At 60.1% G+C, this 57,671-nt stretch carries 50 protein-coding genes, 1 tRNA gene and 3 pseudogenes (1 of these 54 running past the window's edge); 25 read left to right on the plus strand and 29 right to left on the minus strand.

The annotated features are described in order from the left end of the window. The first annotated feature begins 189 nt into the window (after positions 1 to 189). A tRNA-Met gene (locus QTL95_RS04675) sits at positions 190 to 266 on the plus strand. A 196-nt stretch (positions 267 to 462) separates the two neighbouring features. On the opposite strand, the gene QTL95_RS04680 is transcribed toward QTL95_RS04675, so the two are convergent. From QTL95_RS04680 to QTL95_RS04695, 4 genes are all read right to left on the minus strand, one after another. After that, a complete protein-coding gene (locus QTL95_RS04680; protein WP_289718818.1) occupies positions 463 to 1,206 on the minus strand; it encodes a GntR family transcriptional regulator in 744 nt (247 codons plus the stop codon). A 165-nt stretch (positions 1,207 to 1,371) separates the two neighbouring features. Further along, a complete protein-coding gene (locus QTL95_RS04685; protein WP_289718819.1) occupies positions 1,372 to 2,502 on the minus strand; it encodes a sugar phosphate isomerase/epimerase family protein in 1,131 nt (376 codons plus the stop codon). 68 nt (positions 2,503 to 2,570) lie between these two features. Then, the gene (locus tag QTL95_RS04690) at positions 2,571 to 3,446 is read right to left on the minus strand and encodes an amino acid ABC transporter permease (protein ID WP_289718820.1); all 876 of its coding nucleotides are present in this window, start codon (positions 3,444 to 3,446) and stop codon (positions 2,571 to 2,573) included. A gap of 5 nt (positions 3,447 to 3,451) precedes the next feature. Beyond that, positions 3,452 to 4,381, minus strand: a complete 930-nt coding sequence (locus tag QTL95_RS04695; RefSeq protein WP_289718821.1) for an ABC transporter substrate-binding protein — start codon at positions 4,379 to 4,381, stop codon at positions 3,452 to 3,454. A gap of 575 nt (positions 4,382 to 4,956) precedes the next feature. Here QTL95_RS04695 and QTL95_RS04700 point away from each other — a divergent pair. The 6 genes from QTL95_RS04700 to QTL95_RS04725 are packed head-to-tail and all read left to right on the plus strand — an operon-like array spanning position 4,957 to position 10,932. Next, positions 4,957 to 6,069 (plus strand): ABC transporter ATP-binding protein, encoded by a 1,113-nt coding sequence (locus tag QTL95_RS04700; RefSeq protein ID WP_289718822.1) that lies wholly within the window; start codon positions 4,957 to 4,959, stop codon positions 6,067 to 6,069. A 47-nt stretch (positions 6,070 to 6,116) separates the two neighbouring features. After that, the gene (locus QTL95_RS04705) at positions 6,117 to 7,160 is read left to right on the plus strand and encodes an ABC transporter substrate-binding protein (protein WP_289718823.1); all 1,044 of its coding nucleotides are present in this window, start codon (positions 6,117 to 6,119) and stop codon (positions 7,158 to 7,160) included. A 10-nt stretch (positions 7,161 to 7,170) separates the two neighbouring features. Further along, a complete protein-coding gene (locus QTL95_RS04710; RefSeq protein WP_289718824.1) occupies positions 7,171 to 7,998 on the plus strand; it encodes an ABC transporter permease in 828 nt (275 codons plus the stop codon). Further along, positions 7,991 to 8,809 (plus strand): ABC transporter permease, encoded by an 819-nt coding sequence (locus QTL95_RS04715; protein ID WP_289718825.1) that lies wholly within the window; start codon positions 7,991 to 7,993, stop codon positions 8,807 to 8,809. The genes QTL95_RS04710 and QTL95_RS04715 overlap by 8 nt, the downstream gene beginning before the upstream one ends. 34 nt (positions 8,810 to 8,843) lie before the next feature. After that, on the plus strand, positions 8,844 to 10,268 hold the full coding sequence (locus QTL95_RS04720; protein WP_289718826.1) for a M24 family metallopeptidase: 1,425 nt from the start codon (positions 8,844 to 8,846) through the stop codon (positions 10,266 to 10,268). A 1-nt stretch (position 10,269) separates the two neighbouring features. Beyond that, complete coding sequence (locus QTL95_RS04725; protein WP_289718827.1) at positions 10,270 to 10,932, plus strand: flavin reductase family protein; 663 nt, start codon at positions 10,270 to 10,272, stop codon at positions 10,930 to 10,932. Between the two features lie 432 nt (positions 10,933 to 11,364). On the opposite strand, the gene QTL95_RS04730 is transcribed toward QTL95_RS04725, so the two are convergent. The 3 genes from QTL95_RS04730 to QTL95_RS04740 are packed head-to-tail and all read right to left on the minus strand — an operon-like array spanning position 11,365 to position 13,857. Then, a complete protein-coding gene (locus tag QTL95_RS04730; RefSeq protein ID WP_289718828.1) occupies positions 11,365 to 12,237 on the minus strand; it encodes an alpha/beta fold hydrolase in 873 nt (290 codons plus the stop codon). Between the two features lie 10 nt (positions 12,238 to 12,247). Next, positions 12,248 to 12,964, minus strand: a complete 717-nt coding sequence (locus QTL95_RS04735; protein ID WP_289718829.1) for a hypothetical protein — start codon at positions 12,962 to 12,964, stop codon at positions 12,248 to 12,250. A gap of 29 nt (positions 12,965 to 12,993) precedes the next feature. Beyond that, entirely contained in the window at positions 12,994 to 13,857 is an 864-nt protein-coding gene (locus QTL95_RS04740) for an MBL fold metallo-hydrolase (protein ID WP_289718830.1), read from the minus strand. A gap of 348 nt (positions 13,858 to 14,205) precedes the next feature. Here QTL95_RS04740 and QTL95_RS04745 point away from each other — a divergent pair, with 348 nt between their 5' ends. Next, complete coding sequence (locus QTL95_RS04745; protein WP_289719183.1) at positions 14,206 to 14,952, plus strand: alpha/beta fold hydrolase; 747 nt, start codon at positions 14,206 to 14,208, stop codon at positions 14,950 to 14,952. Positions 14,953 to 15,023: 71 nt separating this feature from the next. Further along, a complete protein-coding gene (locus QTL95_RS04750) occupies positions 15,024 to 15,992 on the plus strand; it encodes a GlxA family transcriptional regulator (protein ID WP_289718831.1) in 969 nt (322 codons plus the stop codon). A 338-nt stretch (positions 15,993 to 16,330) separates the two neighbouring features. On the opposite strand, the pseudogene QTL95_RS04755 reads toward QTL95_RS04750, so the two are convergent. The 7 genes and pseudogenes from QTL95_RS04755 to QTL95_RS04785 form a co-directional block, all read right to left on the minus strand. After that, a pseudogene (locus QTL95_RS04755) lies at positions 16,331 to 16,685 on the minus strand (IS5 family transposase); the annotation flags it as partial. A gap of 90 nt (positions 16,686 to 16,775) precedes the next feature. Further along, positions 16,776 to 17,402, minus strand: coding sequence for a hypothetical protein (locus QTL95_RS04760; protein WP_289718832.1), 627 nt, complete (start codon positions 17,400 to 17,402; stop codon positions 16,776 to 16,778). Between the two features lie 56 nt (positions 17,403 to 17,458). Next, a complete protein-coding gene (locus tag QTL95_RS04765; protein WP_289718833.1) occupies positions 17,459 to 17,929 on the minus strand; it encodes an HD domain-containing protein in 471 nt (156 codons plus the stop codon). Between the two features lie 105 nt (positions 17,930 to 18,034). After that, positions 18,035 to 19,936 (minus strand): potassium transporter Kup, encoded by a 1,902-nt coding sequence (locus QTL95_RS04770; RefSeq protein WP_442981252.1) that lies wholly within the window; start codon positions 19,934 to 19,936, stop codon positions 18,035 to 18,037. 184 nt (positions 19,937 to 20,120) lie between these two features. Then, a complete protein-coding gene (locus QTL95_RS04775; protein ID WP_289718834.1) occupies positions 20,121 to 20,303 on the minus strand; it encodes a hypothetical protein in 183 nt (60 codons plus the stop codon). Positions 20,304 to 20,341: 38 nt separating this feature from the next. Further along, positions 20,342 to 21,004, minus strand: coding sequence for a hypothetical protein (locus QTL95_RS04780; RefSeq protein WP_289718835.1), 663 nt, complete (start codon positions 21,002 to 21,004; stop codon positions 20,342 to 20,344). 116 nt (positions 21,005 to 21,120) lie between these two features. Beyond that, positions 21,121 to 21,564, minus strand: coding sequence for a pyridoxamine 5'-phosphate oxidase family protein (locus tag QTL95_RS04785; RefSeq protein WP_289718836.1), 444 nt, complete (start codon positions 21,562 to 21,564; stop codon positions 21,121 to 21,123). A gap of 165 nt (positions 21,565 to 21,729) precedes the next feature. Between QTL95_RS04785 and QTL95_RS04790 the strand changes: the two genes are divergently transcribed. The 4 genes from QTL95_RS04790 to QTL95_RS04805 all read left to right on the plus strand — a co-directional run bounded on the left by QTL95_RS04790 (position 21,730) and on the right by QTL95_RS04805 (position 25,989). Then, on the plus strand, positions 21,730 to 22,017 hold the full coding sequence (locus QTL95_RS04790) for a PRC-barrel domain-containing protein (protein WP_289718837.1): 288 nt from the start codon (positions 21,730 to 21,732) through the stop codon (positions 22,015 to 22,017). A gap of 96 nt (positions 22,018 to 22,113) precedes the next feature. Beyond that, entirely contained in the window at positions 22,114 to 22,314 is a 201-nt protein-coding gene (locus tag QTL95_RS04795; RefSeq protein ID WP_289719185.1) for a hypothetical protein, read from the plus strand. A gap of 355 nt (positions 22,315 to 22,669) precedes the next feature. After that, positions 22,670 to 23,692 (plus strand): aldo/keto reductase, encoded by a 1,023-nt coding sequence (locus tag QTL95_RS04800; RefSeq protein ID WP_289718838.1) that lies wholly within the window; start codon positions 22,670 to 22,672, stop codon positions 23,690 to 23,692. Positions 23,693 to 23,820: 128 nt separating this feature from the next. Continuing rightward, positions 23,821 to 25,989, plus strand: coding sequence for an HWE histidine kinase domain-containing protein (locus tag QTL95_RS04805; protein ID WP_289718839.1), 2,169 nt, complete (start codon positions 23,821 to 23,823; stop codon positions 25,987 to 25,989). Positions 25,990 to 26,159: 170 nt separating this feature from the next. Here the strand turns inward: QTL95_RS04805 and QTL95_RS04810 are convergent, their stop codons facing one another. After that, positions 26,160 to 26,339: a DNA-binding protein gene (locus tag QTL95_RS04810; protein WP_289718840.1), complete on the minus strand. Its 180-nt coding sequence runs from the start codon at positions 26,337 to 26,339 to the stop codon at positions 26,160 to 26,162. 708 nt (positions 26,340 to 27,047) lie between these two features. Between QTL95_RS04810 and QTL95_RS04815 the strand changes: the two genes are divergently transcribed. Together QTL95_RS04815 and QTL95_RS04820 are read left to right on the plus strand one after the other, a co-directional pair. Then, positions 27,048 to 27,359 (plus strand): PepSY domain-containing protein, encoded by a 312-nt coding sequence (locus tag QTL95_RS04815; protein ID WP_289718841.1) that lies wholly within the window; start codon positions 27,048 to 27,050, stop codon positions 27,357 to 27,359. 21 nt (positions 27,360 to 27,380) lie between these two features. Beyond that, positions 27,381 to 27,995 (plus strand): general stress protein, encoded by a 615-nt coding sequence (locus QTL95_RS04820; protein ID WP_289718842.1) that lies wholly within the window; start codon positions 27,381 to 27,383, stop codon positions 27,993 to 27,995. 677 nt (positions 27,996 to 28,672) lie between these two features. On the opposite strand, the gene catE is transcribed toward QTL95_RS04820, so the two are convergent. The 3 genes and pseudogenes from catE to QTL95_RS04835 all read right to left on the minus strand — a co-directional run. Further along, the gene (gene catE / locus QTL95_RS04825; protein ID WP_289718843.1) at positions 28,673 to 30,823 is read right to left on the minus strand and encodes a catalase C; all 2,151 of its coding nucleotides are present in this window, start codon (positions 30,821 to 30,823) and stop codon (positions 28,673 to 28,675) included. Between the two features lie 50 nt (positions 30,824 to 30,873). Beyond that, entirely contained in the window at positions 30,874 to 31,443 is a 570-nt protein-coding gene (locus tag QTL95_RS04830) for a type 1 glutamine amidotransferase domain-containing protein (protein ID WP_289718844.1), read from the minus strand. Between the two features lie 40 nt (positions 31,444 to 31,483). Continuing rightward, a pseudogene (locus tag QTL95_RS04835) lies at positions 31,484 to 31,603 on the minus strand (DUF4142 domain-containing protein); the annotation flags it as partial. A 186-nt stretch (positions 31,604 to 31,789) separates the two neighbouring features. On the opposite strand from QTL95_RS04835, the gene QTL95_RS04840 reads away from it, so the two are divergent. The 4 genes from QTL95_RS04840 to QTL95_RS04855 all read left to right on the plus strand — a co-directional run bounded on the left by QTL95_RS04840 (position 31,790) and on the right by QTL95_RS04855 (position 36,807). After that, positions 31,790 to 32,656 (plus strand): NmrA family NAD(P)-binding protein, encoded by an 867-nt coding sequence (locus tag QTL95_RS04840; RefSeq protein ID WP_289718845.1) that lies wholly within the window; start codon positions 31,790 to 31,792, stop codon positions 32,654 to 32,656. A gap of 343 nt (positions 32,657 to 32,999) precedes the next feature. After that, a complete protein-coding gene (locus QTL95_RS04845; RefSeq protein ID WP_289718846.1) occupies positions 33,000 to 34,490 on the plus strand; it encodes an ATPase domain-containing protein in 1,491 nt (496 codons plus the stop codon). Next, positions 34,474 to 36,591 carry an ATP-binding protein gene (locus tag QTL95_RS04850; RefSeq protein WP_289718847.1) on the plus strand — a complete coding sequence of 706 codons (2,118 nt, stop codon included), beginning with the start codon at positions 34,474 to 34,476 and terminating at the stop codon, positions 36,589 to 36,591. The genes QTL95_RS04845 and QTL95_RS04850 overlap by 17 nt, the downstream gene beginning before the upstream one ends. 60 nt (positions 36,592 to 36,651) lie before the next feature. Continuing rightward, positions 36,652 to 36,807: a GMC oxidoreductase gene (locus QTL95_RS04855; RefSeq protein WP_442981253.1), complete on the plus strand. Its 156-nt coding sequence runs from the start codon at positions 36,652 to 36,654 to the stop codon at positions 36,805 to 36,807. Positions 36,808 to 36,974: 167 nt separating this feature from the next. On the opposite strand, the gene QTL95_RS04860 is transcribed toward QTL95_RS04855, so the two are convergent. Then, positions 36,975 to 38,006 (minus strand): LacI family DNA-binding transcriptional regulator, encoded by a 1,032-nt coding sequence (locus tag QTL95_RS04860; RefSeq protein ID WP_289718848.1) that lies wholly within the window; start codon positions 38,004 to 38,006, stop codon positions 36,975 to 36,977. A 172-nt stretch (positions 38,007 to 38,178) separates the two neighbouring features. Between QTL95_RS04860 and QTL95_RS04865 the strand changes: the two genes are divergently transcribed. The 5 genes from QTL95_RS04865 (at position 38,179) to QTL95_RS04885 (ending at position 44,782) form a co-directional block, all read left to right on the plus strand. Beyond that, positions 38,179 to 40,557, plus strand: coding sequence for an alpha-L-rhamnosidase (locus QTL95_RS04865; protein WP_289718849.1), 2,379 nt, complete (start codon positions 38,179 to 38,181; stop codon positions 40,555 to 40,557). 60 nt (positions 40,558 to 40,617) lie between these two features. After that, positions 40,618 to 41,904, plus strand: a complete 1,287-nt coding sequence (locus tag QTL95_RS04870; RefSeq protein ID WP_289718850.1) for an ABC transporter substrate-binding protein — start codon at positions 40,618 to 40,620, stop codon at positions 41,902 to 41,904. Between the two features lie 74 nt (positions 41,905 to 41,978). Further along, complete coding sequence (locus QTL95_RS04875) at positions 41,979 to 42,866, plus strand: carbohydrate ABC transporter permease (protein ID WP_289718851.1); 888 nt, start codon at positions 41,979 to 41,981, stop codon at positions 42,864 to 42,866. Further along, on the plus strand, positions 42,863 to 43,690 hold the full coding sequence (locus QTL95_RS04880; protein WP_289718852.1) for a carbohydrate ABC transporter permease: 828 nt from the start codon (positions 42,863 to 42,865) through the stop codon (positions 43,688 to 43,690). The genes QTL95_RS04875 and QTL95_RS04880 overlap by 4 nt, the downstream gene beginning before the upstream one ends. A gap of 3 nt (positions 43,691 to 43,693) precedes the next feature. Beyond that, positions 43,694 to 44,782 carry an ABC transporter ATP-binding protein gene (locus QTL95_RS04885; protein WP_289718853.1) on the plus strand — a complete coding sequence of 363 codons (1,089 nt, stop codon included), beginning with the start codon at positions 43,694 to 43,696 and terminating at the stop codon, positions 44,780 to 44,782. A 58-nt stretch (positions 44,783 to 44,840) separates the two neighbouring features. Here the strand turns inward: QTL95_RS04885 and QTL95_RS04890 are convergent, their stop codons facing one another. The 9 genes from QTL95_RS04890 to QTL95_RS04930 form a co-directional block, all read right to left on the minus strand. Further along, a complete protein-coding gene (locus tag QTL95_RS04890) occupies positions 44,841 to 47,576 on the minus strand; it encodes a LuxR C-terminal-related transcriptional regulator (RefSeq protein ID WP_289718854.1) in 2,736 nt (911 codons plus the stop codon). A 74-nt stretch (positions 47,577 to 47,650) separates the two neighbouring features. Beyond that, positions 47,651 to 48,736 (minus strand): DUF917 domain-containing protein, encoded by a 1,086-nt coding sequence (locus QTL95_RS04895; RefSeq protein ID WP_289718855.1) that lies wholly within the window; start codon positions 48,734 to 48,736, stop codon positions 47,651 to 47,653. Positions 48,737 to 48,740: 4 nt separating this feature from the next. Next, positions 48,741 to 49,829, minus strand: coding sequence for a DUF917 domain-containing protein (locus QTL95_RS04900; RefSeq protein WP_289719186.1), 1,089 nt, complete (start codon positions 49,827 to 49,829; stop codon positions 48,741 to 48,743). A 2-nt stretch (positions 49,830 to 49,831) separates the two neighbouring features. Next, positions 49,832 to 51,373, minus strand: a complete 1,542-nt coding sequence (locus tag QTL95_RS04905; protein ID WP_289718856.1) for a hydantoinase/oxoprolinase family protein — start codon at positions 51,371 to 51,373, stop codon at positions 49,832 to 49,834. A gap of 78 nt (positions 51,374 to 51,451) precedes the next feature. After that, a complete protein-coding gene (locus QTL95_RS04910; protein WP_289718857.1) occupies positions 51,452 to 52,516 on the minus strand; it encodes an ABC transporter ATP-binding protein in 1,065 nt (354 codons plus the stop codon). Between the two features lie 57 nt (positions 52,517 to 52,573). Continuing rightward, positions 52,574 to 53,677, minus strand: a complete 1,104-nt coding sequence (locus QTL95_RS04915) for an ABC transporter substrate-binding protein (RefSeq protein WP_289718858.1) — start codon at positions 53,675 to 53,677, stop codon at positions 52,574 to 52,576. Positions 53,678 to 53,725: 48 nt separating this feature from the next. Next, a complete protein-coding gene (locus QTL95_RS04920) occupies positions 53,726 to 54,529 on the minus strand; it encodes an ABC transporter permease (RefSeq protein WP_289718859.1) in 804 nt (267 codons plus the stop codon). Continuing rightward, a complete protein-coding gene (locus tag QTL95_RS04925; protein WP_289718860.1) occupies positions 54,529 to 55,422 on the minus strand; it encodes an ABC transporter permease in 894 nt (297 codons plus the stop codon). Before QTL95_RS04925 ends, QTL95_RS04920 begins: the two co-directional genes overlap by 1 nt. A 51-nt stretch (positions 55,423 to 55,473) precedes the next feature. After that, positions 55,474 to 56,244, minus strand: a complete 771-nt coding sequence (locus tag QTL95_RS04930; protein ID WP_289718861.1) for an aspartate/glutamate racemase family protein — start codon at positions 56,242 to 56,244, stop codon at positions 55,474 to 55,476. Positions 56,245 to 56,555: 311 nt separating this feature from the next. Here QTL95_RS04930 and QTL95_RS04935 point away from each other — a divergent pair, with 311 nt between their 5' ends. Further along, complete coding sequence (locus QTL95_RS04935; protein WP_289718862.1) at positions 56,556 to 57,566, plus strand: nitroreductase family protein; 1,011 nt, start codon at positions 56,556 to 56,558, stop codon at positions 57,564 to 57,566. 83 nt (positions 57,567 to 57,649) lie between these two features. Here QTL95_RS04935 and QTL95_RS04940 read toward each other — a convergent pair. Then, positions 57,650 to 57,671: pseudogene (locus QTL95_RS04940) on the minus strand (ABC transporter ATP-binding protein); its annotated part runs 89 nt beyond the window's last position; the annotation flags it as partial.

The following is a 57,671-nucleotide window of genomic DNA, read 5'->3' on the forward strand; positions in this document are numbered from 1 at the left end:
AACATCGGGCCGCGAAAGCGGCCTTTTGCTTTTTGCTGGTTCGAACATACAGAATGAAACTTCGACGCACCTGATCTATAATGGTGCGTCCCTTACAGGAACAAAACCCAATAGGGTTTTGCTCCGGCAGTACCGGTAAACCCAAAGGGTTTACTCGGACGCGATAAAACCCGAAGGGTTTTACGCTGGCGCGGGGTGGAGCAGCCCGGTAGCTCGTCAGGCTCATAACCTGAAGGCCGCAGGTTCAAATCCTGCCCCCGCAACCAACGGCACCTGTACATTTCCTCTTCGTGAAACCCTGAGTAAACTCTCAGGGCGCGTTCGCTTCTCGTTTCCGTATTGATTCGCGAGAAAATCGAAGTCAATTAGACGGCCCCGGGCGATAGATGCTAGCCCAGTCGGCTCATACTTGAGCATGCTTCTCAGCTGAGGTCTTTCCGATGACGGCTCGCAAACGACACCTTATGAGAAGTTCTCGAGCACGGCCATAAACGTATGCCGGTCACCCTGTCCCTCCGTCAGGCGCACACGGCCTTCGATGTCCGCGAGATGGTGATCCATCAAGTCCTGCGCTTTGGCGAGGTCCTTTGCCTTCAACGCCTTAACGATCATGCGATGGTGATCCGCGCCGCAATCGTCCTTGCGGTCCTCTTCGTAGAGAGCCATGACGAGGGAAAGGCGCGCAACGATCTTGGAGAGCATTTCCGTCAACACCGGGTTGCCGGCGAGATCTGCCAGCACGATGTGGAATTTCCCTGACAGAACCGTCTTTGACTTTTCGTCACCGTGGTGATGGATGTGCTCTTCCTCGTGCGTCAACCGCTCCAGTGCATCGAGCTCGTCGGATGTGGCGCGGAGGATGACGAGTTCCAGGAGCATCCGTTCCAGTTTCCGGCGCGCCTCGAACAGGTTTTTGGCCTGCTCGATGCTGGGTTCGGCGACGAAAGTCCCGCGATTCCTCTTGCGCTCCAGAAGATGGTCGCTTTCGAGCACGCCGAGTGCGCCGCGGACGACTGTGCGGCTGACGCCAAAATGCTCGGCGATCGCCTCTTCAAGGATTTTGGTACCCGGCTTGAGGGCGCCTTCGCCGATCGCCGCTGCCAGCGTATTGCGAATGCGCTCGGACACATCGTCATTGTCTGCGTTCTCAGCCGCACCGATGGCGGTCGCGGGCGATTTCAGGTTTTGACGGCGGGTTCTCTTCATCATCCTCTCCAGGCAATGTCACGGCTTCCGGATCATGCCAAACGCCGTGAATCACACCGATATCTGCGCACTGTAATTTTTTCTATAAGAATGTTTGTGCGCAACTCGATGTTTCCACCATAAGCTGGCGGAGTGGGGTGGCTGAAACCACCCTCGTCCAGGCGATCAGGCTGCCTGCTTGTTGGCCGCCGGATAGGCTAGGGCAATCCCCTTGTCCTCGCAGATCGTTTCGATGTGACGCGCCGACTGCTTGATGAAGGCGATCGCCTCGTTGAAGCCGTAGGACTGATGCTCATAGTTCGGATACCCGTATTGGCTGGCTTCGTAGGCCGCCCAGTCCGGGACCTCGCCGGATGCAACGCGCGTCTCATAGGCATCGACCAGCGTCATGTAGGCGTCGAGCTCCTCGGCCGTGAGATCGGGATGGCCGGCGCGCCAGATCGGGTCGTCGATCTGGATGCACTGGCGCGGATTGGCCTTGCGCGGCTTGTCGGCGACGGAGGCGGCGACCTCGAGCGAGAGGTTCAACGCCGGGTTGGCCTCGGCGAGGATCGGCAGGATCGTCTCGAAATCAACGATGCCGCCGCCGACAGGGCGGGTCTGGAAGTCGAGGCCGCCGGGCGCGCGTCCGACATACGCGTCCTTGATATGCGTCTGGCGGACATAGGGGGCGAGGCGTTTGGCGGCAAAGACCGGATGCTCGGCGCGCTGCAGCCCATTGGCGGTGTCGAAGACGGCGCCGACGCAATCGGCGCCGACGTTCTCGATCAGCCGCAGGATCTCGAAGGAGGTGATTTCGTCATGGGTCTCGATATTCAGATGCGCGCCATGCGCACGGGCAACGGGCGCAAGCTTCTGCAGCACCTTCTCGATGCCAACGAGCTGGTCTTCCCAGGTGATGTCAGTACGGAAGCGGTCATTGGCGAGACGCCCGCGGTATTCGGACTTGAAGTTGCCGGGCGCGACCCAGAGTTCGAAGCAGCCGATGGCGGCGCTCGCCTCGATCATCCGCGTGAAGCCGGCAATGATGTCGCCGTCGCCGGCGGCTCTCAGAGCCGGTTCTTCGGCGCTGCAATAGGGGTTGATCTTGCCGACGCCGCTTTCGAGATAGAGACCGAGCTCGTCGGCTTTCGCCCTGATGTCACGCAGCTCACCCAAGTCGAGCGTCGGGCTCATGTCCAGCGCGGTGGAGAAGAAGATGCCTGAAAGGCCGAGCTCCTTGACGTGCTCGAGGCTGCCGAGCGGGCCACGCTTCTTCGATTCCGGCAGTTTGATGTTGTCGATGCCAAGCTTCATGATGTGCTCCTTGTCGTTTCCTGACAGGCCTCGCTGCTGTGGCGAGGCCCTTGGTTATTGGTTGGCCCTCACGCGCGTTTCGCGGTGCGGGACTTGTCGGTGCCACTGCGATATTTCGGCTGGAGGCTCTTTTCGAGATAGTGCTGGCCGATCGACGCCACCGTCGTGATCGCGAGGTACCAGATGGAGGCGACGAACAGCAGTTCGATCACCAAGAAGTTGCGGGCGTAGATGACCTGCGCCTGGGTCAGCAAGTCCTGCATGCCGATGACGGAGACGATGGCGCTGGCTTTCAGCATGCCGATCGCCTGGTTGCCGGTCGGGGGCACGATAAGGCGCGCCGCCTGCGGCAGGATGACGGTGCGGAATGTTTGCCGGGGCTTCAGTCCGAGTGCTGTCGCTGCCTCGCGCTGGCCGCGGTCGATGGCAAGCAGGCCGCTGCGGATGATCTCCGACATGTTGGCGGCCTCATGCAGTCCGAGCGCCAGGAAGCCCGCGAGTGCCGGCGTGACGAGGTCGTTGATCGAGATGCTGTAGTGCCCCACCCCGACCTGCGGAATGAAGAGCGCGATATTGAACCAGAGGAAGATCTGGACGATCAGCGGCACGCCGCGAAACCACCAGACGAAGCCTGCGGCAATCGCCTTTAGAACGATGTTCGTCGACGTCGCCATGACGGCGAGCAGGCAGCCGAGGCCGATGCCGAAGACCATGGCGCCGGCCGTCAGCTCCAGTGTCAGCAGTACGCCGCGCAGGATCTGGGGGTGCACGAGATAGTGCGGGATTTCGGACCATTGCACGCTCTGGCTTTGCGCGACGACGCTGCCGAGAAGCACCAGCGCGAGGATCGCGCTGGCACCGGTTGCGAACTGTCCCCACTTGATCGACCGCATGGCCGGTGGCGGCAGGCTCATTGTCGTTGTCTGTGCGGAGAACAGTGCCATTGGGTTCACTCCGCGGGCATGCTGGTGGCGTCGTTGACCTTGACGCTCTTCACCGCGAGCGGGCCGAGGCTCCACTTTTTCATGATCGTCTCGTAGGCGCCGCTGTCCACCATCTGCTGCAGGGCGGCGACGACGGTGTCGCGGAGCTCCGGATTGTCCTTCGATATCAGCATGCCGAGGTAGCCGACGGCGAGACGGATTTCCGGAAGCGCCTGCAAGCCCTTGCCGTTGCCGGTCTGGTGCTCGGTTGTGTAGACGCTGGTCGCATAGCCGTTGACGGTGGCATCGGCGCGACCGGTGCGCACCGCCTGCAGCACGTCTGGCATCTTCGGGATCGCCATGATGTCGATCGGCGTCTTGCACTTTGCGGAGGCCGCCTCGACCATCTTGCCCTGGAAGGTGCCGACGGGAACGGCGACCTTCTTGCCGCAGAGGTCTTCCATGCTCTTGATGCCGAGCGGGTTGTCCTTGATCGTCATGATTGTAGTGGCATCATACATGTAGTCGATGACATCGACCTGCTTTTCCAGTTCGACGTCGTCGTTGATGCCGGAGATTGTCATGTCGAAGCGTTTGGAGAGGATGGCGGGAACGATGGCCGCGCCGGCGCCGACATCCGTCATCTGGACATTGAGCCCCAGGATGACACCGAGAGCTGCGGCGATATCGGCGTCTATGCCGACAAGCTTGCCGTCATCGTCGTGGAAGCTGATCGGCGGGGTCAAGTCGGTCGCGACCTTCAGTACGCCCGATGCCTTGATGGAAGCCGGAAGGCTGTTCGCCAGCTTCTGCGTCAGCGCCACGCCGGGGAGTTTGGCAACCTCAACCCCTTCCATCTTCTCTGCCGCGCTTTCTGCAGCATGGGCGGACAGCGCCATGAGAGTGACGAGCGCGGTGGCGATGCCGGCCTTCAGGATTGTCTGCACGTTCTTCATGGGATCCCCTTTTTCGATTTTGCATGCATGAATTCTCTGGGATCTTCGAAGCAATCACCGTGCCAGTTTTACTTCCTGTGGCTCAAGAGATTGAATTTGAACGAATAAACTACAGTTTCCATTTATCCGAATAAAGTTTCGCATATTATTTCGCATGATTGTTCGAAATAGCAATGATTAAAAAATCGCCCTTGCGTCGATTTTCTGGGCGAAAACCGCCGCAAGCCTCGCCCTTTCCCTCCTCCCTGTTCTTTTCCTGCTGGATGATGGCCGGCGAGATTGCCTGTTTCTCGAATGGCGAGGCGGCTATCAGGCCGATAAATGAGCAGAATTCTGCACGACGTTGAGACTTTATGGCAAAACTTTAGACAAAATAAATTCCGAAATAAATGTCGGAATTTTGTAATAAGAAACTTGCGAAACTTTATAATCATAAATATCGGCATATAATCAGATACTTGAATTTTTCTCTGTCGTCATCATTCGAATCTGGCACGGCCCTTGCAATTCCCTTTCCATGAACATGCTCCGACGTCGGAGCGCTCATTGCCACCACGCAAGATCAGGGAAGCCACATGCTGGACATCGCAAAGACTACCGATCGCAAGCGGCTCAGTGTTCGGGGCGTTACCCATAGCTATGGCGGCCAGAATGCCGTTAGTGACATATCCTTCGATATCGAGGCCGGCGAGATCGTTGCGCTCCTGGGGCCGAGTGGCTGCGGCAAGTCGACGGTGCTGAGGGCGATCGCCGGCCTCATTCAGCCGAAGGCGGGCCGCATCGTGCTCGGCGACGACGACCTTGCCAATGTCTCCGCCCGCGCACGCGGCATCGGCATGGTCTTCCAGAACTATGCCCTGTTCCCGCATCTGACCGTTGCGGAAAACATCGCCTATCCGCTCGCCTGCCAGAAAGTGCCGCGTGCGCAACGAAACGCGCGGGTCGAGGAGATGCTCTCGCTCGTCCGCCTCGATGGTTATGGCAACCGCCTGCCGCGTGAGCTCTCGGGTGGGCAGCAGCAGCGTGTCGCCGTCGCCCGCGCCATTGCAGGTCGTCCGTCGCTGCTGCTTCTCGACGAACCCTTCGGCGCGCTCGACCGGGCGCTACGCTTCGACCTGCAGGTCGAGCTCCTCCATCTGCAGAAGACGCTCGGCATCACCACGCTGATCGTCACCCACGATCAGGAAGAGGCACAGAGCCTCGCCAGCCGCCTGGTGCTGATGAACAAGGGCAATGTCGAGCAGATCGACACGCCGATGGCAGTCTACGACCGGCCGAAGACCCTGTTCGTCAATACCTTCATCGGCCAGACAAATGTTCTCCATGGCACTGTTGCCGAACTCGGCGAAGGCAGCACGGTCATCGCTCTGAAGAGCGGCGAAAACCTCGTCCTGCCGCGCCGCCTGAGCTTCACCACGGGCTCGGATGTCACCATCACCTTCCGACCCGAAGAGGTCCGCCTGATGACGCAGCCGGGCGTGAACGCGCTTGCGGCGCGCGTCACCGTTTCTGTGCCGCTCGGCCCGACGCTGATCCACGACCTTGTGCTGAACGACGGAACGGGTCTGCGCGCCTCTGAGGTTCGCGGTCCCGGCACGGCCATTCCCGATATCGGTGCCCAAGTTTTCGCAGAGATCGACACCCGCAGGTGTCACGCATTTCCGGCCGAACCGGAAAGCATCCAGTGAATGCCAACAACGGAATAACATCAACAACAACCAACAGAGGTGACAGCATGAACGACTTCAAAATGACCCGCCGCCATTTCGGCCTTCTCGCTGCCGGCGTTGCCGCGGCCTCCGCAATGCCCTTCGCTGCCCGCGCGGCGGCAGGCGAAACCGCTGTTGCGGCGACCTTTCCGGGCAACTGGGAAGACGGCTACCGCACGGTTCTGTCTCCGCTCGTCAAGGAAGCCGGCTACGGCCTGACCATCGCCCCCTCTATGGCGCAGGATCAGCTTGCCAAGGTCATGGCGAGCCCCGGTAACCCACCCTACGACACGCTGCTGATGTCGCCCGGCCAGATGGCCGTCGCCATCGAGAACGACATCATCCAGAAGATCGATCCAAGCCGCCTGAAGAACTGGGGCATGCTCGATCCGGCCTTCCAGGGCGAGTACGGCCCGACCGTGACCATCGAGGTCAACGGCATCGCCTACAATCCCGACCTCGTGCCGCGCCCGAAGGGCTATCGCGATCTGTTCGAGAACAAGGCCTATAGTGGCCTCGTCTCCTGGACCGGTTTCGGCTCGAACACCGCCGTCATGGCCTATACGGAAATGGCGAAGATCTTCGGCTCGGGTCCGAACGATATGGATGCGGTCTTCAAGCTGTTCAAGGACCATCCGGAGCATCTGAAGGGCGTGGTCGACAGCACCAACCACCAGATGACGCTGTTCCAGCAGGGCGAAATCGCCGTCTTCATGTGCTCGACCGGCAATGTCGCCCGCCTGAAGTCGATGGGCCTCAAGGCCGAATATGTCGCTCCGGAAACCGGCGCGCCGGCGGCTCCGGTCAACATCCACCTGACCAAGGGTGCGAAGAACCTCGATGCCGCTTACGCCTATATGGACGCCGCCATCTCCAAGGCTGCGCAGGACAAGCTGAAGCTGCCGCCGACCGAGATGTTCCCGACCAACAAGGACGTCGGGCTAACCCCCGAGATCGAGGCCTATGTGACGCGCGAGCAGCTCGGCAACATGGTCTATCCGGACTGGGTCGCCATCAACAAGAACCGCGCCGACTGGATCCGCCAGTTCGACGCTCTCGTTGCAGGCTGAGGAGCGCACGATGAAGGCGGGCGGTTATCCATACGTTGTACCGATGCTGTTGCTCTCGGTGGCGTTCTTTGCGACGCCGCTCGCCGTTCTCGTCGGTTTCAGCTTCACAGGTCCCGATGGGGCGACGCTGGCCAATTATGCCAGGTTCTTCGGGGACGCGTTCAATTTTCGCGTCCTCATCAATACCGCACGGCTGGGACTGGAGACGGTTGCCGCCACCACGCTGCTCGGCGTGCCGATCGCGCTTCTCTACTGGCACAGCGGCAAGACGGCGCGCCAGGTGATCATCTTCCTGACGCTCATCCCAATGCTGACCAGCAATGTTGTGCGCACCTTCGCCTGGATCGTCATCCTGGGGCGTCAGGGGCCGATCAGCGAGGCGCTTATGGGGCTCGGCCTGACCGGCAGCCCGATCAGCTTGATGTTCACCGAACTCGGCCTCGTCATGGCCATGTGCCAGATCGACCTGCCGCTGATCATCCTGCCACTCGTCGCCATCCTGTCCCGTACACCGGTTCAATACACCGAAGCAGCGCAGGTCTCCGGTGCCGGTCCCTGGCGCATCTTCGTGACCGTGCTCATCCCGCTGATGCTGCCCGGTCTGCTGGCCGGCTGGATCCTGGTCTTTGCCAGCACCAGCAGCTCCTTCGTCACGCAGGCCGTCATCGGCGGCGCGCGCAACGTCTATGTTCCGCAGCTCATCTATCGCGAGGTCGGCACGCTGTTCGACTGGCCGCTGGCATCGGCAATCGCCGTCGTGCTGCTGCTTTCCACTGGTTGCCTGCTCGTCGCAATGACCATGATTTCCCGTCACAGGAGACTTGTCGGCCATGGCTGATAGACGCGAAAACCCCATCCCCGGTCTGCTCTACAAGCTCTTTGTCTTCGGTTTCGGCACCTTTGCCGTGATCTATCTCGTGGCGCCGATCGTCATTGCGCTGACCATGTCCTTCACCTCGGGCCAGACCCTGAAATACCCACCCCAGGGTTTCTCGCTTCGTTGGTACGAGGCGCTGCTGGATCCCGTTCGCTCCGCGACGGAACATGCGGCGGCCTTCAACTCGCTGAAGATCGCGGGCCTTGCGGTTCTGGGCTCGCTGCTCTTTGCCGTGCCCGCGACCATCGGCACGAGCCGGATGCGCAAGGGCACCGTCGGCGCGATCGAACCGCTGCTGCTATCGCCGTTGGTGTTACCAAGCCTTGTCTACGGTCTGGCGGCGCTGATCGTCGCCAATTTCATCGGCTTCCAGCCGTCGCTCTGGCTGACCGTCGCCGGCCATGTCGTCGTCTTCGGGCCGCTGATGTACCGCGCCGCGTCCGTCGTCGCGCAAGGACTCAATCCGTCGCTCGCCGAGGCATCGACGGTCATGGGCGCATCCTGGTTCACCACGCTTCGCCGCGTGACGCTGCCGCTCCTGATGCCGGGCATTCTCGCCGGCGCGTTTCTGGTCTTCATCCAGTCGCTGGACAATGTCTCGATCTCGCTCTTCCTCGCCGATGCCGAGACCACCGTCCTGCCGCTGCGCATGTTCGCGCTGATCGAGGAATCGCTCGACGTTCGCGTGGCCGCGATCTCCGGCATCCTCATCGGCCTCACCCTCATCGTCATGCTCGTCGCAAGGCGCGTTCTCGCGCCACGGCAGGCCTGACCAAGCTTCAAGAATAATCTGGAAGGAAACACCCATGACCCCTAGCGCAACCAAGTCCGGCTCCTATCGCGTCGGCTCGCTGCTCGCCGATTTTCAGCCGGATTTTGATTTCGACGCGCCTCCGCCGCTGCCGGTCGAGGAGTTCGAGGATCGCCTGCGCCGGATCCGTCGTCAGGCCGTCGAAGCCGGGCATGATGCGCTGATCGTCCACACCGGCAGCGTCGGCTGGTTCCATGCCTCTAACCATTATCTGCGCTACATCTGTGACTGGATGCGCGAAGGTGTTTTGATCATCCCGACCGACAGCGACAAGCCGCTGACACTTCTGTCCTTCTTCACCCAATCCGTCCTTCTGCCACCGGGCGGTGAGCCTGTTCTGGTCGAGGACATCTGGCAGATCGGGCCGATCGGCCGTGAGTATGCCGACCGTCCGGGCGACAGCGTCGTCAAGACGGCCGAGAAATGCGCCGAACTCCTCGCCGGCATGGGGCTCGCCAAGGCCCAGATCGGCCGCATCGGCGACCGGACGTCGCTGACCTTCTGGGCGGCGCTCGACGAATTGATGCCGAAGACCAAGTTCGTCGCCGACAATGCCATTCTCGACCGGATGCAGAAGGTCCGCTCGCCGCGCGAGATCACCCTGTTCCGCGCCGCAGCCCAGCTTATCAGCATCGCCACGCAGGCGGCCTATCATGTCGCCAAGCCCGGCGTTACCGATCACGAGATCTACGCCGCCTTCACCCAGGCGCAGCTCACCTATGGCGGCGAGACCGGCGATGGCTACCAGATCGGCATCAACGAGTTCGGCACCCATTGCGGCAAGCCTTACGGCCATGTTGTGCGGCCGGGCGACCTGATCAACCTCTATGTCTCCAACGTCACCTATCGCGGATATACGGCCCAGACCGCGCGCATGATCGCCGTCGGCGGGATCACCAAGCGACAGGAGGAGGTGCTTGATGCCTGCACCGAAGGCGTCAAACGCGCCGAAAAGCTGATCCGCCCCGGCGCCCTGATGTGCGACGTCAACAACGCCGCCTTCGAGCCGATGATCGAGCGCGGCATGTTGGCTTCGCCGGAAGCGCGCAACATGCCCTACAATTGGGCGCCGATGGACGACGGCAGCGCCCGGCTCATCCCGCGCCAATATGTGAAGAACATCGACTGGGAGGCGCAGGGCCGCAAGCTGATGCATGTCTACCCGGCGACCCACGGGCCGCATAACCCCAATCTCGGCCACTCGGTCGGCATGGCCGGCGGCCAGAACAGCTTCAACATCTCCTCCCACAACTACGACCGGATGGAGGAAGGCATGGTCTTCGTGCTCCATACCCAGTGGCTGGAACCGTTGTCCGCCGGCTGCAATGTCGGCGACATGTATGTCGTCACCAAGGATGGGTTCGAGAATCTCTCCCGCCACACCCCCCTTGAAACCCACCGCATCGCTGCCGAGGCCTGATATGTACGAGCATACCCATTTCGACTTCTCCAGCCTCAACGAGCGCGAGCGCTACAAGATCCTGATCGGCACGGTAATCCCGCGCCCGATCGCGCTGGTGACGACCGTCAGCAAGGACGGCCAGCCGAATGCCGGTCCCTTCAGCTTCTTCAACGTGCTGACCCACGATCCGGCCATCGTCGCCATCGGCGTCGAGAACTATGCCGACATGCGATTCAAGGACACGGCACGCAATATCCGCGAGACCGGCGAATTCACCGTCCATATCTGCGACAATGCGCTGGTCGATCAGATGGAAATCTGCGCCATCAAGTTCGGCCCCGAGGTAAACGAGATGGAGGAGGCGGGCCTCGCGACCGTGCCGGGACAGATGGTCCGCAGCCCGCGGATCCTCGCAGCGCCGGCAGCGCTCGAATGCCGCCGACACACGACACTCCAGGTCGGCCCGGCCCGCGAGATCATCCTCGGCGAGGTCGTCGGCGTCTTCGTCCGCAGCGATGCGGTCAACGTCTCCAACCTGCATATCGATCAGCAGATGATGGACGCCGTCGGCCGCATGGGTGGGCACACTTATGCTCGCACGCGCGATCAGTTCGATATCAAGACGCTGACGCCACAAGAGTGGGCAGGGCGGAAGGCTGGTGTAAAGACGGCGGCTGAATGAGACTACCGCGGTAAATATAGAGACTTAGGCGGCATGAGTAATGAGGAACGATGTGGGTTGGAGGTTCAAATCCCATCACTGCGTAAGACTACAAACACAGCGTCACTTTATTGCATGACTGTCGTTGCCGGGCATGTCCTGCGCAGTTTCGACTGCGAACCAATGCCCTCGACGCGCGCTGACGCGCCCTTGGTGATCCGAACGTACTCGTGATCGAACCGCTAAGCGCCATCATGCTCGCCGTCGCTTCGGCGCTGGTTGCCGCACCGGGCGCGCAAAAAGCAAGGGAGGAAGCGTTCCGGCAAGAGGAGGCGTGATGGCAGACGATGCGCTGGAGATGGTAAGGCTGTCGCCATCGTAGGTCCAAGCACCTGCGATCCACTTCTTATATCAGGCGTCCGTTCTTTCACTCTCGGAAACCCAAAGCCATGTTCACCCCTCGATGCCGTGATCGGCATCGAGGAAATTGGTCAGGTCTCTAACGAATGCCGCAACGTGCTGAAACAGAAAGCCATGTCCCGCGCGTGGATAGAGAATGAGCTGTGCGTTTGGCGCGGCCAGCGCAGCGGCGTAGCTGTTGAACGCGTGGATCATAACGTCGTTGGTGCCGTTGGCGTAAAGCACAGGGACCGATAGCCGCTCAAGTTGCGGGTAGATCGCGTCTTCCGCCCGAAATTTCGCAAATGCAGCGATCATCGCCTTGACGCCGGCTTCGTCGACCCTCATCTCGGCAGGCTCATTTCTCTTGCCTAAACGGGCGAGATGCCTGCGCCCGGCGGCAATCCCTTCCTCCGTTTCCGGAAAGAACAGATACAGGAAATCCGCATCGTCGTTGACGGGTCGTCCGGCAGCCTGCCAGACACGGTCCGACGGTTTCGGGGCATCCGGAACACCACCCGGTCCCGATCCTGCGACGACGAGGCGGCGAACGAGGTCCGGGCGCTGCAGTGTTGCGCTCTGCACGACGTATCCGCCCATCGACCACCCGAGCAGATCGACCGCCCCGAGCTCGAGTGCTTCCACGAAAGAGATCAGCACGCGCGCCATTCCCGGAATGCTGTCCGGAACCTCGCCGGACGAAAGGCCGACGCCAGCGCTGTCGAACCAGTAAACACGGCGCGTGGTTGCGAGAGCGTCGAGAAAGGCCGGGTCCCATTCATCCATGACGCCTCGGAAGCGCATGGCGAGCACGAGGGGCGGTACTCTCTCTGGACCCATCACGCGATAGGCAATCCTGTTGTCGCCCGCCTCCACATAGAAGGTTGCGGCGGCATCGGCATTGAACGACGGGGTTGGGGTTGTCACGACCAGCCTCCTAGCGCACGAGAACATCGGTGATCCGGATGAGGATGGCTGTCGGGGTGGACGGACTTGCACCGTCTTCCGTACGACGCACGACCCGCCTCAACGTGGGAAATAAAATGCCGCCGAACCACATATGGTCGTAGCAGTAATGCGCCGCGACGCCGCCCGCGACATCGGTGACATAGTCGATGCGCTGCAGCACGCCGTCCTGATTGAAATAGAATATCTGCTCGCGGCAATGTGTCGGAATATCCGCCGGGAACGTTACATGAAGACGGTGCCAGAGCGTGTCGTTCTCGCGATGCGGGTCCAACTCTTTCAGCTGAAAGCCGGGGCGGGTGAACATGAACGGCGTCGAAAGATAGTTCCACATCGCATAGGCATTGAAATAGAGAAGCTGGGACCTGTCCCAGCGGCTGGAAAGAATATGACCGGCAAAAGTTTCGCGCGGCCGGTCGCGCTCGTCGAGGAGCTTCCCCATCCCGTCGGAGACAAAGGTGCGATCCGGGCGGAAATGTCCGACATGTCCGGTTGTCGGGAACGGCGAGACGTCGATTGACGGCACGCGCGTATCGACATGCATCGAGACATTTGCCATGCCCTGCGGCTGGCCCTTGATGACGTACATCGGGCCGGTCAGCGAAACCTGTACGGCCAGTTCGCGAACCTCGTTCCAGCGGGACAGGCCGCCATGAGCATTGGCGGCAAGATCGACAAGATCCGTCATCCGGTGTTCTCCGTTGAGGGCGGGTTGGTTCAGGCGGCGGCGTAGCGATAGGAGCCGCCGCTGCGCTCGGCAAAGCCGATTCCGGGGTAGCTCCAGTGGTAGCCGAGCAGTTTCGTTCGGTCGGTCGCAGCACGATCCAGCAGCTTCAGCCGGTTGTGGATGGCAAGGTCCGAATGCGTGTCAAAGGCAAAGCGCACCGTCGGATAGCGGAAGGATGCGACTTGGTTGACCGCGACGTCGCCGGTTACAATCAGGCCATCGCTGCCTGCGATCTCGAGCGAGATATGCGCCGGTGTATGGCCGGCGGTGTCGAGGACGCGAACGCCGGTGACGATCTCGTCGCCGGGCTGCACCAGCACGACGCGGGCTGCGATGGCGGCAAAGTCCCTCTGCGCGCCGCGGGCGAACTCTGCAAACTCCTCCGGCAGGCTTGCGGGCAGGGCAGGGTCGGTCCAGTAGCGCCATTCCGCCTCGTTGACGTAGTAGGTGGCGTTCGGAAAGGTCAGCCTTCCTGTGCCGCCATCGAGCATCGCCCACATATGGTCGGGATGACCGTGGGTGATGACGACCTTGGTGATCTCCGACGGAACGACGCCCGCGGTGGCCATGTGGCCGACAAGCTTGCCGTCCGAGGGCTGGTACTTATCGCCGGAGCCGATATCGACAAGAATCAAATCCTTGCCGCGCCGCAGCAGCGGGATGTTGGCCTTCGAACGGACATTCTCGCCATCCGGATCACCCGTGGCGGCCATCACTTCGGCGCGCTGAGCGTCCGTTCCATCCGCCGCAATGACCTCGATCGGGACGCGGATATAGCCGTCGCTGAAGACGGTGATGTCGAAATCACCGTGGTCGAAGCGGAAGGGCGTTCCGGCTGCCTCTGTCATGTCCATTCGATGCCTCCGTGGTTGTCGACAGGGAGGTATTCGTTCCGACCGGACTTGGTAGCGGCCAGAACCGACAAACTGGGAGCCAAAGCTGACAAATGTCGCTGGTAAGGCGGTCGGAAAGAATGATCCGGCTCAGTGACATCGTGCGCGGCGCGGCCTCGATCAACGACGTGATCCAAAAACTCACCGCGCGGGGTCGAACCGCATTCTGTCAGTTTCGACGCTGTTTTTTGTCGGAAACACCTGTCCACGGGGCCGCAACTGCCGCCTACCTTTTCATGAGGCAGGACAAGCCCTGTCGCAGTTTCGAAGATTGCCATTAGCGAACCAAGGAGAACCATCGTGCATACCATGTCCGTGCTCATCGCCTCCGGAACAGCGCTGCTTGCAGCGGCAGCGCTTACGCCTGCTCGCGCCGCAGAGCCGATCAGAAACATCGTTCTCGTCCATGGCGCCTTTGCCGATGGCTCCGGCTGGCAGCCGGTCTTCGAGCGACTGGTCAAGAAGGGCTACAAAGTCAGCGTTGTGCAGGAGCCGGAAACCAGCCTCGCCGAGGATATTGCAGCAACGAAACGTGTCATCGACTTGGCTGACGGTCCTGTCGTGCTCGTCGGGCATAGCTGGGGTGGTCAGATCATCACTGACGCCGGCGTCGACGAGAAGGTCAAGGCTCTGGTCTATGTTGCCGGTATCATGCCGGAGGTTGGCGAGACGACCGCCTCGCTGCATGCCCGTTTTCCAGCAGCCGGCGCGCCGAACGTGAAGGAGGTTTCCGGCGGATATCTGATGATCGATCCTAAACACCTGCACGAAGACTTTGCGGCCGATCTGCCCAAGGCACAGGCAGCTTTCATGGCGCAATCGCAGGTGCTGATCCACAAGGACGCGCTCGGCACTCCGGCCAAGGCGGCGGCCTGGAAGGACAAACCGACTTTTGCCATGGTGGCGACAAAGGACAGAACAATAAATCCCGAGCTGGAGCGCTGGATGTACAAGCGCGCCAATGCGAAGGTGACGGAGGTCGATTCCAGCCATGTCATCATAATCTCTCACCCCGACAAGGTGGTGGCCGTGATCGAAGAGGCGGCTGGAAGCTGATAGCGTAACGGTGGCCGGGCCTCGGGGTCCGGCTGCATCGCTCCACGTTCTCGAGATGAGGAGAGTGCAGCATGACCCAGATCGGTCCCTTCCCGAGCTCTGTCGAGGTCGGCATCCTCGCCTATCCCGGCGCTCACGAGGCGGCGATGCTCGGTATGGCGGATCTGCTGGCGATAGCCAACAGGTTTGCGACCGAACAGGGGGGAAGTCTGAAAGCCAAGGCCCAGGTCCACCGGTGGTCGCTCGACACGAGCGGCCGGATAACACGCGACGACAATGCCGAAAACATCGCCGGACCGCATGTCCTCATTATTCCGGGGCGGCTCTCAGGTCCGGTATCGACAGAGGAGGCTGCGCCGTTCGTATCTTGGATTCGCACGTTGCACGATAGCGGAACGACACTCGCCTCCTCCTGCGCAGGCTCTTTCATCCTGGCTGAAGCCGGACTGCTCGACGGGCGGCCGGCCTCGACACACTGGGCCGACGCCGACGAGTTTCGAACACGGTTCAGGAATGTCAGCCTGAAGATCGACGAGATCATCGTCGAGGGGGAGACAATCGTCACCGCCGGCGGCTTAATGGCCTGGACCGACCTCGGCATGCGTTTATGCGAACGCATTTTCGGAACCTCGGTGATGATGCAGACCAGCCGCTTCATGCTGGTGGATACCGCCGGACGTGAACAGCGCAACTACAAGTCCTTCAAACCGCGTATGGATCACGGCGACGACGCGATACTGTCCGTGCAGCACATGCTGCGCGATACGGAAGGTCAAGCGATCGACGTCGCGCACATGAGCCGGCACGCCAAGCTCGAGGAGCGCACCTTCCTGCGGCGGTTCAAGTCCGCAACCGGGCTCCGTCCGACCGAGTATGTCCAAACCCTGCGCATTGAGAAGGCCAAGGAGATGTTGCAACTGTCTCGCCGGCCGGTCGAGCAGATCGCGCGCATCGTCGGCTATCGTGACATGGCAGCCTTCCGCCGGCTGTTCCGGCGCGAGACCGGCATGTCGCCCGCCGAATATCGCCGCCGCTTTTAAAGCTTCTACATAGTCGTCATTGCACGGGCCACAGCAGAAGCTTCGGACTGCGGAAATCGACGGTTCACTGAATGGACGGAGTGCAGATGAGCAGGGCTACGAGTTGCTACTCTTCGCCGAAGCCTCCAATGTTTGCCCGGCAACAGGAGTTGTGTGCGTGTCGCTAGCAGAGGTTCCAAAGACCTGAATTGGCTGAATCTATCTACGCGGTTGCCTCACGACAACGTCGTGGCCATTGGTTCGAGCCAGTTCAAGGCGGAGGACTTTTACAAGTCTCCATGCCATCAGGTCCGCGAATATGCCCTGAGCCAGTTCCGGCGACAGGTCGGGCGTCTCATGCCGCCTCGCGAGCGACCGATTGCCTCCGCATCCGCCCCTTTTCCGCCGGCGGCCGACCGTTGGGCTTTGGCGGTGGTACTATCGATCATATGAAGATCCCGATCGGTTGTTTGCACCGGGGCTTTAAACAGCCGTCGCCATATTGCTTTGGCAGACCAGCGATGGAAGCGATTGTAAACGGTTGTCGAAGACCCGTAGCAGGCTGGGCAATCCTGCCATCGGCAACCCGATCGCAGGACATGGATGATCCCGCTGATCACCCGGCGGTCATCAGTTCGATGAGCGCCGGTTTGTCGGAAGCAGGGGAGCGATCACCGCCCACTGTCGGTCATCAAGCCAGAATTCGTTTGCCATCACCAAACTCCATCGTCGTCGCAAACTCCATCGTCGTCGCGGTGAATCACATGGATTCAATTCGATCAAGGGTTTGATTGGGTTTGGAGCCTAGCGAAGCAGGCCATCAAGATCGAATTCCTCCCATCCGCGCAGCTTGGCCGCTTCCTCGTCTAGCGCCTTCCTTTCCTTCTTCGCTTTCGCTGTTTTCTTCAGCGACCGGGTAAGCTTTGCCTTATATGCCGCCTGCCTGCGCTTTTCCGCGGCCGCTACCAGATCATCCTCGCGCCATTCGTCAACGGCACCGCGGTCAAGGATATCTTCCACGATCTTCGGATCGAAGACATGGAAGGTAATCCTGCGGGCGCGACCGTTGAGCCGGACAGTCCGCGTACCTGCGCTGGGCAGTCTGCCGTCGGCCAGCCAGCGATGCCGCTCGCTCGCCTTGATCGTCAGGATGTCCTGGATCTCGCGCGGGATCACAGGAAGACTTTCTATGTCCTTCATCGCATCGGCGATCATGGCCGAGGCGGCCCGAAACTCCGACTTCGCGCTAGCTGGCATGGCGAGCGTCAGTTCGTTTCCTTCGACATCGAGCGATTTCTTCGAGGCGGCGGGAAGTCGTGCCCGCAGTTCGAGAAGAATTCCCTTCGCGCGCACCGATGAGCCCAGCGTGGCTGCGGGCGTGAGCGCCCAGCTTCGCAGGAGTTCGATATCGTTTTTTTCTTGCTTTGGCATCGGGCTTAGATGGGCTTTCGGAGCCTTGGCGTCAACGCTGGTGGATCGCAACCCGACTAAGTCAAGCCTGTCAGATTGGGATCGGTTCGCACCATCGTGACAAGCTCGAGACCTCGTTTGTATTTCACGGGATCCAACCCCATAGCGTTGGCCTGGTGCAGGTTGTCCTGAAGGTCGGCGATCTTCACAGGGCAGGCGATCTTGTTTTCGACGGCCCTGACGACGAACTGATCGTCGGTTTCATCCTGGCGGTGGGTCAATGCATCGACCGCCTCGACAATGTCGTCCCCAAAACCTAGCTGACGAAGGCGTTCGAAATCCCAACCGTCGCACTTCTCCACAATGTCATGCAGGAAGGCGACGGTCTTTTCTTCTGCACCGTCAACGCGATCTGCAACTCGCTCGCAGTGATTGACGTATGGCTCGCCTGTCTTGTCCGTCTGCCCGTGATGCGCTTCGGACGAAATCCTCCGAGCGAGTTCGAGTTCTTGTGATTTGTCTGCTGAAACTTCGTCGCGGTTTGACATCAGGCATCTCCTTCGCAGCAAAAACGTCATGCGTACCCCCGAGGTTCCGCATGTGCGACGTCGCGCAGGTTAACGGTGTGCAGGCGCCCGATCTGTTGGGGACAGTCAGATGACGGTCTGCAAGCCGAGTTCCACCACCCTTCCGCTCGGCAGGCCGAAATAGTCGGTCGCATTTCCTGCGTTCTGGGCCAGCACAATGAAGAGACGATCCTGCCAAAAAGGCATTCCGCCCTTCTTCGACGGAAGGATCGTTCGCCGTGACAGGAAGAACGACGTCGACATGATATCGAACTTCAGGCCGAGGTTGCGGACCAGCACCAGGGCGCGCGGAATGTTGGGAGTCTCCATGTATCCAAACGTAATCACAAGTCGGCTAAACAAGGGGCTGAAACTCTCGAGGAAAATCTTGTCATCGTCCGGCACGAACGGCTCCGTCGCGGTGACCACGCTCAGTATGACGTTGTGTTCGTGGAGAACCTTGTAGTGCTTGAGACTATGCAGCAACGCGGTCGGCGCGCCCTCGACATCGCTGGTCAGGAAGACGGCCGTTCCCGGCACGGTCGTAGGTGGCTTCCTGGTGAGCCTCTGAATGATCCCTTCCAGCGGAACTTCGTCGGCGCGCGTCCGGGCAGCCAGCAACCGTCGGCCAGCCATCCATGTCTGCATGATGAGACCCATGGTGCACGCAACGGTGACCGGAACCCAGCCACCCTCGGGGAACTTGGCGATGTTTGCCGCGAAAAACCCGGCGTCTATCAGGAAGAGCGGAGCGATGACTGCCGCGGTGGTCACGGTCGTCCATTTCCAGATATGTTTCATTACGACGAACAGCAGCACGCTGGTGATCAGCATCTCGCCAGTGACCGCGATGCCATAGGCAGCCGACAATCCGCTCGAACTCCTGAAATACAGGACGAGCGCGATGACGAATATGAAGAGGAACGCATTCACCTGCGGCATGAAAATCTGGCCGGAGTGCGTCTCGGAGGTGTGCAGGATCTGAAGGCGCGGCAGCAGATTGAGGTGCATTGCCTGCCGAACGAGGGAGTATGCTCCCGAGATGACCGCCTGGCTTGCAATCACGGTCGCTGCTGTTGCCAGGCACACGATCGGCACCCGCGCCCATTCCGGATGCATGCCGAAGAACGGGTGATCCGTCATGCCGGGATTGGCTAGGACGAACGCACCCTGTCCAAAATAGTTGAGAAGCAGGCATGGGAAGACGAGCGAAAACCACGCCATCACGATCGGCCGCCGGCCGAAGTGGCCGAGGTCGACGTAGAGTGCCTCCGCCCCGGTAACCGCGAGGAACACCGCTCCGAGCACAGCGATGGCATGCCCGGCATTGTTGGACGCATAGAGCACGCCATGGAGCGGATTGATGGCGCTGAAGATTTCAGGGTCGTCGAGAATATGGATCGCGCCGCTGATGCCGAGAACCAGGAACCAGACTGCCATAACAGGGCCGAAGACCGAGGCGACGCCGCCCGTCCCGAAACGTTGAACGAAAAATAACACGGCGATGATGGTGACGGTGATCGGTACGATCCAGGCCGCCAGTCCCGGCGCGACGACCTGGATCCCTTCGACTGCCGATAAAACGGAGATCGCAGGTGTAATGATGGCGTCGCCGAGAAAGAGCGAGGCGCCGGCGACGCCGAGGACGAGGATCCATGCTGGTTTCCCGGCGAAGCTCTGCCGAGCAAGCGTCATCAGGGAGAGCGTTCCGCCTTCGCCGCGGTTGTCAGCCCTGAGAACAAACGTCACGTATTTAACGGTAACGACGATGGTCAGTGCCCAAACGATCAGCGAGAGGATGCCGAGTACGTTTTCCCGATGCGATCCCACCCCCGCTGTCGCGTGCAGGGCCTCACGAAAGGCATAGAGCGGGCTGGTTCCGATATCTCCGTACACGACGCCGAGTGCAGCCAAGACCAAAGATGGGAGGCCACTACGCGACTCAGTTGCCAACTCCGGATCTTCGGATCTCAATTGCGGATAGGTCACGACATTCCTGCGGGGAGCGAGTGCGTTTTCACGGAGCTATGGCTAATGATATCGCTGATGGCTCGATTATTCGATCGGTTCGAATGGAGGAGCCACAGCATTATGCGGATCGCTTCTCCCGTGGCTGGTCCATCATCACCCGTACAAGATCCCGACCGCGATCTTCCAGCCGGGCCGGTCGAGTTCACCCACCGCCAGGCGAGACGCTGGCGTCATCTTTTTCAGAGAGGGAGCCTGTCCCAGGCGTCTTCGTCTTATCGGTAAGATGATCCTTCGCATGCGGACCTGCGGCAGGATGATCCTTTGGATTTACAGGCTTCCTGCCTGTTTCTTCTACGGCCTGCTGCGCCTTGCTGCCCTTGTCCATACTCAACTCCCTTGATGAGACCAGTCATTGTCTCTGGATCAAACCCGCGGGATGGTCTGGTCCAGCCGAAGACCACCCATTTCGCTGTTTTCCGGAGACTTCTCACCCTCGGCGACATCGCGCTGGTGGCCCGTGGGCAAAACGTCGTCGTGGATGTCATTCGGGAGCTCCCGATCCAGTTCATAAGCTCGAACGCGGGGCGAGGTCTCATGAGTGCTTCGCGAGTAAGCGCCGACACCCGCGGTTTGCTTGGCCGCTTCCGCTTCGCTGAGGCTCGGCTCTGCCGCCGCCGGCTGCGCTGTCCACCCATCTTCTCTCCAGAGATCGGCACGCTCATCCATGTCGATGGCGCCGTGATCGTCCAGAATGTCATGGGCTGTATCGTAGATGGCATCGTCGACCGAGGCCGACACCAGGAAGCCGCCTCTACGAAGGCCCTCTGCATAGACGGAGCGATCCTCATCCGGGAAAAACCAGTCCTTCAGCGCATCGAAGAAGCCGCCGCGATCATCGGCCGCAACATTGGCTTTTTCAGCATCAGTTTCATATCCCGCCATCAGGCGGGGGTCGATTACGCCCGCGTCCCTGAGGCGTTCGACAGCGCTCTCGGCGTCGGATCGGGTATCGAAGAAAGCGGTGAGGGTGCTCTTCGCCATCCCGTGCGAAGAGCCGCTTGTGCTTTCGTTGTAAAGGTTGGCCATGGTTTCCTCCATCCATTGCGTATGTCGGCAACTCGCATGGGGCTTCATGGTTCCTTCACGTTGTGAAGGCCGGCAACTTTTGTCCGCCGCCGCAGAGCGCTTCTCCGTTCGCCAGACTACTTATCCGGGACGTTGACTTCGCCATTTTCCTCGCCGTCCCAGTAATAGATCGATGACGCCGTCACTTTGATGAGGACGAGGCCGGACGTGTCGACGCCCTCCGGGAACCAGCGTTCCAGTCCTATAACCCAATGTTCCTCGAAGGCAGTCTCTTCTCGAACGATCGACGCCTTTCCTTGGATCGCGGTGAAGATGCCCGGCTTGCCAAGGAGGCTCGGCGGCCCGGTGAATGTCAGCGAGACGCCATCATTGCCTTTGATCTCGTTGATTTTGCGGGTGTCCTCGTAGGAGAAGAACCAGGAGTCACCGTCGTACTCGACGTCGCCGTTGTTGCTCATCGGACGGCTGGAAATATTTCCCACGCTGTCGTGCGTCGACAGCATGCAGAAATCGATCTTCTTAATCTTGGATGCAAGGTCTTCGAAACTCATCGTGGACATCGCTGAACTCCCGTTTTCGTGTGTGAGATATCGTTCGCCAAGTCCGATTGTTCCCGCGATCCCGCAAACCTTTCGCTTTCAACTCGTCCATCACTGTCGACTTGCTCCCACCCAGGAACAAAGGGGGTGTTCTGAAGTTCTGGTTCAAGGAAAAGGAGAACCACAATGGATCATTCAAATCATGTTCGTCTGACGGCCGCGGAACTGACGGCAGACAATCTTGAAGGCGCAACGATATACGGTGCTGACGACCACAAGGTCGGTTCCGTCGACCATGTCCACGGAAGCAGTTCAGTTGTGATCGATGTCGGTGGGTTTTTGGGGATTGGCGCCAAGCCGGTCGCGGTTCCCTTTTCCGATCTCGACTGGATGCGAGATGAAGACGGGGAAATTCATGCAGTCACGAGTTGGACCAAGGATCAGCTCAAAGCCATGCCAGAGCATAGTGACTGAAAGCCCTTCGACACCACCTTCAGCCAGACGTCGCCTTTGCAAAGGAGCCACGGTCTCTTTCTAGGGGTGGCTTCTATGAAGAAAGAAGATTTCGACATGGGAATGAATAAACCAACCAGCGGCGCGGCTGGCACCACGGATCAATCTCCCCGGTGGGAAGGGCCGCAGGAAAACAAGCCGGGTGGCTACCTGCCCGCAAAGGACGATCCCGATCGTATCAGGGATGCCAACAGGGAAACAAACGGTGACCCCAAGGTCACCAAGGTCTCTCATGGACTCAAACAAAGGGGTGAGTGAAATTCCGAAATCGAGAGATACGCAAGCAGCCGATGAAGGAATGGGATCTGAATTACGATCCCGCGGACGAAAACGAAGGCGACATGTGTTAAGGCTTGCCATCAACGCGCAGGCTCGACAACGGCACAGTCGACGGCGCGACTCGAGGCCGGCGAGCAGAGACAAGAGAGTTCCAAGTAACGTCGAACCCTTCCGTCGTAACGGGATGAGCTCGACCTACGCTGACCGCCACGGCGAGAACCCGATTTTTATTTGCAGTTCGCAGCCTTGCGAACAATTCCGTCTCTTCCTCGTTGTGTCTTGAAGCGACAACGCTCTTTGTCGCGTATCCGGACAACAGGAAAGGAAGCGCCCCATGGCACCCACAAGCCGCGCCCGCGACATCTACAAGCCCGAGTTTCAATTTGGCATGGGCGGCGTTTCCCTCGGGAACGAGTTCAATAAGATCGCCGACAAGGAGGCGGAGACTGCGCTGGAAGCCGCTTGGAGCGTTGGCGTCCGCTACTACGACGTCGCGCCTTGGTACGGGCTGGGTCTCGCCGAGCGTCGGTTCGGCCATTTCCTTCATAACCAGAAGCGCTCCGACTACCTTCTGTCGACGAAAGTCGGAAAACTTCTGAAGGCGTCGAAGACGAACAACCACGAAAAAATGTATCCGCTTTCGGATTCGCCGAACGATCTCCTCATCGACTACACGGGTGATGGCGTCCGACGCTCGATTGAGGACAGCCTCCAACGTCTTGGCGTCGACAGCATAGACGTCGCTTTCGTTCACGACTTATCTCCGGACTTCGCCTTCTTCCCCACGCCGTGGGAGGAACAGTACGAGATTGCTCGCAAGGGCGCGTTTCCGGCGCTCACAAAGATGCGGGAGGAGGGCATCATCAAGGGATGGGGCGTCGGCGTCAACACGCCGATGGCGATCCTGAAGGTGATGGAGGACGCAGATCCGGACGTCTGCCTGTGCGCCCGCCAGTATTCTCTGATCGATCACGACGAGACCATCGAGAAGCTTTTTCCCAAAGTGCGGGAAAGGGGTGTCGGCCTGGTGATCGGTTCCAGCCTCAACGCCGGCTTTATCGGCGGCAGCCCCCGTTACAACTATGGTGCGGAGAACTACAAGATCCCGCCGGAGGTCATCGAGAAGCGTCGCAAGCTGCGCAAGGTCGCTGAGAACCACGGCGTGGATCTCCGGACGGCGGCCATCCAGTTTTCCGCAGCACCCGACGTCGCCATCGCGTTGGTCGTAGGCGCTGGAAGCGACTGTCAGATCCGCGAGGACTGGAACTCGCTGCAAACCAGGATTCCAAACGAATTCTGGGCCGAGCTGAAGAAGGACGGGCTCGTGCACCGCGATGCGGCTGTGCCGTCTGTCTAAAGTTTCAGCATATAATCTCTGAAAGCGGGAACCATCTGGTCAGGCACGTGTTATATAAAGTTGCCCGGCCAGATCGCTTTTCGAAAGGTTGTCCGTGGGCGCGTTGAGACCGTCGACTTGGAACTTTAATGGACAGCATGAACATTGCCTTGAACGACAACCTTCCGTTCGAAGAAGCGCGGGCTTATGAGCGACTTCAGGACAGGGAGCTGTGGCTGTCCGGCCAGCGACAGGCATTCGCCTCCGCACTGAACGACGCCCCTCTCAAAGAGACCCTCGGCATCCTTGTCGACACGGCGACCTCCGCCCTTGGTGATGGAACGCGGGCCGCATTCTTCCTGACCGGACCGGATGGCGAAACGCTGCATCACGTCGTCGGGATGCCGGACGACTACGCGATAGCAGTCGACGGTCTCGCGGTCGGCCCCGAATCCCTGGCTTGCGGTCTCGCGGCGCACATCGGAAAAGCCGTCCTGACAGCCGACGTCTACCTCGATCCGCTGTGGCGACAATGGATCTGGCTTGCCGACAAGTATCAGTATCGGGCTTGCTGGAGTTATCCTATCAACACGTCGACCGGCCATTTCGTCGGAACGTTTTCGGTGTACTGGCCGGAGCCTCGCGAGGCTGCGACTTGCGATATCGACCGCACAGGCCTCATCACGCAGGCCGCCGGCGTCATCATCTCCCGGTTCAATGAAGCCGAAGAGCGGCGCAAGGCCGAGCATGCGCTGCTCGAAACGAAGAAGCAGCTCGAAGCCGAGCTTGCCGACAGCGAACTCCTTCGGCAAATCAGCCTGGAGCTCGCCGGGGAAGACGGCGAGGACGGGCTCTACAAGAAGCTCGTCGGCGCTGCCGCGAAAATCATGAAGTCCGACGTCTGTACCGTGCAGTATCTGCATCCCGAGCGTGGACCGGCAGGCGAGCTGGAGATGCTCGCATCGACCGGTCTCGACGCCCGCGGCGTGGAATACTGGAAATGGGTTCGTGGGGACTCTGGCTGCACATGTGGCGAAGTCCTTCGCACGGGCAAGCGGGCCATCGCCGAGGACGTAGAGACCTGCTCCTTCATGGCAGGCACACCCGACCGGGACGTGCTTCTCGGCGGTGGCATCCGGGCCGGGCAGACGACCCCGCTCGTCACCCGCGAGGGCAAGCTCGTCGGCATGATCTCCACCCACTGGAGCATGCCGCACAAGCCGACCGAGCGCGAACTGCGCATGCTCGACATCATCGCCCGTTCGGCGGCCGACCTGATAGAACGGCGCCGTGCCGCGGCGACGCAACGGCTGCTGCTTAACGAACTGAACCACCGCGTGAAGAACACGCTGGCCGTCGTCCAGGCCATGGCGACACGGACGCTGGCCCGCTCGCCGGATCCGAAGGTATTCGCCAAGAGCTTCGGCGGCCGCGTCCAGTCTTTGGCAAAGATCCACGACCTGCTGAGTGCGAAGGCTTGGGAGGGCGCCGACCTTAAGGAACTCATCTATGGGCAGGTCTCAGCAGGTGCGCCCGACGAAACGCGGTTGACCGCCACCGGACCGGCCGTCCGGCTCGACCCTCAGACGGCGCTTCACCTCGCGCTCGTCGTACACGAGCTTGGGACAAACGCGACGAAATACGGCGCGCTTTCCTTGCCTACTGGCAAGGTTTCCATTCAATGGCGGATCGACGAAGGTCTCCGTATTCGTTGGGCGGAACTCGGTGGCCCACGCGTCGAACCGGCTGCGTCGCCAGGGTTCGGAACGACGCTGATTTCGCAGAGCGTGCGCGGGCAAGGCGGCGAGGCAAAGATGACGGCGCTCCCGGAAGGCGTTATCTGGGACATCATGGTGCCCTATACTGTGAAGGCGTCCGCCGCTAAGCTTCTCTCAACGATGACGAAAGAGAAGCCCGCCGCATCAATGGAAGCACTCGATTTGAAGGGCCGCCGAATCCTGGTTGTGGAAGACGAGCCTCTGATCGGAATGGACATCGTCGCAGCGCTTGAAGACGCCGGTGCCGAGGTTGAGGGACCCGTGGCTACGGTCGAGGAGGCCTGCGCCGTCATCGAGAGCAAGGGTTTCGATGCCGCGCTTGTCGATGCCAATCTCCATGGCACCTCTGTCGGGCCAATCGCTGCGGCTCTCGCCGAGCGTGGGGTGCCGTTCGCGTTCGCGACGGGATACGACAAAGACGGTCTGCCGGAAGGCTTTCAGAACCGCCTCATCCTCGGGAAACCCGCTGGGCCGGAAGACGTATTGAAAACGGTTGGCAGTCTGATCGCAAAATCCGATCGCATTGAAATGAACGCATAGGGCGGCCCAACTATCCAAAGGTCGCGTTGCTGACGAGAGCTGCAAGTTCTGCCGCTCGCGACGCCGAAATCGCTTACAACTTTGACCACGCATGTACTGGCGGGGATGAATAGCGGACGGGAAGGTCGGTCCGGTTTCGCTTCGGGCTTTTTTGTTGCCCGCTATCGGGTTTAGCCAAGCGCGTGCTCGATGCGGTGTACATGCTGCTCGTGGACGGGCATGCCGCGCTCCGCCGCATCGATTTCGTCCGTTGTCAGTCCCGTGGCGATCGCAAGCTCTTCGAGCGAATATCGCCTTCGCGAGGCGGGCTTCCTGTATTGCAGTCGCAGCAGCGACGGCGTTCGATACATGATCCATGTCGAATTCCATCCGATGTTAGAGCGTCGATTTTAGTTGGGGTGGTTCGGGCAATGGCTATCGCGTTGCCTTTTTGAGGGCGCGCTCCGCCTCGAGCCTTAGCTTCCGGAGTCGATCCGTCTTTTCCTGCCTACGACACCGCTCTTCGTCAGCAGCTTCCTGCGCGACCGTGTTCGTACGCTCGACCGCGGCCGCGCGCTGGCCGACGGTCAAGGTTCGTCTGATCCTTGATACCATGATGTCCATCTATGTAAGTTGTTACGTATATATGGTGACGAGACAGCGATTTAGCAACGCATGGCAGCCCTTCGCTCAGCACTTGGATCGACATCTTGCATCCCGCCCGGATCGATCTCATTTAGTGGTCACACCCCGTATCGATGACCGCCGCCGCGACACCCTTCTCCGTCGCGCGCAGTCGTCCGGGATGGATGAGGGCGCTCCCCGGCGACGGGTCGAGCGCCCTCATTATTTGGTGTCGCGTTGCAGCGTGAGTTCTGCGCGTCGTCGACACACCCGGCATCAAGCACTCGTGACCAAGCTGTTCGTTTCCAGCGCCGACGACTTCGCGCTGCCAGTGTATGAGCCAATGCCGGCGTAGTGCGGGAGCTGCCGATTGCAACAATCTCCGCCAAAAATAAACCGTTGGAACTTATAGGTTTTATAGGTGTTTCCGATCTGTCTAACAGGAGGAACCACCAATGAAAAAAATCGTACTCGCTACAGCCGGTCTGCTCCTCGTTGCCACTGGTGCATTCGCGCAAAGCGAAACGCCGAGCACGTCGCAGACGACACCGGCTGTCAACACCGAACACAATGCGGGAGCACCGGTCGCCGGCAAAAACAGCTTCACCGAAGATCAGGCGAAGTCCCGGATCGAGGAAGCCGGCTACAAGGACGTGGCCGGCCTGAAGCTCGATGACCAGGGCGTCTGGCGCGCGACGGCTTCGAAGGATGGTAAGCCTGCAAAAGTCTCCCTGGACTTCCAGGGCAACGTCACGCTTGCCAAGTAAAACGATAACGGAGGAATTCCCATGAAGACCACGATCACCGGATTGTACGACAGCTACGACGACGCCAGGGCCGCAGTGAAGGCGCTTGAGGATGCCGGCGTCTCGTCGGACGACATCAGCATCGTCACCAACAAGGCCAATGGTGACGTCGATGTCGAAGGGCAGGGCAATCGGGCAGGTGAAGGGGCTGGTACCGGTGCAGGTGTCGGTGCCGTCGCCGGCGGCGCAGGAGGTCTCCTGACTGGCCTTGGCATGCTTGCAATCCCTGGCGTCGGCCCGGTCGTCGCTGCCGGTTGGCTTGCAGCAGCCGCAGCCGGAGCTGTTGCGGGCGCCGTTGCCGGTGGAGCGGTCGGCGGTATCGTCGGCGCGATGATCGAATCCGGCGTACCGGAAGAAGACGCAAACTTCTACGCGGAGAGCGTTCGTCGCGGTGGCTCAGTGGTGACCGCGCGTGTGGACGATGACCGCCGCGCGTCTGCCGAAGCGATCCTCAACAACTCGCCGCGCGTGGACGTCGCCGCCCGTCGCGCGAGCTACACAGAACAGGGTTGGACGCGCTTCGACGAAGCTGCTGACCCCTACACGCCGGAACAGATCGCCGCCGAGCGCGACCGGTATCGCGTCAATCGTCTGTAATGCGCTTCAGCATGGATACTTCGAAAGCCCCGCCGTCGCGGGGCTTTTGCTTATGAAACGCTGGGACCTTTTGCTATTCCCCGCGCTGTCTTTACACTATCACCAAGATAACGAGATGCCGCCAGGCAGAAATCGACAGGACAACCCTGCTTCGAGCAACCCCAGCAGGACGGGTTGTTGATATCGAGGAAAGAGACGCGGGACCTACCAAGCGGAAACGGCCACGGAGGCCCGGCAAGGCTGTTGCGGCAAGCCTTCATCGTTTTCATCTATGGCTTGCTGCTTGCGCTTCTCGCATGGGAGTGGCAACGGCACGACGCAGGTCACCACACCGCCGGGTGCCGAAAAGACGCAGTGAGCCGCAGCATTTTTTGAAGATCGTTCGGAACACGGGCGCTGGGTGGAAGTTCATTTTCAGAGATCATGAGGATCTCTCAAGGAGGAGAATGACAATGCCTCCACAAGCACCGACACCTCTCATTCCAAGAGCGGCTCCAAGTCGACCAGCGGTAAGAGCGCATCGCCAACGACGAAGAGCGCAAGCTCGTCCGGCAAGCAGGGTGGTTCCCATGAGCAGCACGTCAAGGCCGGCGAGCAGAACCATAAGAACGCGAAGTGACGGCGAATCCTTTGATGGCAATGTTGGACGGGCGCGGATCACTCCGCGCCCGATTGCATCAGACGGTCGGCGGCGACGCCTTGCCGAGCTTCACAGACGGTTCGCGGCCCCAGACACGCAGCTTGCCTAGTTCCTCAATGAACGCTGAGACGTCTTTGCCCCCTGACAACTGAACCGTCCCCTCATCAAGCTGCCCGGCGATGCCCGCTTTTTCCAGAAGAGGCAGGGAGGATTGGTCATAGCCTATATACTTGCAGTGCTGGAAGGCGTCGGCGACGAAGTCGCGGGCGGCCGCCTCCTTTACAAGATCGTCCATCGCCTGAAGTGACGTCAAAAGGACAACAGCGTCAAACAGCACGGACGGGCCGCCATCAATCATATGGTGCGCTTCGATGAAGCTCCCGTCGTCGGCCGTGACGCCGCCCACTTTGGGAGCAATCAATTCAACGACCGCCTTATCGGCGACGACTGCTTTGGTCACCGTCTTGAGAAGCTTCGCGTCGACGCCATCAGCGATCAGGACGCCAAGCTTGCGACCTTCGAAACGCATTGGTCCGCGTTCGACGATGCTGAGTGCGGGAGAGGGTTCCAGATCCTGACGCGTTGGCATTGCGGCGTCCGCGGCCGGCGGCATCTTCTGGATGCCGAGCTTCTGGGCGACAATCGCGGCGAGTGTCTTATCGATGTTTAGCAGGTGGGAGATCATCCGCTCCCGGATGGCCACCCTCTCGACCTTGCTGAGTTCGAAGGTGAGCGCCATGGCTATATGGCGCTGTTCCGCTCCGGTTTGGCTGATGTAAAACTGACGAGCTTGGCTGTAGTGATCGGCAAAGCTTTCCGGCCGCAACCGCACCTTCTGCCCCTGTTCCTCTGCCGGGAAGTGACGGTATCCATGAGAGGGCGACTCGCGCGGGCCCTCGCCATGAGAGTTAGGTTGATAGTTCGCTCGGCCAACAGGGTTGCGCATCGCCATGTGGCCGTCTTGCTGGAAGTTGTGCATGGGACACTTCGGCGCGTTGATCGGCAGGTGGGTGAAATTCGGGCCGCCAAGGCGCTTCAACTGCGTGTCGAGGTACGAGAAATTGCGACCCTGCAGCAGCGGGTCATTGCTGAAGTCGATGCCAGGCGGCACGTTTTGCGTCATGAAGGCGACCTGCTCAGTCTCGGCGAAGAAATTGTCCGGCATGCGATCGAGCACCAAGCGGCCGATCGGACGTACCGGCAGGATTTCCTCCGGAATGATTTTCGTCGGGTCGAGGACATCGAAATCGAAGCTGTCCGCGAAGTCCTGATCGAAGAGCTGGACGGCGAGCTCCCATTCAGGGAAGTTGCCAGTTTGAATGGCGTTCCACAGATCGCGGCGGTGGAAGTCCGGGTCGGCGCCGTTGATCTTGACGGCTTCATTCCAGGCCACGGATTGAAGCCCCAGCTTCGGCTTCCAGTGGAATTTGACGAAGGTCGACTTGTCCTCGGCATTGACGAAGCGGAAGGTATGAACGCCAAAGCCCTCCATGAAGCGGAGCGACCGGGGGATCGTCCGGTCCGACATGATCCACATGACCATGTTCATGCTTTCCGGTGTCAGGCTGATGAAATCCCAGAAATTGTCATGCGCGGTCTGGGCCTGCGGAAAAGCCCGATCCGGCTCCTGCTTTGCCGCGTGGATAAGGTCGGGGAACTTGATCGCATCCTGGATGAAGAAGACCGGGATGTTGTTGCCGACGAGATCCCAGTTGCCTTCCTTCGTGTACATCTTCACGGCGAAACCACGGACGTCGCGCGCAAGGTCGGCGGAACCCTTGTTGCCGGCGACGGTCGAGAACCGCACGAAGACGGGCGTCTTCTCGCCCGCCCGCTGAAACACGTCCGCACGCGTGACGTCCGACAAGGATTCATACGTTTCGAAGAAGCCATGGGCTCCGTAGCCGCGCGCGTGGACCACACGCTCAGGTATCCGCTCATGATCGAAATGAAAAATCTTCTCGCGGAAATGAAAATCATCGACGAGCAGAGGTCCGCGTGGACCGACGCGCAAAGAATTCTGATCGTCGGCCACGGGCGCGCCCTGCGACGTGGTAAGGACGGCCTGACCGTCTTCTGCAAACTGGTGAAGTTCTCCTCCGGTGCCACGGTGAAGCTGCTGGTCGTGAATCTTCACGCTGTCGCCAGACGAGGTCGTGGATGCGGATTTTGCTGGGCGTTTGGCCATCTTGATGTCCCCTTGATGCCGGACGCCTGCGAAGCGCCCGGCGAAGCAATTTAAGCGCTGCGGGCCTGTGCCGCGTGCCGTCCTTCGGCGAACTCCTCTACGATCTTTGCGCAGAACGCAGGCAGGTCGGTAGGATTGCGACTGGTCACGAGGCCCTTGTCGGTGACGACTTCCTCGTCCACCCAGATTCCGCCGGCGTTGCGGATGTCGGTAGACACGGTCGGATAGGAGGTTAGAGTGCGACCTTTGACGACGCCGGCTTCCACAAGTACCCACGGACCGTGGCAGATCACGCCGACTGGCTTCTCCTGGGCGAAGAAATCGTGAACGAACGATACGACCTTGTCATCGCCCCGCAGCTTGTCCGCGCCAACGCTTCCGCCGGGAATGACCAAACCGTCGAAGTCCGCAGCCGACACCTCGCCAATTGCCTTGTCGACGGAAAACTTCGACCCAGGATCGAGGTCATGATTGACGGCCTGTGCCTCGCCGGGCTGTAAGCCCACGACGACTACGGTCGCGCCAGCATCTTCGACGGCCTTTTTCGGTTGAACGAACTCTGGCTCTTCAGTGCCGCGTGGAGCGATAAGGATCGCGATCGTCTTACCTTGCAAACTCATAGCTATTCTCCTGTAGTTTTGCCGAAGTGGGATTGGTCGGTCACTTGTTCAGATCGGTCGCCATCTGAAGATGATGCTCGAGGGCGGGGCGCGTCGTAGCGGCCCAAGCCTTTAGATCGGGGTTGTCTCCTCCATCGCTGTACCGCTTGAACAGGTCAACCGTTCAGCGGGTTCCGTATCCCCAACCTACGTGGAGCTTGAATGTTCCGGTGTTGATCGGTGCGTGGAACTCTGTCCCCGTCCCCGTGTTGTGTGGACACACTCAGGGAGGTTTGGATGGGCGACGATAAGAGCTCGACAAGAACGTGCAGGCTCAGGAGGAAATCCGGAAGAAGGGAATGGCATGATGACTGAGTTCGACTACGTTGTCCTAGGCGCCTCCGGTCACATTGGCAGTGTCGTTTTCACGGAGTTGCGGAAGATCGGCGCGTCTGCCCTCGCGGTGGTGCACAGCCAGCAGGAAGCAGACGAAATCGTCGCTGCTGGGGGCGATGCGAGTGTAGTTGATATTTGCGATGCCGACGCGCTGAGGGTCGCGCTCGCGTCTGCCAGAAGAGCCTTCCTGTTAAATCCACCGGCCGACCCGAAGAAAGATACCGATGCTGTCGAGACCCGGACGGCGCAAAGCATTGCCGCGGCCCTGAGGGGGACATCTCTGCAGAAGGTTCTGGTCGTCTCGACCTACGGTGCCCAGCCAGGTGAAAAGATCGGCGATCTTTCGGTGCTCTTCGACTTCGAGCGCATGATCGAGGTCACGAGCGTACCAGCGGCAATCAATCGTGGTGCATACTACTTCACCAATCTCGATCCACTGCTCGAGCCTGCGCGAGAGGGAACAATCACGAGCCCGTTCCCACCAGACCTCGTCCTTCCGATGGTGTCGCCCATTGATCTCGGCAAGGCGGCCGTCGAGCGACTGACGTCGCCGATCGAGGATATCGGGATTCGATACGTCGAGGGGCCTGCACGCTATACCTTCGCGGACGTCGCGACCGCATTTTCCGACGTACTAGGCCATGCGGTGCTGCTGAAGACGATCCCGGAGACCGCCATCGAGCGGAATTATAAAGATCTCGGTTTTTCCCGCGCTGCTGCCAACTCTTTTACGCGCATGACGAAGACGAGCATCGAAAGTCCGCAGCTCCCGGAGTCTCCAATTCAGGGAAGCGTTTCCCTGGAGGATCACATCACGCAGATCGCATCGACTAAATGAGCACGTAGGCCTTAACAGTCCGACTGGTGGAAATCCACTTTTCGACGTCGTCCCGGAGAGAAGAAGATCATGCGAAGGACTGAGCTGGGTCGAGCGCGAGTGTAATCTACCGTACGGAGGTATACGGACGACAGCGGTCGAATATATAATGACACCGTATCAAGTGTGCCAAACTCATCCCCATGTCGGCCGAAATCCGCTGATCGAGCGACGCAAACGAGGTAGGCCGTACGGTCTCTTTCGTTCGGGCATTGTCCGGCCCTCGTTCCTTGCCTTCCGGCAATCTCTTCATATCTTTCGATAATATGCGTCTTTCGGGCGTCCAACTGCTTAGGAACCGACTTTGCCAGCAACGATTTCATCCGGAAACATCGGCCTCGATATCATACTGAAGGGTGGCCTGCCTTCGCGGCGTCTTTATCTTGTCGAGGGAGCGCCGGGGTCGGGCAAGACGACGCTGGCGTTGCAGTTTCTGCGAGAGGGCGTACGCAGAGGTGAGCGAGCGCTTTATATAACGCTGTCCGAAACCGAAGAGGAGCTTTCCGCGGTCGCGAGCTCCCACGGCTGGGACATCAACGAGTTCGATATCTTCGAATTCAACTCCGCGGCGGATATTTTTGGTGAAGGACGCGACCAGTCGATCCTGCATCCATGGGAAATGGAACTCAGCGAGACGATCCGGCTGATCCAGGATGAGGTCGAGCGTGTCAAGCCGAAGCGGGTGGTCTTCGATAGCCTTTCGGAGATGCGCCTACTCGCTCAGGATCCGCTGCGCTATCGCCGGCAGGTCTTGGCACTGAAGCAGTTCTTCTCGGGGCGGGACACCACGGTTCTCCTGATTGACGACATGACCGGCAATGCAGACGAGCGGGATGCGCATCTTCACAGTCTTTGCCACGGCGTCATCACCCTGGAGCGCCTGACGCTCGATTTCGGCGCGGCCCGCCGCCGGATGCAGGTTCAGAAGCTGCGGGGCGTCGATTTCACCGCAGGTTATCACGATTTCACCATCAAGACGGGCGGCCTGGAAGTCTATCCGCGCCTTATCGCAGCCGCTCATCACGTGGATTTCTCGGGGGAGGCGACGGCGAGCGGTGTCGAAGAGCTGGATCGTCTTCTCGGCGGCGGTCCGCGAAGGGGCACGAGCACGCTCGTGACGGGACCGGCCGGCTGCGGCAAGACAACGATTGCGTTGCAATATCTTTTCGCGGCCTGTGAGCGAGGCGAGCCTTGCATCGTCTATGAATTTGACGAACGGATCGGCACGCTACTCGCCCGCGCCAAGGCGTTCAGCCTCGACTTGCAACCCTTCATCGAGAGTGGCTTGCTCGTCGTCGAACAAATAGACCCGGCGGAAATTTCTCCCGGCGAGTTCGCGGCCCGCGTGCGCGGTGAGGTCGAGGCCAGGGGTGCACGGATGGTGGTGATCGACAGCCTGAACGGCTATATGGCCGCGATGCCTCAGGAACAGCATTTGATCCTCCAGATGCACGAGCTACTCTCCTATCTCAGCCAAACGGGCGTCGTGACCTTCCTGATCAATCCGCAGAACGGTCTCGTGGGAAGCATGTCGACCAGTCTGAATGTCTCCTACATTGCAGATACCGTGGTGCTACTCCGCTTCTTCGAGGCCGAAGGACGTGTAAGGAAGGCAATATCCGTGTTGAAGAATCGCGGTGGGGCACACGAGGATACCATCCGCGAAGTGCGCATCGACAGCGGCGGCATCCGTGTCGGCGAGCCGCTCTCGCGGTTCAGGGGAATTCTGACGGGAACGCCTGAATATCTGGGCGCCCGCGACCCGCTAATGGAAGATCGTGATAGTGATAGCTGAGCCGCTGTACGAGGGGCGCCGGATTCTGGTGAGCGCACCGTTCGGTCGCGACGCAGAAAGTGTCGCGACGCTCTTGCGCCAAGAGACCTATGATGTCGTCGTCTGTCGGGATCTCGGCGCGGTGGCTGATCTCATTGATGACAGCATTGGAGCTATCCTTCTAACGGAAGAGGCCCTCGTCAGGGATGTCGACAAGCTCAAGTCGGCGCTTGCAGCCCAGCCCTCCTGGTCGGATGTTCCTTTTGTTCTTCTAGCCGCGCCGCGTACCAGCCGAACACCGAACGGGCGACTGTCGCAATTGACGCTCTTCGATCTGGCAAGCAATAGCGTGGTTCTCGAGCGGCCCCTCGGAAGGGCCTCGCTCTTCAGTGCCGTGGCATCGGCGATGAGGTTGCGTGCCAAGCAGTTCCAGATGCGTGATCGTCTGACGGAACTGGACGACAGCGAAACACGGCTACGGCTTGCCACAAGTGCTGCCGGAATCGGCACATGGGATTTCGACCTTATCACCGGGCAGCTCAAATGGGACAAGCGCTGCAAGACGATGTTCGGCATCCTCTCCGAGCGCGAGGTTTCCTATGAGGAGGGCTTTCTTGCCGGATTGCATCCCGCCGATCGCGCCAAGGCCGACCTGGCTGTTCAGGAGGCACTTCGGCCTGGCGGTTCCGGCGAATACGAAATCGATTACCGAACGATCGGCATAGAAGATGCGGTCGAGCGCTGGATCGCAGCGAAGGGCGGCGCGATCTTTGCCGGCGGCAAGGCGGTGCGGTTCGTCGGCACGGTCATAGACATCACTGAACGCAAGCGGACGGAGAAGGCGCTAACGGCATCCGAGGCGGCGCTACGCGTCGAACGCGAAGCGCTTGACGATCTCAATCGGAATCTCGAGGCACGCGTCGTGCAGCGCACGGCGGAGCTTGAGGAGCAGATGGCGGCCCGTGGCCATGCCGAGGAAGCCCTTCGCCAAGCGCAAAAAATGGAAGCGATCGGACAGTTGACCGGCGGGATCGCCCATGACTTCAACAACATGCTGACCGGCATAATCGGCGGTATCAACCTTGCCAAGCGCCGAATTGCCTCCGGACGTCTTGATGAGGTCGGGCGCTTCATGGACGCGACCACGGATTCGGCTCACAGAGCGGCCGCGCTGATCGCCAGACTTCTCGCCTTCGCGCGCCGGCAGACGCTCGATGCCACGTCGCTTGACGTTGCCGCGCAGCTCGATGCTACGAAGGAATTGCTGGACAGGACGCTACCTGAAACCATCGCCATCGAGGTTAAGGTCGCGGCCGAGGTCGGATACGTTATGGCGGACGCCAACCAGCTCGAAAGCGCGTTGCTCAATCTCGCCATCAACGCACGCGACGCCATGCCCGATGGCGGGCATCTGACGATAACCGCGGAACGCTGCGTGGTAGCCGCAGCCGAGAGTGACGGGCTGGAGCCAGGCAGCTATGTTGTGATTGGCGTTGATGATACCGGCGTCGGCATGCCGCCGGAAATCCGAGAGAAAGCGTTCGAGCCATTTTTCACGACCAAGCCGATCGGACAGGGCACCGGTCTCGGCCTTTCGATGATATATGGCTTTGCGCAGCAATCGGGCGGCCAGGTCCGCATCGATAGCGCCGCGGGAAGAGGGACCTCCATCAAACTATACCTACCGGCAACGACCATTGACCGGAGTGAAGACGAAGACGCTACCCACGCCAGGGCCCCCGAAGGAAACGGCCAAACCGTGCTTGTGGTGGAAGACGACGATGCCGTACGCCTGCTGATATGCGAGGTGCTTTCGGACCTGTCGTATCGCGTTCTCGAGGCGGAGGATGCGGATGCTGCGGTTCGGCTACTGTTGGATCGGGGGCAGATCGATCTCATGGTATCCGATGTCGGCCTACCGGGAATGAACGGAAGGCAGCTTGCCGACGTTGCACGCCAGCACCGACCCGACCTGCCGGTGCTGTTCGTCACAGGCTATGCGGAAAACGCGGCCACCAAGGCGAGCTTTCTCGGGACGAACATGGCGATGATCAGCAAGCCTTTCGCGGTAGAGGCTCTCGCATCGAAGATCAAGGAAATGGTGATCCCGGCGGGCAAGTGAAATCAAGTGTGAGACTGCGTCCATGGACCTGACAAAGTCGGTAGCGCCGAGGGTCACCGAATGATGGTGACGGAGGCGTTGGGCAAGGTGCGCAGGCTGGATGGCCTGTATGTCTGCGACGCCTCCCTGAGGCCGACCATTCCCTGCGCCAACATCAATCTTCCGACCATCATGATCGCGGAAAAGATTGCCGATCTGCTAAGGACAGAAGTCTAACAAGCAGGATCATGTTGCGGGCCAGGATATCGACTCCGGCTTCCAACGATTCTCTACAACGGCCACTCATTGGCGCATCATCGAATGCGTCAACGCCCGTTACTGTGTGCACAATTCAATTCCGGTTCGGAGGTTCTCCCCTTTGAGAACCCGGTATAACGGTTCTTCTAGGCGCTGATGGCCGCTGGGGTCGAACTCTGCCGCACAACAATGCGAGGCGTCACCACGAAATGCTCGGTAACCGCTCGTCCCTTGATCCGTTCGATAAGCAGACGTGCTGCCTGGAGCCCCAATTGCTCCCCTGACTGATCGATGCTCGTCAGGTTGTTCTGCGCGAAGTCGCAAAACATGGTGTTGTCATAGCCGACTACGGCGAGGTCGTTCGGTATGTCGAGGCCTAGTTCCCTGGCGACGCTGATCACCTCAAGGGCGATCAGGTCGGTCCAGCAGAAAATGGCGTCGGGGCGCTGCGGACCTGTCAGCAGTCGGCGGGCGTTAAGTTGGACCTCGCGCAGGATCTGCGACGAACTCGTAATGTTGATATGTTTGCCAAGCCCCGCCTCCATCATCCCGCGTCGGTACCCCAACTCGCGTTGGATCAGGATGGTGGATGTCCCGGAGACGAGACTGAACATGGCGATCTTGCGATAACCGTTCACCGCCAGATGCTTGACCACGAGCATGGCCCCTTGCTGGTCATGATTGTTGACTGTGTCGAATGTCGTCGCCTCGGGGTCGTGATGTCCGATCGTTACCAGCGGCTTGCGCCTGGCGATGATGTCGAGGTTCTTTCGATCCTCCGTCGATCCGATCATCAGCATGCCGTCCATCTGGCGGTCGATCATTGATTCGACGATGCCCATCTCCGTCTCGACCGACGACTGGCTGATGCCGACCATGGCGCGATATTGGGTGCGTTCAAGCGCCGTGTTCACCCCGTCCATGATATCGGCGAAGAACGGGTTGCGCAGGTCGGGGAGGACAATGCCGATCGTATAGGTCTGGCCGCGCATGCCGCGGGCAGCCGCAAGCGGCCTATAATCGAGCTTGTCCATCGAGGCGCGGACATTTGCGCGCAATGCGTCCGAGACACCATAGGCGTCGCGCAGAACCTTCGAGACCGCGGCGACGGAAACGCCGGCATCTTTTGCTACATCCCGGATCGTCACCCGGCTGTCTCGTCCCTGCTTATCGCTCAAATCCCTGCCTTCCGATCGCCAAGCCTGTCCACGTTGATCGCCGCTTTGAAAAGTCGCCCAACACAATTTCACCGTATCGAAACAAAGCGGGTTGCCAAGCGAGAAAAAATGTAGAACGATATACGTAGAACGTATTACGACATTGACTGCAGCATGTGCAATGGAGGACGGCATGCACGACAGAGTGTCAGCGCACGCCTATAAGAATTCGGGATTGAGAGTCTATCCGTGGACGGCGGCAATGGTTCGCCCGCTTGCGGACCAGGGTGAGGGGACGCCAGCTTCCTTCCTGCAGAAAGAGTTCGATCTGGAGCGGGTGACCGGGCGCGAGATCCTGCGGATCAGCGCCCTTGGCCTCTACCGGGCATTCATCAACGGTCGACGCGTTGGCGACGATCTCTTGACACCCGGTTGGACCACTTACGACAAGCGACTGTCCTACCAGACCTATCAGGTCGGTGATCTTCTGCGGCAGGGAGAGAACACGATTACCATCTGGCTGGCCGACGGCTGGATGCGCTCGCCGCTGATGTGGGGCAAGCACCGGCTAACGAACACCTGGGGCGACAAGATCGCGGCAATCGCCGAATTGCGCGCAGGCGAGGGTGCAGCCGAACTTGTGCTTTCGACCGACGCCTCCTGGCAAAGCGGGCTTCTGCCTGTCCGCAAATCGGGTATCTATTTCGGTGAGGAGTTCGACGCCCGCATAAAGCCGCAGGTTTCGGCTGGTTCGCAGGCCATTGCCTTCGACCCGTCGATCCTCGTTGCGCACGAAACCGCGCCGGTGCGCGAACTGCCGGCAATTGCGCCGGTCCGAAGCTGGGACGATGCCGAAGGACGCACCATTCACGACTTCGGCCAGAATGTCGGCGGCTATGTCGCCTTCACGGTCACAGGCGAAGCCGGCGATAGCGTAAGGGTCGAACATGCGGAGGTGCTGGATCGCGACGGCAACTTCTACAACGTCAATTACCGCACCGCCGAAGCGCATACGGTCTACACACTCTCTGGCGAGGGCGAGGAGCACTATCGCCCCTACTTTACCTTCCACGGCTTTCGCTACGCGCGCGTTACGGTGACCGGAGCGGCGAAGGTCGAGCCGGTTCACTCCGTGCCTATCAGTTCCGTTACCGAGCAGAAAGCAAGCTTCAGCTCGGGCAATGCCCTGGTCGACCGGCTGGTGCTCAACACGGTGTGGAGCCAGCGAGGCAATTTCGTCGAAGTGCCGACAGATTGCCCGCAGCGGGACGAACGTCTCGGCTGGACCGGTGATGCGCAGGTTTTCGCAGGCACGGCACTCTATCTGGCCGACGCCCACGGGTTCCTCGTCAAATATGTGCGCGACATCATGGCCGACCAGCGCGAGGACGGTTCCGTTCCGCATGTTGTGCCGGATCCTACGCGCCAGCAGCCGGAGTTCTACCCGGGTTTCTACGGCTCGACTGGTTGGGGCGATGCCATTGCCGTCATTCCGTGGCAGCTATACCTGCATTATGGTGACGAGGCGATCCTCGGCGAAGCGCTCCCGGCAATGATCCGATGGGTCGATTTTGTGTGGTCGATCAGCGATGGCCCGATCGTCTCGCCGCCGCGCCAGTGGGGTGCGCGTGGCTTCAGTTTCGGCGACTGGCTGCAGCCTTCCGGCCCCTCGGCAAAGCCATTGCCGACGATTGGCGACGATGCGGCGGCGACGCTGTACCTGCATATCACCGCCAAGCTCGTGGCGCGGATCGCGGCGATCGTCGGCGACGATGCGACGGCGGAGCGTCTTGCCGCGATGGCTTCAAGGGTTAAGGACGCCTTCCAGCATGAGTTCATCACCGCCGCAGGACGTCTCGCCTATGACGACCAGACCTCCTATGCGCTGGCGATCCTGCACGACCTGGTTCCCGAAGAGCATCTTGAAGCGGCGAAGCGCTACTTCAAGGCGACAATTGCCCGCGCGGAGGGACGTATCGGCACCGGCTTCATCGGCACGCCGGCCCTGCTGCCGGCCCTGCTGAAGATCGGCGAAGTCGGGTTGGCGGCGGACGTCTTCCTGCAGGAAGAGGTGCCGGGCTGGCTCTATCAGGTGAAGATGGGCGCCACAACGATCTGGGAACGCTGGGATGCGATCCAGGCCGACGGCACGATCTACAATCCGCAGATGAACTCCTACAATCACTATGCCTATGGCGCGGTTTGCCAATGGCTCTTCGAGGCCGTGGCCGGCTTTCGTCCGGATCCCGAGCAGCCGGGTTTCGAGCGCATCATTTTCGAGCCGACCATCATTCCCGACCTTTCGCCTGTCGCGGCAGGCCATCAATCCCCGCGTGGCCTGATCGCCGCGGCCTGGTCTGTCGAGGGAAATATGGTGCGCTACGAAATCGAAATCCCCTCAGAATCCTATGGTGTCTTGAAGCTCGCGGACAGCTATTCCGATGCAGCCGTGAATGGCTCCGCCTTCAAGGGCGCCGATCTGCCGCCGGGCAAGCATGTCGTGACCTTTAATTTCGTGCCACCGTTGCGTGCCGTCAAAGAGGACTTTGAGATAAATGCCCGTACGCCCTGAAGTGCGGGCCGGAAGATTCTGCCGCTGAGGAGCGGCTCAACTGGGAGGAAATCAATGCTTATGAAAAGGACGAGACGTTCATTGATCAGCCTCGCGGCTGGCCTGTTGTCGATGACGATGCTTTCCGGCCATGCCATGGCACAGAGCACGCTGACGATGCTGATCGACAATGGTGCGAATACCGTTGCGATTACCGAGGCGCTGGTCAGCGCTTTCGAAAAGAGCAACCCGGACATCGATATCGAGATCGAGACGCGCCCTGGCGGCGGGGAGGGCGACAACATCGTCAAGACCCGGCTCGCGACCGGGCAGATGACCGATATATTCTACTATAATTCCGGCTCGCTGATGCAGGCGCTCGCGCCGCAGCAAACGCTGATGGACCTAAGCGGCGAGCCGTTCATGGCCAACGTCTCCGACACGTTCAAGCAGGTGGTAAGCGTTGGCGGTGCCGTCTACGGCATACCGATCAGCCCGGCGGAGGCCGGCGGCATCTTCTACAATCGTGACATCTATGCCGAACTGGGTCTGAAAGTGCCGAAGACCTGGGCCGAATTCATGGCCAACAACGAAAAGATCAAGGCTGCCGGAAAGACGGCCGTGATCCAGACCTATGGCGACTCCTGGACCAGCCAGGTTCTCGTTCTCGCGGACTATTATAACGTCCAGAGCGCCGTTCCCGATTTCGCCAAGCAATTTACGGCCGGCGTTGCGAAATTCGCCAAGACCCCGGCTGCCGAAAAGAGCTTCGAGCGTTTGAAGCAGGTGCATGACGCCGGGCTGATGAACGAGGATTTCGGCGCCGCCACCTACAATGACGGCTTGCGCATGCTGGTGAACGGCGAGGGCGCCCACTACCCTATGCTGACCTTCGCCATCCCGGCACTTGCCGAAAACTATCCCGAACTGCTCGCCAAGGTCGGCTTCTTCGCCCAGCCGGGCGATGATGCGGCGACCAATGGACTGACGACCTGGATGCCTGGCGGTTTCTATATTCCGAAGACCTCCTCAAATCCCGGTGCCGCCAAGAAGTTCATGGCCTTCGTCGCGAGCACCGACGGCTGCAAGGTTCTGGAGCAGACGGTCGGCGTCAACGGCCCCTTCCTGATCAATGGCTGCAAGCTGCCCGACAAGGTTGCGCCTGTGGTCGCTGATCTCTTGCCCTACTTCGCCGAGGGCGGCCACAATGCGCCGGCGCTCGAGTTCCTGTCGCCGGTCAAGGGGCCGATCCTCGAGCAATTGACGGTCGAAGTGGGCACCGGCATCCGCGAACCCGCGGCGGCGGCGGCGAGTTACGACGAGGATGCGCGCAAGCAGGCTTTGCAGCTCGGCCTTCCCGGCTGGTAACTACTGACGACGAGGCCGGAGGCCCTGGCGATGACACGTCGCCCGGGGTCCCGGCCGCTGTTTCTGGAGTCCTCATGGCCGCATCCGCTATTTCCGCTTCCCCCATGCGCCGGTCGTCTTATCCCGGATGGTTCTACCTGCCTGCCGCCGTCATCTACGGCATTCTGTTTCTTCTACCGACGTTCGCATCCTTCTATTTCAGCCTTACGCGCTGGAGCCTTTTCAGTTCCAGCTTCATCGGGCTTGATAATTTCGCCCAGTTTCTTCGCGAGCCCTTTCTGATAAAGGGGCTGGTCAACACCATCATCTATGCGGTGATCACCTCGGGGCTGAAGGTCGTCCTCGGCATGCTCCTGGCGGTCATGTTGACGAGCGAGATCCTGGCACGGGGGCTGCTGCGCTCGCTCGTATTCTTTCCCGTACTGGTCTCGACGATCGGCGTCGGTATCACCTTCACGGTGCTGATGCATCCGACGCAGGGCGCAATCAACGAGGGTCTGGCACTTATCGGCATCAAGGGGCCGGGCTGGCTGACGGATCCAAGCCTCGCTCTGATCTCGGTGGCGCTGGTCGACGTCTGGAAGGGCGTCGGTCTGGCGACGGTGATCTATATCGCAGGCATCGTGGCGATCCCGAAAGACTACTATGAAGCGGCGCGGATCGATGGCGGCACGAAGTTGCAGAGCTTCCTCTACATCACCCTGCCGCTCAGCCGGCCGGCGACGGCGACCGTGGTCACGCTCTCCTTCATCGGCGGCCTGCGCACCTTCGACCTGATCTGGGCGATGACCAAGGGCGGGCCGGGCTTTGCCTCCGACACGATCGCCTCGGTGATCTACAAGCAGTATCAGTCCGGCTTCTTCGGGCTTTCAACCGCCGGCAACGTCGTGCTGTTCGTCCTCATTGCCGTACTCGTGGTGCCGATCACGATCATACTCAACCGCCGGGAGGGACATCAGTGAGGTCGCGCGCATCAGTCATCGGCGGCATCGTGGCCGTGCTCATTTCCTTCGTGGTTTTCGTCATCCCCTTTGCGTTCATCATCCTGATGACGTTCAAGGACAAGCGACAGGCGAACCTGCTCGACTTCTCCTGGCCCACCGGCTTTCATCTATGGGACAATCTGGTCACCGTCGCTTCGACCCGCAACTGGATGCTGGTGACGGCCTTTGTCAACTCGACCATCCTGACAGTCGCGAGTGTGACGCTGCTGGTCGTCTTCGGCGCCATGGTCGGCTTCATCCTGGCGCGCAGGAAGACCCGGTGGAACCCGCTGGTCGAATTCCTGATTCTCGCCGGACTGATGATCCCACCGGCGGTGGTTCCGACCATCTGGCTGCTGCAGGGGCTGAAGCTGTTCGGCACGCTCCACGGCATGATCCTGGTGGAGGTGGCCTACAACCTGCCTTTCACCATCATTCTCTACCGTGCATTCATCGCCACCATCCCGCGTGACCTCGACGAAGCCGCCATCATCGACGGCGCCCGGCCGCTCGATGTGTTCTTTCGCGTCATCCTGCCGCTGCTCTGGCCGGTGACGGTGACCAATATCGTGGTGCAATCAGTCGGCATCTTCAACGATTTCACCAATCCGCTCTACTATCTGCCAGGCAACGCCAACGCGACGGTTCAGCTGACGCTCTATAATTTCCAGAGCCAGTTCAACACGGCCTACAATCTGCTCTTCACCAATATCGCGCTCATCACCATTCCGCCCCTGATTGTCTTCCTATTCTTCAACAGGCAGATCGTCGCGGGCATGACCGCAGGCGCCGTCAAAGGATAAATCATGGCTGGTCTCTCTCTCAGATCGATCCACAAATCCTATGGCGCCTTGCCCGTCATCAAGGGTGTCGATCTCTCCATCGACCACGGCGAGTTCGTGGTGTTCGTCGGACCGTCCGGCTGCGGAAAGTCGACACTGCTGCGCATGATCGCGGGGCTTGAAGACATCAGCTCGGGCGAGTTGCATATCGGCGACAAGCTGTGCAATGCTGTCGAGCCACGCGATCGGGGCATCGCCATGGTCTTCCAGTCCTACGCGCTCTATCCGCATATGAGCGTCTACGACAATGTCGGCTTCGGATTGAAGCTGGCCAGAACGCCGAAGGACGAGCGTGATCGCAAAATCCGCGAGGCGGCGCGCATCCTGAAAATGGAGCATCTTCTGGAGCGCAAGCCGGGCCAGCTTTCTGGCGGACAGCGGCAGCGCGTCGCCATTGGCCGCGCCATCGTCCGGCAACCGGACGTATTCCTGTTCGACGAGCCGCTTTCCAACCTCGACGCCGCACTTCGCGTCGACATGCGCATGGAGATTGCGAAGCTTCACAAAGAACTCGGCACGACCATGATCTATGTCACGCACGATCAGGTCGAAGCGATGACACTGGCGGACAAGATCGTCGTGCTCGACGGCGGCGTCGTGCAGCAAGTGGGCTCACCGATCGAGCTTTACCAGCATCCAGCCAATCTTTTCGTCGCGGGCTTCATCGGGTCGCCGAAGATGAACTTCGTGCCGGTGCGGGCAGCCAAGGTCGAGGCCGACCGCATTACGGTCAGTGGTGAGGATGTCATCAATCTGACAGTCGAGGCCGACGGGTCAGTCGTTCGACGCGGAGACCAGCTGACACTGGGTATCCGGCCACACGACCTTGTGCCGAGTTCAACCGGCTCGATCGTCGGTCGTGTCGTGCTCGTAGAGCGTTTGGGCAACGAGACTATCGTGAGTTTGGAGCTGTCATCCGGCGTCAACTGGCTGGCGGTTCTGAGCGGCGACCAGCCGCTCAGAACCGGCGAGAGCCTCGCTCTGGCCGCGAATTCGTTGAAAGCCAATCTCTTCAGCGCTGACGGCATCGCGCTTGGCAGCTATGAAAACTGACGTCCATTTCATGCAAAATACGCGACCTCGGCATGACTTTCCCGCTTCATCGGGCAAACTAATGCAGCTTCAGCCTGTCCGAAACGACCAGCGCCATGGCTCTCCTGCTGACACCGAGCTTGGAAAAAATATTTTTGAGATGAAACTTCACGGTTGCGTCGGAGAGGCCGAGCGTGCGGGCGATTTCCTTGTTGCTCTTGCCGTCGTGTAGTTCAAGAAGAACTTCCTGTTCACGTTTGCTGAGCACCCCTGCCGTTAGTTTCTCGGTCAGGGCGCTTTTCGAAAAGCCATTCTGTTGGCTTCGGCCGGTGCTCCCCCTAACGCGCTGGCCCACCATTCGATTGATGAAATCGACCGCGTCCACGCTGAAGACTTTGAGACCGAAGCGTCTGATGATTGCCCGAACCACCGTGGCGAATTCCGTTCCTTCATCGATGAAGGGCTGTGTCGCCTCGTGCGCCCGCGCTCGCGCGATCGATGCCTGGAACATCTCGAGCGCGTGAACATGTTTGCCCGCGTTCCAAGCGGCCTGCGTTGCCAATATCTCCGCGGTCAGGAGATGGTAGCCTTCGTTCCGGCGGCGGCATCTGTCGATAACGGCCTCAAGTGCGACGAACGCGTCCGTGGGTCGCTTCTGCAAGAGGAGTAGACGGGCAAGGACCAAATCGAAGTCGTTGCGTTCCCGCCATGTCCAACTGCCGATGTTCTTGGCGGCGGCGGCGCGGTCCGAGATCAGCCGGTCACACAGCAAAACTGCGGGCTCGACCATATTTGCCTTGGAGAAGAGGTCGCCCCGCATGATCTCGGCCGCGAGCTTGAGACGCGGCAGGCCGCGCTCTATCGCGACTTCCTCGGCCTTGTCGACCGCGGCCAGTGCAACGTCTATACCGAAGAGACGTAGTCGAGCGCGGGCGAGAAGAGAGAACAGCCGGGTAAAGATATCAATCCAGCCCTCGCCGCGGATGATCGGTGTGATCGCCGTACTCAGGCTTTTCTCGACGAGCGAGATGTCGCCCTGCAGGTAGAGGATGTCAGCGGTGGCTACCTCGCAAATGGCACTGAGATTGCGGTCGGTCCATTGCGCACTCTGGATCAGATCTTGGCCCTCGCGGCAAAACGACAAGGCCGCTGCGAAGTTTCCGGACAGGCAATGCACCAATCCGAGATGAATCAGCATGAATATCTGCGAGTAAGCAGTGCGCTCGTCGCGATAGTGATTGAGCGCTTTCAAAGCACTTAGCCGGGCAAGATCGAGGTCGCCGCGCCTCGTGTAGGCGATGCATAGATGGTTGTGAATCCAGCCGAGCTCCCAGGTGCATTGCGGGGTGAAACCGGCGGCAAGGGTCTCGAGGTCGGCAATATCGGAATCGTCCAGATGACGATCTTCGTAGACGTTAACGAGCCCATCAATATGATTGAGCGTTATTGGATCTATTTTGAGAAATTCCTCCCGGCGGTCCGCCCGGCCTTGCTTGATCGCCTCCAGGCACTCTCGCGCGGCGCTGAGGCTTCCCTTTTTGGCAAGTACCAGTACGTAGCAAAGTGAGAGGCTGGGTGAGGCATGGATGATGGACGCAGGTAGGTCGTGGATTAGATGCTCCAGCACGGTATGACCTGCCCGAATGAAGAGGTTGACCCCTCCGGCTTGGCAGATCGTATCTGCTGCGAGAGCAAAGTTTCCGCCGTGAGCAGCATGAGAAACGCCTTTTTCCAGCATGCCGTGTGAGGTAAACCATTCCGCCGCGCACGAGTGCAGGGCACCTTCATCCGTCTGGGGTTCGCCGGCAAGTTCGGCCGCAAGGGAGCTGCGCAGAATAGGATGGAAGCGATACCAGCCGTAGCCGGATGTTCCTCGATCGAGAAGTGGAAACAGATCATCCAACGTCTCGGCGTCCACTGGCGTGAAAAAAAGGCCGGTCAGATGGGTGGCGAGGTCGAACGAAAATTCCTCGGTGATGCAGCATGCCCGGAGGGCTCGGCGCAGAGGTGCTGAAAGCCCGCTGAGGATAACTTCGTCGACGTAGTTCAGCAGCGTCCGATGTGTGCCTTCGAGCAAGGCGGCTCGTTCTTCCCGGTCGATCGTATCAAGTGCGATCCGCGCGCCTTGTACGATCGCCGGCCAGCCACGGGTGGATTTCGCGAGCGAGTCGACATCGGCGGTCCCGAGGTTCCTCCCGAAAGCGTTACGGATTTCGCTGCGGGTGAATGCAAGCTGTTGAGCTGTAATTTCCAGGACGACGCCACGAACACCGAGGCGCGCGATCGGAAGGTGACGCGTCGACTGGGTCGCGCAAACAACACGTAGCGTATCGGGAGCAGTTAGCATCAGTTCGCTAAAAAGCTCTGCCACTGCGTGTGATGTGCAAGCGTCGATCTGATCGACAAACAGAATAGTGAGGTCTGATCGAAGTGCAATGGCATCCATCAGGTCCGATAGCGTCGTGATAGAGAATGCGGCGTCAATATCCAAAGCCGACACGAGATCGGCCAGAACTGTCTCTTCGGTTCGACACGGCATGACGGTCAGCCAGCCACGGTGGCCAATCCGACCGCCCAGGATGGCCTCGATCTCCGAATGTGACCGCGTTAGTGAAACATAGCTCTCTCGAAGGAGCGCCGTCTTTCCAAACCCGGCGGGGGCATGCATCACGACAATCTGCCGGGCAAGGCCCTCGTAAATCTTGGACAGCAGATAAGGTCGTTCGATTGCCTGGAAGAGCATCCGTGGAGGCCGGAGCCGCTGAGGAAGCGGCTTTTTTCCGGCGTCGCTTAAGGTTGGTTCCTGCTGGCGCATCGCACTACCTCACGGGTTCGGCTGGGACAGAATCCGACAAGAGCGAAATGCATAAAGCGTGCCAGACTGGCAGCTTACGCCTCGAGCGGCGCATATTCATGCGCAAGTCCGAAAGCAGCGGGGCCGAAAACGGCCAGTGCTTCCGGCGTGCGCATGATCGGCGGCACCTTGACACCCAACACGTTGACACGCTGGCCATATCGTAGGCGCTCGGTGGTTATCGGCTCGGCAGTGTCGGCCTCCAAGATGCAGATCAGATCCGGCACGATGGCCAGCACCTTTCCGTCCTCTTCCGCGACAAGATTCTCATTTTGAATCTGGATGCTAACGGGTTTGCGCGTCGAATCGAACGGCTCGATTGTGACAACGCCGACGGACCAACCGTTCTGCTCGCGTCGCGAAACGTCAACAATCTTGCCCGAGGCGAGAATGCGTGCGGTCTCGTAGTGCGTGCCGGAGAAAAAGGTGATCAGGTCAGCGACCGGATCACGATGGCTCTCGGTCGCCGCTCGTATGGTTCTGCCGATCCCAATTGCCAGTGACATCGTTCCAGGCACGGATACGCGCCGGGCGGTCTGACCATCCATGCCATAGTTGACAATATAGGACTGTCCGCCCATCCGGATCGTCACGCCACGGGCCAGCCATTCGGCCTTCGCCGCATCATCGGTCTCGATGATGACGACATTGCCCTGCTCGTCCGCCACCGTCACCGGGCAGGCCGGCACGCCGTAGACATGGAAGGTTTCCATTTCGAGCTGCGGGAAAGCCCGGCCCATTCCATCGGCGTCGATGACGGGCAGGCGAAATTCGGCGGCGAGCATGATCGGCGTCATCGAATTGATGCCGCCCGCCTCGAACGGAATGATCGCATCGATCTTCTTGTCCGTGCGCGCCTCGTATGCCCTGAGTGCCTGCCCGATTTCCTCGCCGCTCGGCATCTTCTCGATCAGGATGGTCGGTGCGCCCATGGCGCCGCAGGCGGCGATCTCTACCGTGTCGGGCACATCGTTCAGCGGCAGCAGATCGACCGGCCCAAACTTCGCGATGGCGGCTTTGGCCATCAGCTTGCCGATATAGGGATCGCCACCGCCGCCGGTGCCGAGCAGAGCGGCGCCGACAGCCATGTCGTCCAGATCCTTTTCCGTAATCAACGCCATCTCATCACCCCATATGTTCAATTGAAACGAACGGCTTGCTCAAGCCAAAGCAGGTCGGGCCGAAGACCTCCAGCGCTTCGGGCGTCCGCATGATTTCCGGCACCGACACGGCGACGACAGTGACGCGCTGCCCATAGCGCAGTTCCTCGCTGGTGATCGGCTCCGCCGTTTCCGTGTTCATGATGCATATGAGATCGGGAACGATCGCCTTGACCTCACCATTGACGCGCGCAATTAGGTTTTCGTTCTGGATCTCGATTTCCATGCTCGCGCTGAAGGGACCGAAGCCGTCGATCCGGACGCGGCCGACAGAGAAGCCGTTCTTGGTTTCCCTGAGAACGTCCACGATCTTGCCGGCGAAAATCGTCCGTCCGTAGCGGTAGAGTGTGCTGGGCAGGAATGTGAGCAGCGCATCGATCGGATTTTCGTGCGCGGCTCGCGCTCTGCGCAAGACTTCACCGATCCGGATCGCCAGGCTTAGCGTGTTCGGAACGGCCGTCCGCTTCACGTCGGCGCCGGACATCGCATATTCGGCGATATAGGCGCAGCCCCCCATGCGGATTGCCACGGCGCGCGACAGCCATTCCATCTGTCGGTTGTCGACGGCCTGGATCACCGCGCAGTCGCCATATTCATTGCTCACCGCCATGGGACTGCCGGATACGCCGTAAACGCCGAAGGTTTCCATCTCCAGGAACGGAAATGCGCGCCCCATGCCATCGGCATCGACGATCGGAAGGCCCAGCCGCGCGCCGACGACCAGCGGAATGGTCGAATTTATACCGCCAATCTCGATCGGCATGGTTGCCTGCGCCTTGCGCCCGAGATGTTTCTCCAGGCGTTTGAGCGAGAATATCGCTTCTTCGCCGTTCGGAATCTTTTCCACCAGGACGGTCGGCGCGCCCATCATTGCCGTCGGGATGATCAGCATGTCGTCGTCGAGCGCCGATGGATCGATGATCTCGATCTCCAGGCCCTCGTCCAGGCATTGCTGGGCCATAAGGCGGCCGACATAAGGATTGCCGCCGCCGCCGGTTCCCAGAAAGGCCGCGCCGATGGCAAGGTCGCTCAATTGCTGGCTGTTCAGTTTCATGCTCATGCGACCACCAGATCGCCAATCGCCTTCACCCGGATGCGCGTCGCGCTTCCCGGGAGATAGGCAAGCGGCACCTCCTCGATGTCCATGATGTTGACCGTACCGCTCTGGGCACCGGCCTTAAGCGCCCGCTCTTCAGCCTCCTTTTTCGCGCCGCCAAGCACGACGTCGCGGGAGGTTCCTTCCAGCGAAAAGATGCGGTCGACCTCACCGCCGACCTGGGCGATTGCCGCGCCGATCGCATTTGCGACGGAGGCGTTCTGCGGCCGGATGACCTTCGATGCCGAGGGAAGGTCGCGCGAGATCAGGATCGATCCGCCGCCGACGAGAACCACGGGCAGTGGTTCTGCGCTCGTCTTCATGCGATCGACAGCCTCGTCGGCCATGCGGTGGATGGTATCGAGCGCGTTTTCGATGACCCGGGGCGAGATGTGAGCGACCCTATTGCGGTCGCCGATATCTTCCAAGCCTGCAGCAACAACGATGTCCGTCGTCGTCAGCGTGTCGCCGCCGAAGACGAGGGCGCGCGAGGTGATTTCGTAGCCGACGGAATCAGGACCGATGCGTAACCCGTCGTCACGGACAATCGAGCCGCCGCCCAGCCCGATCGCCAGCACGTCCGGCATTCTGAAGTTGGTGCGAACGCCGCCGATATCGACGGCGACAGCGGATTCGCGAGGGAAGCCCTGCATCAGCATGCCGACATCGGAGGTCGTGCCGCCGATGTCGATGACCATCGCTTCCTTCTCGCCGGCGAGCATCGCGGCACCGCGCATGGAGTTGGTCGGCCCGGAGGCGAATGTAAGCACCGGATAACGCTCGACATATTCGGGGACCATCAGCGTACCGTCGTTCTGGCTGATGAAGAATGGCGCCTCGATCGAGAGCTCTTTCAGGGCGTTACGGAAGGAGCTGACGACCTTTCGTGAGAGTTCGGCGAGAGACGCGTTCATCACCGAGGCGTTTTCACGCTCCAAGAAGCCAACGCGGCCGATCTGGTGGCTGAGGGAAATGGAGAGGTCCGGCACTTCATTGGCAAGTATCTCGGCGGCGCGCAGTTCCATATCCGGCGTGACCGGCGAGAAGACCGAGGTGATCGACGCGGCCTTGAGGCCGCGCGTCCTGATCTCGCCCGCAATGCGCATGATCTCGGCTTCGTCCAGAGGCGCGATCTTGCGCCCATCGAACTCGTTGCCGCCGCGAACCATGAAGGTATGCCGACCCAGCGTATCGGCGAGATCCTTCGGCCAATCGGTCATCGGGGGAAGCGCCTTGGTTGCGGGCAGGCCAAGCCGTACGGCCGCGACCTCGAGAAGGCGCCTGCGCTCGACGACGGCATTGGTGAAGTGCGTCGTGCCGATCATCACGGCCTTGATCTGCGATACCGATACGCCGGTGATCTCCAAGACCTGCTTCAACACGGCAACAATGCCGGAGCCGACATCGCTTGTGGTCGGGCTCTTGCAGGCGCCCAGCACCGTGGAGCCATCCATCAGCGCCGCATCGGTATTCGTACCGCCGACATCAATTCCAATACGCATTTTGACCTCCAATGAGAACGAATTTGCCCATCGCCCGGCCATCGGCGCGAGCGCAGGCTTGTTTCGGTGTGAATTCACTCAGGCGAAGAGCGCTTCGGAACGCTCCGGATCCCAGCCGACCGTGACCGTTTCACCGGGCCGGAATCGCTTGATCTGTGATTGGTTCTGCCGCTCGGCGACAATTTCCTGCGAGCCGAGGGAAAGGCGGTAGCGCACGATGGAGCCCTGATAGGTCTCGCTGATCACGGTGGCCGGCAGGCTGATCTCGCTTGAGACGGGCGGCTCGATGATGACGTTTTCCGGCCGGATAACCAACTTAGCGGGCTGTCCTTCCCGGGCATCCTCGCGAGCGCGCGCCGGTAGCGGCCGTCCGTCGAACGTCACCATGATGCGCTCGGCCTGCCGGTCCCTGACGGTGACGTCGATCAGGTTGGAATGGCCGATGAAGGTGGTGACGAACAGCGTTCGCGGATGCTCATAGATCTCAGCCGGCGCTCCGACCTGAACGACGCGCGCCTTCTCCATCACGCCTATCCGGTCAGACATGGTCAGCGCCTCGTCCTGGTCATGGGTGACATAAACCGTGGTGATGCCAAGCTTTTTCTGCAGATCCTTGATCCAGTACTTCATCTCTTCGCGCAGAGCCTTGTCGAGCGCCGACAATGGCTCGTCGAGCAAGAGAATGCGCGGTTCGGTGACGAGCACGCGCGCAAGCGCTACGCGCTGCTGCTCACCGCCCGACAGTTGGCGCTGGAAGCGATCTTCATAGCCTGAGAGCCCGACCTGACGCAGCGCATCCTTCACCTTCGTTGTGATGTCCTGCCTTGGCAGTTTCCGCAGTTTGAGGCCGAAGGCGATGTTGTCCGCCACACTCATATGCGGGAAGATCGCGTAGTTCTGAAAGACGATCCCGATGTCGCGCTTTTCCGGCGGAAGAGCCGTGACGTCGTCGTGGCCGATGTGAATCTCGCCGGAACTGGGGCGGATGAACCCCGCGATCATTCTGAGCGTCGTGGATTTTCCACAACCGGAAGGGCCAAGCAGCGAGAAAAACTCGCCTTGAGCGATGCAAAGATCTATCCCGGCGACCGCGACGCTGTCGCCATATGACTTCTTCAGTTGCTTCAGGTGGATATCGGCCATGCTGAACCCTCGGCTTACGGGAGATGGCAGGGCGACTTTCGCCGCCCCGGCAATGGTTTAGGCAGCAAAGATACCGTTGACGGTTTCGACTATATCGTCCTCGTTTTCGAGATAGGCCTTCCAGTCGGGAACCCAGAACCCCTTGATGGCATCGGCATTGTTGACCACGCCGGCTTTAGCCAGATTGTCCGGCAGAACCGCGTTGCTGACGGTCGGCCGTAGATAGAATTCCTTGCCCATGTTGCCGATGAATTCCGGCTCGAGAGCACGATCAAGCAGGGCGTAGGCGAGCTTCTTCTGCATCGGCTCGGCGTATTTGCTGACGGTGTAGGTCTGGGTCAGGATCGGCTGCTGTTCCGTCCAGTACCAGAAGGCAAAGGGTGCGCCCTTGTCGCGTGCCTGCATCGGCTCGGCGTCGCTCAACACGGAAATGACCACCTCGCCGCGGTCCATCAGCGTCTGCATGTTGCCCGTGAAGTCGGAGATCTTCGCCGGCATGAGGTCGCGCATGGCCTGGTAGCCGGCTTCAAGATCGTATTGATCCTTGCCGAATACGCCGCAGGCGACGAGGAAGAAGTCCATCTGCAGCGTGTTTGACGTGATGTAGGTGCCGCGTTTTCCGGCAAATTCAGGCTTCCAAAGATCCTTGAAGGATGCCGGCGGCGGCGTGACGAGATCGGTCCGGTAGGCATAGCCGTACTGGTTGAACGCCCAGGTGACACCGACTCCGTTCGCAGTGGCGAATGGCCACAAATTCTTGCCGTTCGGAATGTTCGGCAGGAGTTCGTCGAGCTTCAGGAAGAAGTCGCCCGCGCCTGCGGTCTTGAACATCTCCGGCAGGTTCCAGTTGGTGATATCGAGCGGCGGCTTTTCGGCGCCGCCGGCGACAAACTTCGGAAACCATGGCCAAGTGGAGTCGTACTCGATCTTGCAGTTGAACTCCTTCTGGAAATCGACCAGCAGATACTTGTTCACCAACTCGCCCCAAGGGCCGCCCCATTCGCCGACGCGCAGTACCGCACCGCCGGCATCGAATGCCTGGCCGTCGAAGGTGACATCCTGCGACCACGCGTGGTTGATGTTGAAGAGAGGAAGGGTCGCGGCCGCCGCGCCCATCTTCAGGAGTGAACGGCGTGTCATTCCATCAGTCTTGTCGGTCATGCGAGTCCCCTTTTTGGTTTTTGGTCTGCTTGATTGATAGAGCCGTGGTCAGCCGCCGAAGATGCGCCGGAGGTTGACGAGCCGTGAACTGAGGATGGTGGAGAGCACGACGAGCACGATGGCGAAGATCCCGGCCGCCGCCGCCGTCGGTTCGAACTGGTAGCGCATCGACACATACATCGCGATCGGAAGCGTCTGCAGGTTGGGGGTCGAAAGGAACAGGGTGACCTCGAACTGGCCGAAGGACACGATGAAGGCGAAGAGCGCGCCGGCCGAAATCGCGGGGCCGATGATCTTCAGGGTGATAAGGCGGAAGGCGGTGAGCGGCGATGCGCCGAGGCTGCGCGCGGCCTCCTCGAACGACCTGTCGAAGCCCACTAGAGCGGCGGTGACGGTGGCGATGACGAATGGGCAAGTCACAATGACGTGCCCCACCAGAAGGCCCCCCATCGTGCGGGCAAGACCGATGCCGCTGGTGATATAAAACACATAGAGGGCCAGCCCGAGCACGACACCCGGAAGAACGATCGGCAGCATGAAGAAGCCGCGGAGGATTGCCGGAATACGCCCCTGAGACCGTGTCAGATAGACGGCGGCGGCGGTGCCGATCACGGTCGAGATCAGCATTGACAGGAAGGCGATGACGAAGCTGACGCCATAGGCGCTCAGAAAGACCGGCGAGGTGAGAAAAGCTCTGACCCAGCGCAGTGACAGCCCCTGCGGCGGGAACGTCAGGTAGTCGCCGGCATTCAATCCGGCGAGTATGACGATGACGGCCGGCGCCAGCAGGATGACGAGGGCGAGCAGCGCGATTGCTTTCATCGAAAGGGGAACGGCGGTTTCGCTATGCATCAGATGCGTCCTCCCGCCGTGCGGCTTGCCGCCTGGTGATAGATCGCAACGGCGACGATGCTGGTGATGAACAAGACGACGGCGATCGCGGCACCAAACTGCCAGCGGCCGACCTCGGCGATCTGCTGATAGATATGAATGGGCATGACCATCACCTTCCACCCGCCCATCAGCGCCGGCACGACGTAGGAGCTCATCGACAGGGCAAAGACGAGCAGAGTGCCGGCCAGAATGCCGGGCATCGACAGAGGCAGCACGATCGTCCGAAACGCATGCCAGCGCGACGAGCCGAGACTGCGCGCCGCCTCTTCGAGGGACGGATGTATCGTCTTGATGATGCCGATCAGAGACAGGACCATGAAGGGCAGGGTGATCTGGACCAGACCGACGATCACGCCGAAGGTGTTGTACATGAGCGGCAGCGGAGCGGAGATCAGCCCCGATTTCAGGAGCGCGCCATTGATCAGGCCGTTATCGCCCAAAAGCACCATCAGCCCATACATGCGAATGACCATGTCGAGCTGCATGGACGACAGGATCAGGATCATCAGCAGCGATGCTTTGCTCGGCTTGACAGTCTTCGCCACGACGTAGGCGAGCGGATAACCGAAGAAGAGAGCCGCGAGGCTGACCGCCGCCGAAATGCCGATCGAGCGGATAATCGACTGGTAGTAGCTTTCGCGGGTGAAAATGCGGACGAAGTTGTCGAACGTAATGTTGCTCGTCAAGCCGATCACGCCTGCGGCAGACTTGTTGAATGCGAGGCCGAAAAGCGAAGCTGCCGGTATGACGAAGAATATCATGAAGAAGAGGAATGCCGGAACGACCAGCCACCAGAGCCGAAACTCAAGCATGGCGCGCCGGCTCTTCGTCCGGATGGGCGTATCAGCCATAGAATCTGCCTGCGCTATTGTCATGGTTGAGCTCCGGCGGTGTTGGGGAACCTATTCCGCAGCGATGGGCACAGGCAGGCGAATGCCGTCGTAGCCGATCAACGTCTTTTCCGGCGGCAGGGGATAGGTGTATTTGCTCTGGGAGAGGTTAGACCGCACGAGTGCTACGGCAACGGACACCGCAGTCGGAATGGGATCGACGACAGGTATATCCAGGCCCGCCGCGAGCAATCCTTCGCGCAAGGCGGAGGCACAGCCCATCAGCCCGGTACATCCAAAGATCAGAGCCTCGGCCCCATCTTCCTCGACAGCGCGGATACCTTCCCTGATCAGCATTTTCTTGGTGTGCTCGAGATCGCTTTCAAGTTCGAGAACGGGAATATCGACACTGCGGACCGAGGCAAGTTTCGTCGAGAGGCCAGCGATCGCCGCGGTGTTTTCAAAGGACGGGCGCAGGCGGCGCATGACCGTCAGCACCGAAAATCTGTGGCCGAGCATCGCAGCGACATGCATGCCGGTCTCGCAGGGGCCGAGGATGGGGATGGTCGCGACCTCGCGGGCGGCGCGCAGACCCGGATCGCCCATGCAGTCGATGATCACGGCATCGGCACCATCGCGTTCGGCCCTCAAGACTTCGGCAACGGTGCCAGGGACGGAAACGGCTGCTTCAAATTCGGATTCGATGGAACCGGGGCCGGTCGATATTTCGGCATGGCTGACCTTGATACCCGGATATTCCAGAGCCTTGAGGTCGGCAATCTTGCGAAAACCCTTCGTGACAATGGGGGAAACAACGCGAATTTCGACTGCGTCTTTTGGCACCGTCATGCTCCTGTTGGGTCGCTCGGATAGGCAAACCGTGCCGCATGCCGGCATCGCCGGGAAGTCTGTTTGTCGCATAGGTCGGCAAGAGTTTTGGATGGGTGATTTGTGCTCCATAGACAGCGCTTACCTATCCAAACGAGTAGGTGGAGTCGATTTTACGGTGTAAAATCAGATGGATATCTTGTGGCTATCAAACAGGTCGAGTTGAGGAGTGGGCTTTCACCCTCCATCACCGCCGTTTGACGCCGCGGCCACCATGCATAGGCTCTAGGCCGAAACAGACGTTCGGACCAGACAGGAGACCGGCCATGCCTTCCGCGGCGGCAGCAAAGAAATCTTCCAATTACCGTGACAGGGTGATGACCGCCTGGAGGTTGTTCACCAACTACGCCTATGACTTCAGGCGCTTTCGCAATGCGAGCTTCATCGACGGTGTGCGAACGCGCGAAAACCGCCGCGCCCATATTCATCTGCTCGCCCACATGCTCGAATACGGCATGTCGCTGACCGATCCCAGAAGCGGGTTCGGGATGGACAAGGTGCGAATGCTTGCAGCCGAGACGGCGAAGTACATGGCTGATTATGGAGCTGACGAAACGTCGGATGTAGGCATCTCGGTCCTCGCTGCCTACATTGCCTTCAATGCCGGGACCGCCTCGGATGCATCCGAAGCTCAAGGACTTCTCGACGACCTTCTGGAGGCGGGCGGAAGCCGATCCAAGCCTGTCGTCGGAGGCAGTGAGCACGTCACGAGCGAGGATATCACACGGTCATCCGGCATCGATTTCCTATCGTTCATGAACGCCCGCCACAGTGTGCGCCAGTATGAGAAGGGTGCGGCCGTCGATCCTGCAAAGATCGAACGCGCCGTTCAGGCGGCGATGCAATCGCCCTCGAGTTGCAATAGGCAGACTTGCAGGGTTTACGCCTTCACCGAGCCGACGTCGATCGCCAAGGTTCTATCCCATCACAGCGGCAATCGCGGCTTCGGCGACCAACTGGGTGGCGTCTTCATAGTTGCGGTTGACCTGGCGCATTGGAATACGATTGGCGAGCGAAACCAGTGCTGGGTGGATGGCGGAATGTTCGCGATGACATTGGCGCTCGGCCTGCATGCGGAGGGACTTGGAACCTGCATGCTGAACTGGAGCGCGGCGCGTGATCAGGACCGGATGCTGCGGCGCTGCGTCGGAATTCCTGATAACGAGGTTGTCATCACCCTGATGGGATTTGGCCACATGCGCGCGGATTTCAGAGTGCCCGTATCTCGGCGCAAGCCCCTGTCGCTGGTGCTGCGCACCGAACCCGCCTTGACCTGACGCGGTCACGCCAAAGCGGGTTCAGACGATTGGCTAGATCTCGTTCTTAACAGCGGCGCCATTACACATGATCATGACTTCCGGGCCAAGACGCAGCCCTGTGGT

Origin of the sequence: Rhizobium sp. S152, assembly GCF_030380735.1 — a bacterium.
In the GTDB taxonomy this organism is placed as follows: domain Bacteria; phylum Pseudomonadota; class Alphaproteobacteria; order Rhizobiales; family Rhizobiaceae; genus Rhizobium.

Coding starts and splice junctions, on each gene's coding strand:
- QTL95_RS04810 (WP_289718840.1), bottom strand. CDS start 26,339: ATGTATCGAACGCCGTCGCTGCTGCGACTGCAATACAGGAAGCCCGCC.
- QTL95_RS04740 (WP_289718830.1), bottom strand. CDS start 13,857: ATGGACATGACAGAGGCAGCCGGAACGCCCTTCCGCTTCGACCACGGT.
- QTL95_RS04935 (WP_289718862.1), top strand. CDS start 56,556: ATGCCTTCCGCGGCGGCAGCAAAGAAATCTTCCAATTACCGTGACAGG.
- QTL95_RS04910 (WP_289718857.1), bottom strand. CDS start 52,516: ATGGCCGATATCCACCTGAAGCAACTGAAGAAGTCATATGGCGACAGC.
- QTL95_RS04680 (WP_289718818.1), bottom strand. CDS start 1,206: ATGAAGAGAACCCGCCGTCAAAACCTGAAATCGCCCGCGACCGCCATC.
- QTL95_RS04840 (WP_289718845.1), top strand. CDS start 31,790: ATGACTGAGTTCGACTACGTTGTCCTAGGCGCCTCCGGTCACATTGGC.
- QTL95_RS04745 (WP_289719183.1), top strand. CDS start 14,206: ATGTCCGTGCTCATCGCCTCCGGAACAGCGCTGCTTGCAGCGGCAGCG.
- QTL95_RS04895 (WP_289718855.1), bottom strand. CDS start 48,736: ATGGCGTTGATTACGGAAAAGGATCTGGACGACATGGCTGTCGGCGCC.
- QTL95_RS04785 (WP_289718836.1), bottom strand. CDS start 21,564: ATGTCCACGATGAGTTTCGAAGACCTTGCATCCAAGATTAAGAAGATC.
- QTL95_RS04690 (WP_289718820.1), bottom strand. CDS start 3,446: ATGGCACTGTTCTCCGCACAGACAACGACAATGAGCCTGCCGCCACCG.
- QTL95_RS04790 (WP_289718837.1), top strand. CDS start 21,730: ATGGATCATTCAAATCATGTTCGTCTGACGGCCGCGGAACTGACGGCA.
- QTL95_RS04890 (WP_289718854.1), bottom strand. CDS start 47,576: ATGCGCCAGCAGGAACCAACCTTAAGCGACGCCGGAAAAAAGCCGCTT.
- QTL95_RS04805 (WP_289718839.1), top strand. CDS start 23,821: ATGGACAGCATGAACATTGCCTTGAACGACAACCTTCCGTTCGAAGAA.
- QTL95_RS04875 (WP_289718851.1), top strand. CDS start 41,979: ATGGCCGCATCCGCTATTTCCGCTTCCCCCATGCGCCGGTCGTCTTAT.
- catE (WP_289718843.1), bottom strand. CDS start 30,823: ATGGCCAAACGCCCAGCAAAATCCGCATCCACGACCTCGTCTGGCGAC.
- QTL95_RS04800 (WP_289718838.1), top strand. CDS start 22,670: ATGGCACCCACAAGCCGCGCCCGCGACATCTACAAGCCCGAGTTTCAA.
- QTL95_RS04795 (WP_289719185.1), top strand. CDS start 22,114: ATGGGAATGAATAAACCAACCAGCGGCGCGGCTGGCACCACGGATCAA.
- QTL95_RS04760 (WP_289718832.1), bottom strand. CDS start 17,402: ATGCCAAAGCAAGAAAAAAACGATATCGAACTCCTGCGAAGCTGGGCG.
- QTL95_RS04900 (WP_289719186.1), bottom strand. CDS start 49,829: ATGAAACTGAACAGCCAGCAATTGAGCGACCTTGCCATCGGCGCGGCC.
- QTL95_RS04870 (WP_289718850.1), top strand. CDS start 40,618: ATGAAAAGGACGAGACGTTCATTGATCAGCCTCGCGGCTGGCCTGTTG.
- QTL95_RS04700 (WP_289718822.1), top strand. CDS start 4,957: ATGCTGGACATCGCAAAGACTACCGATCGCAAGCGGCTCAGTGTTCGG.
- QTL95_RS04830 (WP_289718844.1), bottom strand. CDS start 31,443: ATGAGTTTGCAAGGTAAGACGATCGCGATCCTTATCGCTCCACGCGGC.
- QTL95_RS04750 (WP_289718831.1), top strand. CDS start 15,024: ATGACCCAGATCGGTCCCTTCCCGAGCTCTGTCGAGGTCGGCATCCTC.
- QTL95_RS04715 (WP_289718825.1), top strand. CDS start 7,991: ATGGCTGATAGACGCGAAAACCCCATCCCCGGTCTGCTCTACAAGCTC.
- QTL95_RS04820 (WP_289718842.1), top strand. CDS start 27,381: ATGAAGACCACGATCACCGGATTGTACGACAGCTACGACGACGCCAGG.
- QTL95_RS04925 (WP_289718860.1), bottom strand. CDS start 55,422: ATGGCTGATACGCCCATCCGGACGAAGAGCCGGCGCGCCATGCTTGAG.
- QTL95_RS04905 (WP_289718856.1), bottom strand. CDS start 51,373: ATGCGTATTGGAATTGATGTCGGCGGTACGAATACCGATGCGGCGCTG.
- QTL95_RS04915 (WP_289718858.1), bottom strand. CDS start 53,677: ATGACCGACAAGACTGATGGAATGACACGCCGTTCACTCCTGAAGATG.
- QTL95_RS04710 (WP_289718824.1), top strand. CDS start 7,171: ATGAAGGCGGGCGGTTATCCATACGTTGTACCGATGCTGTTGCTCTCG.
- QTL95_RS04780 (WP_289718835.1), bottom strand. CDS start 21,004: ATGGCCAACCTTTACAACGAAAGCACAAGCGGCTCTTCGCACGGGATG.
- QTL95_RS04735 (WP_289718829.1), bottom strand. CDS start 12,964: ATGACGGATCTTGTCGATCTTGCCGCCAATGCTCATGGCGGCCTGTCC.
- QTL95_RS04725 (WP_289718827.1), top strand. CDS start 10,270: ATGTACGAGCATACCCATTTCGACTTCTCCAGCCTCAACGAGCGCGAG.
- QTL95_RS04920 (WP_289718859.1), bottom strand. CDS start 54,529: ATGCATAGCGAAACCGCCGTTCCCCTTTCGATGAAAGCAATCGCGCTG.
- QTL95_RS04720 (WP_289718826.1), top strand. CDS start 8,844: ATGACCCCTAGCGCAACCAAGTCCGGCTCCTATCGCGTCGGCTCGCTG.
- QTL95_RS04855 (WP_442981253.1), top strand. CDS start 36,652: ATGATGGTGACGGAGGCGTTGGGCAAGGTGCGCAGGCTGGATGGCCTG.
- QTL95_RS04775 (WP_289718834.1), bottom strand. CDS start 20,303: ATGGACAAGGGCAGCAAGGCGCAGCAGGCCGTAGAAGAAACAGGCAGG.
- QTL95_RS04815 (WP_289718841.1), top strand. CDS start 27,048: ATGAAAAAAATCGTACTCGCTACAGCCGGTCTGCTCCTCGTTGCCACT.
- QTL95_RS04885 (WP_289718853.1), top strand. CDS start 43,694: ATGGCTGGTCTCTCTCTCAGATCGATCCACAAATCCTATGGCGCCTTG.
- QTL95_RS04685 (WP_289718819.1), bottom strand. CDS start 2,502: ATGAAGCTTGGCATCGACAACATCAAACTGCCGGAATCGAAGAAGCGT.
- QTL95_RS04865 (WP_289718849.1), top strand. CDS start 38,179: ATGCACGACAGAGTGTCAGCGCACGCCTATAAGAATTCGGGATTGAGA.
- QTL95_RS04705 (WP_289718823.1), top strand. CDS start 6,117: ATGAACGACTTCAAAATGACCCGCCGCCATTTCGGCCTTCTCGCTGCC.
- QTL95_RS04695 (WP_289718821.1), bottom strand. CDS start 4,381: ATGAAGAACGTGCAGACAATCCTGAAGGCCGGCATCGCCACCGCGCTC.
- QTL95_RS04765 (WP_289718833.1), bottom strand. CDS start 17,929: ATGTCAAACCGCGACGAAGTTTCAGCAGACAAATCACAAGAACTCGAA.